Annotated in this window: 51 protein-coding genes (1 of these 51 only partly in view); 26 read left to right on the forward strand and 25 right to left on the reverse strand. The window is 55.9% G+C overall.

The window, feature by feature from the left end; all coding sequences use genetic code 11:
• The first annotated feature begins 40 nt into the window (after window positions 1-40).
• Window positions 41-661 carry a superoxide dismutase [Mn] gene (sodA, locus tag APU02_RS19570; RefSeq protein WP_042292530.1) on the forward strand — a complete coding sequence of 207 codons (621 nt, stop codon included), beginning with the start codon at window positions 41-43 and terminating at the stop codon, window positions 659-661.
• Between the two features lie 82 nt (window positions 662-743).
• Here the strand turns inward: sodA and APU02_RS19575 are convergent, their stop codons facing one another.
• On the reverse strand, window positions 744-1,634 hold the full coding sequence (locus tag APU02_RS19575) for a dihydrodipicolinate synthase family protein (RefSeq protein WP_060570995.1): 891 nt from the start codon (window positions 1,632-1,634) through the stop codon (window positions 744-746).
• Window positions 1,635-1,787: 153 nt separating this feature from the next.
• On the opposite strand from APU02_RS19575, the gene yiiM reads away from it, so the two are divergent.
• Entirely contained in the window at window positions 1,788-2,459 is a 672-nt protein-coding gene (yiiM, locus tag APU02_RS19580) for a 6-hydroxyaminopurine reductase (RefSeq protein ID WP_060570996.1), read from the forward strand.
• Between the two features lie 123 nt (window positions 2,460-2,582).
• Here the strand turns inward: yiiM and cpxA are convergent, their stop codons facing one another.
• Both cpxA and cpxR read right to left on the reverse strand, forming a co-directional pair.
• Window positions 2,583-3,956: an envelope stress sensor histidine kinase CpxA gene (gene cpxA, locus APU02_RS19585; RefSeq protein WP_042292539.1), complete on the reverse strand. Its 1,374-nt coding sequence runs from the start codon at window positions 3,954-3,956 to the stop codon at window positions 2,583-2,585.
• Entirely contained in the window at window positions 3,953-4,651 is a 699-nt protein-coding gene (gene cpxR / locus APU02_RS19590) for an envelope stress response regulator transcription factor CpxR (protein ID WP_042292540.1), read from the reverse strand. The genes cpxA and cpxR overlap by 4 nt, the downstream gene beginning before the upstream one ends.
• 150 nt (window positions 4,652-4,801) lie before the next feature.
• Between cpxR and cpxP the strand changes: the two genes are divergently transcribed.
• The 7 genes from cpxP to APU02_RS19625 all read left to right on the forward strand — a co-directional run bounded on the left by cpxP (window position 4,802) and on the right by APU02_RS19625 (window position 12,469).
• Window positions 4,802-5,302, forward strand: coding sequence for a cell-envelope stress modulator CpxP (gene cpxP / locus APU02_RS19595; RefSeq protein ID WP_042292543.1), 501 nt, complete (start codon window positions 4,802-4,804; stop codon window positions 5,300-5,302).
• Window positions 5,303-5,450: 148 nt separating this feature from the next.
• Entirely contained in the window at window positions 5,451-6,353 is a 903-nt protein-coding gene (gene fieF, locus APU02_RS19600) for a CDF family cation-efflux transporter FieF (RefSeq protein ID WP_042292546.1), read from the forward strand.
• Between the two features lie 185 nt (window positions 6,354-6,538).
• Complete coding sequence (gene pfkA, locus APU02_RS19605; RefSeq protein ID WP_042292548.1) at window positions 6,539-7,501, forward strand: 6-phosphofructokinase; 963 nt, start codon at window positions 6,539-6,541, stop codon at window positions 7,499-7,501.
• Window positions 7,502-7,663: 162 nt separating this feature from the next.
• Entirely contained in the window at window positions 7,664-8,653 is a 990-nt protein-coding gene (locus APU02_RS19610; RefSeq protein WP_060570997.1) for a sulfate ABC transporter substrate-binding protein, read from the forward strand.
• A gap of 102 nt (window positions 8,654-8,755) precedes the next feature.
• Entirely contained in the window at window positions 8,756-9,505 is a 750-nt protein-coding gene (locus tag APU02_RS19615) for a CDP-diacylglycerol diphosphatase (RefSeq protein WP_060570998.1), read from the forward strand.
• 73 nt (window positions 9,506-9,578) lie between these two features.
• On the forward strand, window positions 9,579-10,883 hold the full coding sequence (locus tag APU02_RS19620) for an SLC13 family permease (RefSeq protein WP_060570999.1): 1,305 nt from the start codon (window positions 9,579-9,581) through the stop codon (window positions 10,881-10,883).
• 113 nt (window positions 10,884-10,996) lie between these two features.
• A complete protein-coding gene (locus APU02_RS19625; protein WP_042292556.1) occupies window positions 10,997-12,469 on the forward strand; it encodes a DASS family sodium-coupled anion symporter in 1,473 nt (490 codons plus the stop codon).
• Window positions 12,470-12,510: 41 nt separating this feature from the next.
• Here APU02_RS19625 and tpiA read toward each other — a convergent pair whose 3' ends face one another.
• Window positions 12,511-13,278 (reverse strand): triose-phosphate isomerase, encoded by a 768-nt coding sequence (gene tpiA / locus APU02_RS19630; RefSeq protein WP_060571000.1) that lies wholly within the window; start codon window positions 13,276-13,278, stop codon window positions 12,511-12,513.
• A 111-nt stretch (window positions 13,279-13,389) separates the two neighbouring features.
• A complete protein-coding gene (locus APU02_RS19635; protein ID WP_042292561.1) occupies window positions 13,390-13,986 on the reverse strand; it encodes a YiiQ family protein in 597 nt (198 codons plus the stop codon).
• Window positions 13,987-14,086: 100 nt separating this feature from the next.
• Between APU02_RS19635 and APU02_RS19640 the strand changes: the two genes are divergently transcribed.
• A complete protein-coding gene (locus APU02_RS19640; protein WP_060571001.1) occupies window positions 14,087-14,515 on the forward strand; it encodes a DUF805 domain-containing protein in 429 nt (142 codons plus the stop codon).
• A 42-nt stretch (window positions 14,516-14,557) separates the two neighbouring features.
• Here APU02_RS19640 and fpr read toward each other — a convergent pair whose 3' ends face one another.
• From fpr to glpF, 4 genes are all read right to left on the reverse strand, one after another.
• Complete coding sequence (gene fpr, locus APU02_RS19645) at window positions 14,558-15,304, reverse strand: ferredoxin--NADP(+) reductase (protein WP_042292566.1); 747 nt, start codon at window positions 15,302-15,304, stop codon at window positions 14,558-14,560.
• Window positions 15,305-15,400: 96 nt separating this feature from the next.
• Window positions 15,401-16,411 (reverse strand): class II fructose-bisphosphatase, encoded by a 1,011-nt coding sequence (glpX, locus tag APU02_RS19650; RefSeq protein WP_042292574.1) that lies wholly within the window; start codon window positions 16,409-16,411, stop codon window positions 15,401-15,403.
• Window positions 16,412-16,602: 191 nt separating this feature from the next.
• Window positions 16,603-18,111 carry a glycerol kinase GlpK gene (gene glpK / locus APU02_RS19655; protein WP_042292577.1) on the reverse strand — a complete coding sequence of 503 codons (1,509 nt, stop codon included), beginning with the start codon at window positions 18,109-18,111 and terminating at the stop codon, window positions 16,603-16,605.
• A gap of 21 nt (window positions 18,112-18,132) precedes the next feature.
• A complete protein-coding gene (gene glpF / locus APU02_RS19660; RefSeq protein ID WP_042292580.1) occupies window positions 18,133-18,978 on the reverse strand; it encodes a glycerol uptake facilitator protein GlpF in 846 nt (281 codons plus the stop codon).
• Between the two features lie 399 nt (window positions 18,979-19,377).
• Here glpF and zapB point away from each other — a divergent pair, with 399 nt between their 5' ends.
• Window positions 19,378-19,623 carry a septal ring assembly protein ZapB gene (gene zapB / locus APU02_RS19665; RefSeq protein ID WP_120714923.1) on the forward strand — a complete coding sequence of 82 codons (246 nt, stop codon included), beginning with the start codon at window positions 19,378-19,380 and terminating at the stop codon, window positions 19,621-19,623.
• A 167-nt stretch (window positions 19,624-19,790) separates the two neighbouring features.
• Here zapB and rraA read toward each other — a convergent pair whose 3' ends face one another.
• The 7 genes from rraA to priA form a co-directional block, all read right to left on the reverse strand.
• Window positions 19,791-20,276, reverse strand: a complete 486-nt coding sequence (gene rraA, locus APU02_RS19670) for a ribonuclease E activity regulator RraA (RefSeq protein ID WP_060571002.1) — start codon at window positions 20,274-20,276, stop codon at window positions 19,791-19,793.
• A 92-nt stretch (window positions 20,277-20,368) separates the two neighbouring features.
• On the reverse strand, window positions 20,369-21,295 hold the full coding sequence (gene menA, locus APU02_RS19675) for a 1,4-dihydroxy-2-naphthoate polyprenyltransferase (protein WP_060571003.1): 927 nt from the start codon (window positions 21,293-21,295) through the stop codon (window positions 20,369-20,371).
• 66 nt (window positions 21,296-21,361) lie between these two features.
• On the reverse strand, window positions 21,362-22,693 hold the full coding sequence (gene hslU / locus APU02_RS19680; protein ID WP_042292592.1) for an HslU--HslV peptidase ATPase subunit: 1,332 nt from the start codon (window positions 22,691-22,693) through the stop codon (window positions 21,362-21,364).
• A gap of 9 nt (window positions 22,694-22,702) precedes the next feature.
• Window positions 22,703-23,233 (reverse strand): ATP-dependent protease subunit HslV, encoded by a 531-nt coding sequence (gene hslV / locus APU02_RS19685; RefSeq protein WP_042292596.1) that lies wholly within the window; start codon window positions 23,231-23,233, stop codon window positions 22,703-22,705.
• A gap of 91 nt (window positions 23,234-23,324) precedes the next feature.
• Window positions 23,325-24,290 carry a cell division protein FtsN gene (ftsN, locus tag APU02_RS19690; RefSeq protein ID WP_060571004.1) on the reverse strand — a complete coding sequence of 322 codons (966 nt, stop codon included), beginning with the start codon at window positions 24,288-24,290 and terminating at the stop codon, window positions 23,325-23,327.
• 86 nt (window positions 24,291-24,376) lie between these two features.
• On the reverse strand, window positions 24,377-25,402 hold the full coding sequence (cytR, locus tag APU02_RS19695; protein WP_060571005.1) for a DNA-binding transcriptional regulator CytR: 1,026 nt from the start codon (window positions 25,400-25,402) through the stop codon (window positions 24,377-24,379).
• A 156-nt stretch (window positions 25,403-25,558) separates the two neighbouring features.
• Entirely contained in the window at window positions 25,559-27,757 is a 2,199-nt protein-coding gene (priA, locus tag APU02_RS19700) for a primosomal protein N' (protein WP_042292602.1), read from the reverse strand.
• Between the two features lie 257 nt (window positions 27,758-28,014).
• On the opposite strand from priA, the gene rpmE reads away from it, so the two are divergent.
• On the forward strand, window positions 28,015-28,227 hold the full coding sequence (gene rpmE, locus APU02_RS19705; protein WP_012907796.1) for a 50S ribosomal protein L31: 213 nt from the start codon (window positions 28,015-28,017) through the stop codon (window positions 28,225-28,227).
• Between the two features lie 54 nt (window positions 28,228-28,281).
• Here rpmE and metJ read toward each other — a convergent pair whose 3' ends face one another.
• A complete protein-coding gene (gene metJ / locus APU02_RS19710; protein WP_012907792.1) occupies window positions 28,282-28,599 on the reverse strand; it encodes a met regulon transcriptional regulator MetJ in 318 nt (105 codons plus the stop codon).
• A 275-nt stretch (window positions 28,600-28,874) separates the two neighbouring features.
• Between metJ and metB the strand changes: the two genes are divergently transcribed.
• Together metB and metL are read left to right on the forward strand one after the other, a co-directional pair.
• The gene (gene metB, locus APU02_RS19715) at window positions 28,875-30,035 is read left to right on the forward strand and encodes a cystathionine gamma-synthase (RefSeq protein ID WP_042292605.1); all 1,161 of its coding nucleotides are present in this window, start codon (window positions 28,875-28,877) and stop codon (window positions 30,033-30,035) included.
• Between the two features lie 2 nt (window positions 30,036-30,037).
• Window positions 30,038-32,470 carry a bifunctional aspartate kinase/homoserine dehydrogenase II gene (gene metL / locus APU02_RS19720; protein ID WP_060571006.1) on the forward strand — a complete coding sequence of 811 codons (2,433 nt, stop codon included), beginning with the start codon at window positions 30,038-30,040 and terminating at the stop codon, window positions 32,468-32,470.
• Window positions 32,471-32,580: 110 nt separating this feature from the next.
• Here metL and APU02_RS19725 read toward each other — a convergent pair whose 3' ends face one another.
• Complete coding sequence (locus APU02_RS19725) at window positions 32,581-32,952, reverse strand: carboxymuconolactone decarboxylase family protein (protein WP_060571007.1); 372 nt, start codon at window positions 32,950-32,952, stop codon at window positions 32,581-32,583.
• Between the two features lie 90 nt (window positions 32,953-33,042).
• Between APU02_RS19725 and APU02_RS19730 the strand changes: the two genes are divergently transcribed.
• The 3 genes from APU02_RS19730 to katG all read left to right on the forward strand — a co-directional run bounded on the left by APU02_RS19730 (window position 33,043) and on the right by katG (window position 37,344).
• Complete coding sequence (locus tag APU02_RS19730; protein ID WP_060571008.1) at window positions 33,043-33,930, forward strand: LysR family transcriptional regulator; 888 nt, start codon at window positions 33,043-33,045, stop codon at window positions 33,928-33,930.
• A 177-nt stretch (window positions 33,931-34,107) separates the two neighbouring features.
• Complete coding sequence (gene metF / locus APU02_RS19735) at window positions 34,108-34,998, forward strand: methylenetetrahydrofolate reductase (protein WP_042292615.1); 891 nt, start codon at window positions 34,108-34,110, stop codon at window positions 34,996-34,998.
• Between the two features lie 165 nt (window positions 34,999-35,163).
• Window positions 35,164-37,344, forward strand: a complete 2,181-nt coding sequence (gene katG / locus APU02_RS19740; protein ID WP_060571009.1) for a catalase/peroxidase HPI — start codon at window positions 35,164-35,166, stop codon at window positions 37,342-37,344.
• A 49-nt stretch (window positions 37,345-37,393) separates the two neighbouring features.
• Here katG and APU02_RS26345 read toward each other — a convergent pair whose 3' ends face one another.
• The 3 genes from APU02_RS26345 to ptsP are packed head-to-tail and all read right to left on the reverse strand — an operon-like array spanning window position 37,394 to window position 41,685.
• Window positions 37,394-38,497, reverse strand: coding sequence for a glycerol dehydrogenase (locus APU02_RS26345; protein WP_060571010.1), 1,104 nt, complete (start codon window positions 38,495-38,497; stop codon window positions 37,394-37,396).
• Window positions 38,498-38,509: 12 nt separating this feature from the next.
• Entirely contained in the window at window positions 38,510-39,172 is a 663-nt protein-coding gene (gene fsa, locus APU02_RS26350) for a fructose-6-phosphate aldolase (RefSeq protein WP_042292623.1), read from the reverse strand.
• Between the two features lie 11 nt (window positions 39,173-39,183).
• Window positions 39,184-41,685 (reverse strand): phosphoenolpyruvate--protein phosphotransferase, encoded by a 2,502-nt coding sequence (gene ptsP, locus APU02_RS19755; RefSeq protein WP_042292626.1) that lies wholly within the window; start codon window positions 41,683-41,685, stop codon window positions 39,184-39,186.
• Between the two features lie 308 nt (window positions 41,686-41,993).
• Between ptsP and APU02_RS19760 the strand changes: the two genes are divergently transcribed.
• Genes APU02_RS19760 through APU02_RS19780 form a run of 5 tightly spaced genes read left to right on the forward strand, consistent with a single transcriptional unit; the run spans window position 41,994 to window position 46,956 of the window.
• Entirely contained in the window at window positions 41,994-43,073 is a 1,080-nt protein-coding gene (locus APU02_RS19760; RefSeq protein WP_060571011.1) for a PTS fructose transporter subunit EIIC, read from the forward strand.
• Between the two features lie 14 nt (window positions 43,074-43,087).
• Window positions 43,088-43,408 (forward strand): PTS fructose-like transporter subunit IIB, encoded by a 321-nt coding sequence (locus APU02_RS19765; protein ID WP_012907781.1) that lies wholly within the window; start codon window positions 43,088-43,090, stop codon window positions 43,406-43,408.
• Between the two features lie 48 nt (window positions 43,409-43,456).
• On the forward strand, window positions 43,457-45,754 hold the full coding sequence (locus APU02_RS19770; protein WP_060571012.1) for a formate C-acetyltransferase: 2,298 nt from the start codon (window positions 43,457-43,459) through the stop codon (window positions 45,752-45,754).
• On the forward strand, window positions 45,720-46,598 hold the full coding sequence (locus APU02_RS19775) for a [formate-C-acetyltransferase]-activating enzyme (RefSeq protein ID WP_060571013.1): 879 nt from the start codon (window positions 45,720-45,722) through the stop codon (window positions 46,596-46,598). The genes APU02_RS19770 and APU02_RS19775 overlap by 35 nt, the downstream gene beginning before the upstream one ends.
• 1 nt (window position 46,599) lies before the next feature.
• Complete coding sequence (locus tag APU02_RS19780) at window positions 46,600-46,956, forward strand: PTS fructose-like transporter subunit IIB (protein ID WP_042292636.1); 357 nt, start codon at window positions 46,600-46,602, stop codon at window positions 46,954-46,956.
• Here APU02_RS19780 and APU02_RS19785 read toward each other — a convergent pair.
• The 4 genes from APU02_RS19785 to argE form a co-directional block, all read right to left on the reverse strand.
• Entirely contained in the window at window positions 46,943-47,794 is an 852-nt protein-coding gene (locus APU02_RS19785) for an AraC family transcriptional regulator (protein ID WP_060571014.1), read from the reverse strand. The two genes, APU02_RS19780 and APU02_RS19785, sit on opposite strands and share 14 nt — an antisense overlap.
• A gap of 145 nt (window positions 47,795-47,939) precedes the next feature.
• A complete protein-coding gene (locus APU02_RS19790) occupies window positions 47,940-49,673 on the reverse strand; it encodes a phosphoethanolamine transferase CptA (RefSeq protein ID WP_060571015.1) in 1,734 nt (577 codons plus the stop codon).
• 210 nt (window positions 49,674-49,883) lie between these two features.
• Window positions 49,884-52,535 carry a phosphoenolpyruvate carboxylase gene (ppc, locus tag APU02_RS19795; RefSeq protein WP_060571016.1) on the reverse strand — a complete coding sequence of 884 codons (2,652 nt, stop codon included), beginning with the start codon at window positions 52,533-52,535 and terminating at the stop codon, window positions 49,884-49,886.
• A 335-nt stretch (window positions 52,536-52,870) separates the two neighbouring features.
• Window positions 52,871-54,022 carry an acetylornithine deacetylase gene (argE, locus tag APU02_RS19800; RefSeq protein WP_060571017.1) on the reverse strand — a complete coding sequence of 384 codons (1,152 nt, stop codon included), beginning with the start codon at window positions 54,020-54,022 and terminating at the stop codon, window positions 52,871-52,873.
• A gap of 88 nt (window positions 54,023-54,110) precedes the next feature.
• On the opposite strand from argE, the gene argC reads away from it, so the two are divergent.
• The 4 genes from argC to oxyR form a co-directional block, all read left to right on the forward strand.
• On the forward strand, window positions 54,111-55,115 hold the full coding sequence (gene argC / locus APU02_RS19805; protein WP_060571018.1) for an N-acetyl-gamma-glutamyl-phosphate reductase: 1,005 nt from the start codon (window positions 54,111-54,113) through the stop codon (window positions 55,113-55,115).
• Window positions 55,116-55,122: 7 nt separating this feature from the next.
• Window positions 55,123-55,899 carry an acetylglutamate kinase gene (gene argB, locus APU02_RS19810; protein WP_120714924.1) on the forward strand — a complete coding sequence of 259 codons (777 nt, stop codon included), beginning with the start codon at window positions 55,123-55,125 and terminating at the stop codon, window positions 55,897-55,899.
• 77 nt (window positions 55,900-55,976) lie between these two features.
• Window positions 55,977-57,350 (forward strand): argininosuccinate lyase, encoded by a 1,374-nt coding sequence (gene argH, locus APU02_RS19815; RefSeq protein WP_060571019.1) that lies wholly within the window; start codon window positions 55,977-55,979, stop codon window positions 57,348-57,350.
• A 278-nt stretch (window positions 57,351-57,628) separates the two neighbouring features.
• A protein-coding gene (oxyR, locus tag APU02_RS19820; RefSeq protein WP_042292657.1) for a DNA-binding transcriptional regulator OxyR crosses the window boundary here: on the forward strand, window positions 57,629-57,671 show its 5' end (the start). 875 nt of this gene lie beyond the right edge of the window; the window shows 43 of its 918 coding nt (coding positions 1-43); it begins with the start codon at window positions 57,629-57,631; the stop codon falls past the right edge of the window.

Raw genomic sequence — 57,671 nt, forward strand, 5'->3', positions numbered from 1 at the left:
GGCATTAACACCCAGCCGCTCGACAATAATGGAGATGATTATGAGTTATACACTGCCATCCCTGCCGTACGCTTACGATGCACTGGAACCGCACTTCGATAAGCAGACGATGGAAATCCACCATACCAAACACCACCAGACTTACGTTAACAACGCTAACGCAGCGCTGGAAAGCCTGCCGGAACTGGCCGCGCTGCCGGTTGAAGAACTGATTACGAAGCTGGATCAGGTGCCTGCGGACAAGAAAACTGTTCTGCGTAACAACGCGGGCGGCCATGCTAACCACAGCCTGTTCTGGAAAGGCCTGAAAAAAGGCACCACCTTGCAGGGCGACCTGAAAGCCGCTATCGAGCGCGACTTCGGTTCCGTTGACAACTTCAAAGCGGAATTCGAGAAAGCCGCTGCCACCCGTTTCGGCTCCGGCTGGGCGTGGCTGGTGCTGCAAGGCGATAAACTGGCTGTTGTTTCTACCGCCAACCAGGACTCCCCGCTGATGGGTGAAGCGATTTCTGGCGCATCCGGCTTCCCGATCCTGGGTCTGGACGTGTGGGAGCACGCTTACTACCTGAAATTCCAGAACCGCCGTCCGGACTACATCAAAGAGTTCTGGAACGTGGTGAACTGGGACGAAGCTGCGGCGCGTTTCGCGGCTAAAAAATAATTTGTCTGCCGGATGGCGCGGTGACGCCATCCGGTACGCATCAGCAGGCCCGGTGAGCGAGAGCGCCGACGGGCCTGTTTTTTTATCTGCCAAAAACGGTATCGATCGTCTGGCATTGTTGCGCATTCAGTTCCCCACCCGCGTTGCGCGACACGCCGGTGCAATAGCCAAACTTGCGCGATACCACTGTTTTAATGGTGGTGACAAAATCCTCGCCGATGGCGTAAATCGACATATAAACGCCGATCTTCTGCTGGATATCGCGCAGGATGGCGAGGTCGCCCGCCCTGAATGCCTCGCGCGCGCTGACAAACAACTCCGGCATTACGTTGTTCAGCCCGGAAATAATCCCCGCACCGCCTGCCAGCAGGTTAGGAATGTAATATTCGTCATAACCGGACAGTACCGCGAAATCATCGCGTACCGCGCGCGTCGCCTGGATCATGCTGCGGGTATGCGACTGACAGTCGACGGTATCTTTAATACCGGCGAAGTTCGGGAATTCGCCGGCGAGGGTTGCGACCAGCTCCGGCGTTAAATCGCAGCCGGTACGCGCCGGAAAGTTATAGGCGAACCATTTGCCGCTGAGCTGTTGCCCAAGCTGGCGAAAATAGCGCAATAGCTGGGTTGGCGTCTGGCCGTAGTAATACGGCGGCAAAACCATCACCGCGTCATAGCCTGTGAGATACGCTTCCTTCGCCATCAGCAGCACGTCCTGCGTACAGGTTGAGGAGACGTTAGCAACCATTTTTAGCGTGCTCATGGCGCGCGCCTCACGAATCAATAACAGACGCTCTTCTAACGAGAAGGAGGCGAATTCCCCGATACTGCCCATCAGTAAAATGACGTCGATTCTGGCCTCTGTCAGGCGGCTCAGGTGTTGCTTAAGCCCGTTGAGATCGATTTTGCCGTCATTATCCATTGGCGTAATGGAGGGGCACCAGACGCCAGCAAACTGCGTTTGACCTGTCACGTTGTTGACTCCTTATTCTGAAATGGCGTTTCAAAAGACCATTCATTGATAACATGTCTCTTACTGCATCATGTGAACCGTGCTCTCATTTTGCGCACCCGAGGTAAAATAATTATGGTTAAATAGAGCAAATTTATCGGGGAGAGGGACCAGATGCGCTATCCAGTAGAGGTATTTACCGGCAAGATTCAGGACTACGCGGGAAACCGCCCCAGTGCGATCGCCAAAATTCAGGTGGATGGCGAACTTAAGCTCACCGAACTCGGTCTGGAAGGCGACCAGCAGGCGGAAAAGAAAATCCACGGCGGGCCGGATCGCGCGCTGTGTCATTACCCCCGCGAGCATTACGGCTGGTGGGCGCGTGAATTCCCTATGCAGGCGGAGCGGTTCGTGGCTCCGGCATTTGGTGAAAATCTCTCAACCGAAGGACTCACCGAAGAGAACGTCTTTATTGGCGATATTTTTCGCTGGGGCGAGGCGCTGATCCAGGTTACGCAGCCGCGTTCGCCGTGTCATAAGCTTAACTTCCATTTCGGCATCAGCGATATGGCAAGCCAGATGCAAAACAGCGGTAAAACCGGCTGGCTGTGCAGCGTGATTGCCGCCGGGAACGTGTCGACGGACGCGCCGCTGGAGCTGGTCTCCCGTATTAGCGACGTGTCGGTGCAGGAAGCCATCGCGATTGCATGGCATATGCCGTTCGATGATGAGCAGTATCATCGTTTGCTGTCGGCGGCAGGGCTGTCGAAAAGCTGGACCAGAACAATGCAGAAACGCCGCCTGAGCGGCAAGATAGAAGATCAGTCGCGGCGTCTGCGCGGCTGAAACCTTTATCGCCATCCGGCAACGAAACGTGCCTGATGGCGTTGCTTAACAAGACCTACGGGCATACAAGGATGTGCAGGCCGGACAAGACGTTTTCGTCGCCGTCCGGCACGACAACGTGAGTTACGAACGCTTATACAGCGGCAGCCAGATCACCAGCCGTAGCCCGCCGAGCGGGCTGTCTTCGGCTTTCACCCAGCCACGGTGCTGTTGAATTGCAGTTTCAACAATCGCCAGCCCCAGTCCTGTTCCGCCAGATTCGCGATCGCGCGCTTCGTCTGTCCGGTAAAACGGCCGGAAGATTTGTTCCCGGTCTTCTGGGCTAACGCCCGGCCCGTCGTCATCCACCGTGATCGTAATGCCGTCTTTATCCACCGCGAAGCCAACTTCGATCTTCGTATGGGAATAGCGCAGCGCGTTACGAACAATATTTTCCAGTGCGCTTTCCAGCGCGTTCGGGTTGCCATACAGCGGCCAGGGTCCCGGCGGGAAGTTCACCGTGAACGATTTACCCATCTGCTCAGCTTCAAAGGCGGCGTTATCCAACACCTCACCCCACAGCTGATTTGCTTTCATCGTTTCGCTGACCAGCGCGTTTTTCTGCTGATTGCGCGACATCACTAACAGGTCGTTGATCATGCTATCCAGACGCTGTGCTTCGGTCTCGATGCGCTCAAGCTCTTTGCTTTCGCCGCTGCGGCGGCGCAACAGCGCGGTGCCCAACTGCAGGCGAGTGAGCGGCGTTCTCAGTTCATGCGAGATATCCGACAGCAGACGCTGTTGGGTGGTCATCATGCGTTCCAGCGCGGTCACCATCTGGTTGAAACTGGCCCCTGCTGCAAGGAATTCCTGCGGGCCAGCTTCCAGCTCCGGATGCTGACGCAGGTTACCCTGGGCCACCTCATCCGCCGCGTTTTTCAGCTTGCGGGCTGGTTTCGCCAGGCTCCAGGCCAGCCACAGCAGCAGTGGCGAACTCACCAGCATGGTGACAATCAACAACAACAATGGGCGGTCAAACAGCAGGTTAATAAAATCGGATTGGGAATTGCTGGCCGGCCGAATCAGGTAAAGCTGGTAGTTATCTTCGCCGTCTCTCACCGAGAACGGCCCTACCATCTCTACGCGACCATACTTTTTCTTCTGCGGATGATCGGCGTTATCCGCCTGACCAATGAAGTTACGAATGATCTGCATTTCACTGCGTTCTGCGCCGATCACCCGTCCTTCGGTGGTCACAAGCAATAACCGCTGTCCCGGCGGCGCCCACTTGTCTATCGCGCGGAACAAGCGACGCCACCACATCAAATCATTGGGTGGATCGTTCGCAAGTTCAGCTTCTACGTGTTGCTCTATCATCAACCCCTGACGCTGTTCGCTGTCCAGCAGCTCGGTCATTTGACGCGAGTCGAGCTTGGGCAACATCAGTACCAGCATCAACACCAGCGCCAGCGTCAACCAGAAGATGGCAAAGATGCGCGCGGTTAAGCTCCCTATCATGAAGCGGAGACCATCAGATAGCCGCGACCACGCAGGGTTTTAAACCACGGATGCCCGTCTTTACGTTCCGGCAGCTTGCGGCGCAGGTTCGAGATATGCATATCAATAGCGCGGTCGAAAGGCGTCAGGCGTTTACCCAGCACTTCCTGGCTTAAATGTTCACGCGAGACCACCTGCCCAAGATGCTGCGCCAGCAGGTAAAGCAGGGTGAATTCGGTGCCGGTGAGCTCCAGGGTCTGGCCGTCAAAGCTGGCCTCCTGGCGGCCCGGATTCAGGCTCAGCGCGTCGACTTCCAGCGTCGGCGAGCCGTTATCGCTGCTCTGCTGCTGTTCGCTCCAGTGTGAACGGCGCAGAATCGCGCGGATACGCGCAACCAGTTCGCGGTCGTTAAACGGTTTGGGTAAATAATCATCTGCGCCCAGCTCAAGGCCGAGAACGCGATCCAGTTCGCTGCCGCGGGCGGTCAGCATAATTACGGGGGTCTGGTGTGTCTGACGAAGCGCTTTCAGCGTATCGATACCGTTTTTCTTCGGCATCATCACATCAAGCAAAAGTAAATCGATGCTGTCGTCCAGAAGCTCCAGCGCCTGTTCCCCATCATGGGCAACCAGCACCGTGAAGCCTTCCATTTCGAGCAGTTCCTTTAAAAGGGATGTCAACTCTCGGTCATCATCAACTAACAGGATTTTATTCATTGTTTACGTACCTCCGAGGCAGAAATTACGACATCAAGCGCCGCTAATCCATGACTTTACGTTGTTTTACACCCCCTGACGCATGTTTGCAGCCCGAATCGTAGACTGTCTCTCGTTGAATCGCGACAGAAAAGATTTTGGGAGCAAGTGATGCGCAAAGTTACCGCTGCCGTCATGGCCTCAACGCTGGCACTCAGTACATTGAGCCATGCTGCTGAAGTCGTTACAGGCGATAACTGGCACCCGGGCGAACCTTCGGCGCCGCGCACTGTACAAAGCCATATGTTTGACGGCATAAGTTTAACCGAACATCAACGTCAACAGATGCGAGATCTGATGCAACAGGCCCGGCACGAACAGCCTCCTGTTAATGTTAGCGAAATGGAGACAATGCATCGCCTTGTCACCGCAGAAAAATTTGATGAAAACGCTGTACGCGCTCAGGCAGAAAAAATGGCGCAGGCCCAGGTTGCCCGACAGGTCGAAATGGCTAAAGTCCGCAATCAGATGTATCGCCTGCTTACGCCCGAGCAACAAGCGGTTTTAAACGAGAAACATCAACAACGAATGGAGCAGTTGCGCGACGTGACGCAATGGCAAAAAAGTTCATCGTTGAAGTTATTGAGTAGTAGCAACTCACGTTCCCAGTAACAAACCCTGTTTTCCTTGCCATAGACACCATCCCTGTCTTCCCCCACATGATGTGGGGGTTTTTTTTGCCTGAAAATTGTCATCGTCATATTCCATTACTGTTTATCGCCTTCCGTTATACTACCGGCATGTAAAGGCAGGAGTGTTTATGAATCAATCTTATGGGCGGTTAGTCAGCCGGGCCGCGATCGCCGCGACGGTGATGGCATCGCTGTTACTTTTGATCAAAATTTTTGCGTGGTGGTACACCGGGTCAGTAAGTATTCTGGCTGCGCTTGTCGATTCGCTGGTGGATATCGCCGCGTCGCTCACCAACCTGTTAGTGGTGCGCTATTCGCTGCAACCGGCGGACGATGAACACACATTTGGACACGGAAAAGCGGAATCGCTGGCCGCGCTGGCGCAAAGCATGTTTATTTCCGGTTCGGCGCTGTTTCTGTTTTTGACCGGCATTCAGCATCTGATCACGCCTACGCCAATGAATGAGCCCGGCGTAGGGGTAATCGTGACGATTATCGCCCTGATATCGACGATTATGCTGGTCACGTTTCAGCGCTGGGTGGTGAAACGGACGCAAAGCCAGGCGGTGCGGGCGGATATGCTTCATTATCAGTCTGATGTTATGATGAACGGCGCTATTCTCGTGGCGCTCGGGCTTGCCTGGTACGGTTGGCATCGTGCGGATGCGTTGTTTGCATTAGGGATTGGCATCTATATTTTATATAGCGCCTTACGTATGGGCTATGATGCAGTGCAGTCGTTGCTGGATCGCGCCTTACCCGATGATGAACGTCAGGAAATTATTGAAATCGTGACCTCCTGGCCGGGCGTCAGCGGTGCTCACGATCTACGAACGCGGCAGTCAGGGCCGACCCGCTTTATTCAGATTCATTTGGAAATGGAAGATAATCTCCCGCTCGTTCAGGCGCATTTGGTGGCTGAACAGGTAGAGCAGGCGATTTTGCGGCGTTTTCCAGGGTCGGATGTGATTATTCATCAGGATCCCTGTTCTGTCGTCCCCAGGGAAGGCAAACGGTTTGAGCTTTCGTAAGTGTTGGTAAAAAAAGAGAGCCAGGCCCGCATTTTGTGTATAAATTACCGCCATTTGGCCTGACCTGAATCAATTCAGCAGGGAGCGATTGTTATACTATTTGCATATTCGTTGGATCGTCTCGATGTGCAGAATCGACTTCCGGCAACAGATTTCAATTTGCATTCCAAAGTTCAGAGGTAGTCATGATTAAGAAAATCGGTGTGTTGACAAGCGGCGGTGATGCGCCGGGCATGAACGCAGCAATCCGTGGTGTGGTGCGCGCAGCACTGACGGAAGGACTGGAAGTCATGGGCATTTATGATGGCTACCTGGGTCTGTATGAAGACCGCATGGTGCAGCTTGACCGTTACAGCGTGTCCGACATGATCAACCGTGGCGGTACTTTCCTGGGCTCCGCGCGCTTCCCGGAATTCCGTGACGAAAACATCCGCGCCGTGGCTATCGAAAACCTGAAAAAACGGGGTATCGACGCGCTGGTGGTTATCGGCGGCGACGGTTCCTACATGGGGGCGAAACGCCTGACTGAAATGGGTTTCCCGTGCATCGGTCTGCCGGGCACTATCGATAACGATATCAAAGGCACCGACTATACCATTGGTTATTTCACCGCTCTGGGTACCGTGGTAGAAGCCATTGACCGTCTGCGCGACACCTCGTCTTCCCACCAGCGTATCTCCATCGTTGAAGTGATGGGCCGTTACTGCGGCGACCTGACGCTGGCAGCGGCTATTGCCGGTGGCTGCGAATTTGTGGTGGTGCCGGAAGTGGAATTCAGCCGTGACGATCTGGTTGCTGAGATCAAAGCCGGTATCGCGAAAGGTAAAAAACACGCCATCGTCGCGATCACTGAGCATATGTGTGATGTCGATGAACTGGCGCATTACATCGAGAAAGAGACAGGCCGTGAAACCCGTGCAACCGTTCTGGGCCACATTCAGCGTGGGGGGTCGCCGGTGCCTTATGACCGGATCCTGGCTTCCCGCATGGGCGCGTACGCCATTGAGCTGCTGCTGGAAGGCTTTGGCGGTCGTTGCGTTGGCATTCAGAACGAAAAACTGGTGCACCATGACATCATCGACGCCATTGAGAACATGAAGCGTCCGTTTAAAGGTGACTGGCTGGACTGCGCGAAGAAACTGTACTAACGCGTGTACCGCAGACTGCCGGCTGGCAGTCTGCGTTGATCAGACAAATTCCCCGTTTTTCATATTCCCCCCAGTTATAGCCAATCTTTTTTTATTCTTTAATGTTTGAATACCTTTCTGGCACGCTTTCTTCATCACAACACAACATAAGAGAGTTGGGCGATGAACAAATGGGGCGTGGGGTTAACATTATTGCTGGCATCGACCAGCGTTCTGGCAAAGGATATTCAGTTACTTAACGTGTCTTATGATCCAACCCGTGAGCTGTACGAGCAGTACAATAAAGCGTTTAGCGCCCACTGGAAGCAGGAGACGGGCGATAGTGTGGTGATCCGCCAGTCTCACGGTGGTTCCGGCAAACAGGCCACGTCGGTGATAAACGGTATCGAAGCCGATGTGGTGACGCTGGCGCTGGCCTATGACGTTGATGCTATTGCCGAACGGGGCCGCATTGATAAAAACTGGATCAAACGCATGCCGGACAACTCTGCACCGTATACCTCCACCATTGTTTTCCTTGTCCGTAAAGGCAACCCCAAACAAATCCGTGACTGGAACGATCTGGTCAAGCCGGGCGTTTCGGTGATTACCCCAAATCCAAAAAGCTCTGGCGGGGCGCGCTGGAACTATCTGGCGGCCTGGGGCTACGCGCTGCATCACAACAATAACGACCAGGCCAAAGCCCAGGCGTTCGTGAAAGCGCTGTATAAAAACGTGGAAGTGCTGGATTCCGGCGCACGCGGTTCAACTAACACCTTCGTTGAGCGCGGCATTGGCGACGTACTGATCGCCTGGGAGAACGAAGCGTTGCTGGCTGCCAACGAACTGGGCAAAGATAAATTCGAAATTGTGACGCCTGGCGAATCGATCCTCGCCGAACCGACCGTCTCCATCGTCGACAAAGTGGTGGATAAAAAGGGAACACAGACGGTCGCGGAAGCTTACCTGAAATACCTGTACTCGCCGGAAGGCCAGGTGATCGCCGCGAAAAACTACTACCGTCCGCGCGATGCGGAGGTGGCGAAGAAATATGAAAATGTCTTTCCGAAGCTAAAGCTGTTTACCATTGATGACGTCTTCGGCGGCTGGACGAAAGCGCAGAAAGACCATTTCTCGAATGGCGGCACGTTCGATCAGATCAGTAAACGTTAATCTGCGTGTTGAGCACCGGCCCGGGGCAATTGCCGCCGGGCTTTTTTATTTGTCATCATTTTGCGTTACTCTTGCAGGTCGTTTAGATACAGGGAACGCGTCATGAAAAAAATCGTTTATGGATTGCTGGTACTGCTGGTGTTTGTTGCCGCTGCGGGTGTGGGTTACTGGAAATTTATGCGTAATCCTGACGCATTACGCGACATCGTTTTTGAGCAATGCCTGCCAAACCAACTGCAGCGGCAAAATCCGGCGCCGTGTGCCGAAGTAAAACCCGATGCCGGTTACGTGGTGTTCAAAGACCGCAACGGTCCGCTGCAATATCTCCTGATGCCAACGTATCGCATCAACGGTACAGAAAGTCCGTTACTGACCGAGCCGTACACGCCCAATTTTTTCTGGCTGGCCTGGCAGGCGCGCAGCTTTATGAGCCAGAAGTACGGTAAGGAGATACCGGACAGCGCCGTTTCCTTGACGATAAACTCACGTACCGGGCGGACACAGAACCATTTCCACATCCATATCTCCTGCCTGCGTCCCGATGTTCGCGCGCAGTTGGACGCAAATCTCGCGAATGTCAGTTCCCGCTGGCTCCCCCTGCCAGGCGGATTGCGCGGACATGTGTATCTGGCGCGTCGTGTGACCGAAAGCGAACTGGCGCAGCGTAGTCCGTTTATGATGCTGGCGGAAGAAGTGCCGGACGCGCGTGACCATATGGGAAGCTATGCGTTGGCGATGGCTCGCCAGAGTGATAACGCGTTTGTTTTACTGGCGACGCAACGCAATCTGCTCACGCTGAACCGTGCCTCGGCAGAGGAAATTCAGGATCATCAGTGTGATATTCTCCGCTAGCCCCTGCTAATCTGTCATTTACTCGACCTGCCTGTCCCCGTATTCTTGATGAAAAAAACGACAGGAGACAGGCATGTCGCTCTGGCTTTCGCATCCCCTTTTTCTTCCTTCGCTGGTGATTGGCATCACCATTCTGCTCTGGGCAACCTCGCTGTTGCCGGAGTTCATCACCGCACTGCTGTTCTTTACCGTGGCGATGATGGCAAAGATCGCGCCGCCGGACGTCATCTTCGGTGGTTTTGCTTCGTCGGCGTTCTGGCTGGTGTTCAGCGGTTTTGTACTTGGCGTGGCGATCCGGAAAACGGGACTGGCAGACCGGGCGGCGAGGGCACTGTCTTCAAGATTGACCGACTCCTGGCCGCTAATGGTGGCGAGCGTGGTGCTACTGAGCTACGCGCTGGCCTTTGTGATGCCGTCTAACATGGGGCGCATCGCACTGTTGATGCCTGTCGTCGCGGCGATGGCGAAGCGTGCCGGAATTAAGGACGGAACCCGCGCATGGTACGGCCTGGCGCTTGCTGTCGGTTTCGGCACTTTCCAGCTTTCTGCCACGATACTACCGGCTAACGTGCCGAATCTGGTGATGAGCGGCGCGGCGGAAGGCGCATACGGCATCCATCTCAATTATCTCCCCTATCTGCTTCTGCACACGCCGGTATTGGGCTGGTTGAAAGGCGCTTTGCTCATTGTACTGATCTGCGGGTTATTTCCAGGCAAGCCTCAGGCGCCGCGCGAATTAACGCCGCCTGAGCCGATGAGTCGCGCCGAAAAACGGTTGGCCTGGATGTTAGCGGTGGTGCTGGTGATGTGGGTTAGTGAGAGCTGGCACGGTATTGGTCCTGCATGGACCGGGCTGGTGGCGGCGGTGATAACCTTGCTGCCGCGTATCGGTTTTATCAGCGGAGACGAGTTTGCCTCGGGCGTGAACTTCCGTACCTGCCTGTACGTTGCAGGCATACTTGGGCTGGCGATGACCGTCACGCAAACGGGGATTGGCGATGCGGTGGGTGAGGCGCTCCTGCACGTCATGCCGCTCGATCCGCAGGCGCCGTTTACCAGCTTCCTCGCATTGACCGGCATTACCACCGCGCTCAACTTCATTATGACCGCTAATGGTGTCCCGGCGCTTTACACCACACTGGCGCAGAGTTTCTCTGAGGCCACCGGTTTTCCGCTTCTGTCGGTGATTATGATTCAGGTACTGGGTTATTCCACTCCGCTGTTGCCGTATCAGGCGTCACCGATAGTGGTGGCGATGGCGTTAGGGAAGGTACCGGCAAGGGCAGGCATGTTGCTATGTATCGCACTGGCGCTGGCAACTTATTTTGTGCTGCTCCCATTGGATTACGCCTGGTTCAGCGTGCTGGGGAAATTATAGTTTCATTATGGTGTTAATTTTTTGTTTTGTGAGATGGTGAATTGTTTTATATGGAGCGATGGCGGTTAATAGCGAAGCGCTGATTTGCGCACTGGAAACTCAAGGACAGATTCATGGACAGATTAACCCCCATCCGCTGTTGGCCTGCCATCATCTCGCTTGTGATTACGCTGACAATCTGGTTTGTTATCCCTTGCCCACCTGAGGTCACCCCAGAGGCGTGGCACCTGTTGGCGTTGTTTATCGGCACGATTGCGGCAATTATCGGTAAAGCAATGCCGATTGGCGCTATCGCAGTTGTGGCGATTATGCTGGTGGCAATGACCGGTGTTACCAATCCGGGTAAACCTTCGGCAGCGCTTAATGATGCGTTAAGCGGCTTTTCAAACCAGCTGATCTGGTTAATTGGCCTGTCGATCATGCTGTCGCAAAGTCTGTTGAAAACCGGGCTGGGCGCGCGCATTGGCTACGGATTTATTGCGCTGTTTGGTAAAAGAACGCTGGGTATCGCCTGGGCGCTCACCCTCGCTGAAACGCTGATTGCGCCAGTCACGCCGAGCAATACCGCGCGCGGCGGCGGCATTATTCATCCGGTGATGCGGGCCATTGCGGAAAGCCTCGGCTCGCAGCCGGGAAACAGTGAAAATGGCTCCACGGGACGCTATCTCGCGCTGGTGAACTACAACATTAACCCGATCAGTTCTGCGATGTTTATCACCGCAACCGCGCCTAACCCGCTAATTGTCAGCTTTCTGCTGAAGGGGACGGATGGGGTACTGAATATGACCTGGGGGATGTGGGCTATTGCCGCGCTGCTTCCTGCGGTCGTATCACTGGTCGTGATGCCCATTGTTATTTGGTGGCTCTATCCGCCCGCGATTACGCGCACGCCGAATGCGCCGCAGTTCGCGCGGGAAAAACTGGATGCGCTTGGCCCGCTCTCGCTGGCGGAAAAAATCACCCTGGCGGTTTTCATTTTGTTGCTCTGCCTGTGGGCGGGTGTCCCTGCGATGCTCATGGGCAGCGGCTGGACTGTTAATCCCACCAGTGCCGCGTTAATTGGCTTATCGATTTTGTTGCTGACCGGCGTATTAAGCTGGGACGATATGCTTAAGTGCCGTGGGGCATGGGATACTATCGTCTGGTTTGCCGCACTGGTGATGATGGCGGATTTTCTCAGTAAGCTGGGTCTGGTGGGCTGGCTGGCGACCAGCGTCGGAAGCGCCATTGACCATCTTGGCGTTCACTGGAGCATCGCGACGCTTTTGCTGATTCTGCTTTACGTCTACTCGCACTACTTTTTTGCCAGCACCACCGCGCATATTACGGCGATGTTTGCTGCGTTTTTCGCCGCGGGATTAGGCCTTGGCGCGCCACCCGCACTGCTTGGGCTGATGCTCGGTTTTTCATCCTCTCTGATGATGTCGCTCACGCACTATGGTACGGGCACTGCGCCTATCATCTTTGGTTCGGGCTATGTCACGCTGGCGGAATGGTGGAAAACGGGGCTGGTCATGAGTGTGGTCAATCTGACCATCTGGGGAGTGACCGGCGCTTTCTGGTGGCGCTGGCTGGGTTACTGGTAAAGCGATAGTGACGGGAGGAGAGGTCCTCCCGTCCCGACAACTTACGCCTGTTTAGCCGCTTCCGCCGCTTTTACGATGACAGCGAAAGCATCCGCTTTCAGAGAAGCACCGCCAACCAGCGCGCCGTCGATGTCCGGCTGAGCGAACAGTTCCGCCGCGTTGGACGCGTTTACGGAACCGCCGTACTGGATGATGACCTGCTCAGCGATTTTCGCGTCCGCTTTGGCAATGTGGTCACGGATAAACTTATGCACCGCCTGTGCCTGCGCAGGCGTCGCTGATTTACCGGTACCGATAGCCCATACCGGCTCGTACGCGATGACCGCGCCTTCGAACGCTGCTGCGCCCTGGGTTTTCAGCACGGCGTCAATCTGACGTGCGCACACTTCTTCGGTTTTGCCTGCTTCGTTTTCGGCTTCGGTTTCACCGATGCACAGAACTGGCGTCAGGCCCTGTTCTTTCAGTACGGCGAATTTTTTCGCGATCAGCTCGTCAGACTCTTTATGGTAAGTACGACGCTCTGAGTGGCCGATAATGATGTACTGCGCGCCGATGTCTTTCAGCATTTCAGCGGAAGTTTCACCGGTGAATGCGCCAGACAGATTCAGGTCAACGTTCTGCGCGCCCAGAATGATGTGGCTACCGGCCGCGGCCTGCTTCGCCAGATCGATATACATTTCCGGCGGAGCGATCGCAACCGCACAGCCAGCAACGCCAGCCAGCTCTTTACGCAGGTTAGCCACCAGCTCGTTTACCATATGGCGGCTGCCGTTCAGTTTCCAGTTACCCATCACTAAAGGATGTCGCATTGTAATTCTCCACGCTTTGTCAGCGAATTAAGGAAGATGGCCACTCTTGCGAGCAGCATGGTCTGTGAAACAGTATAGAGATTTTCCCCTGAGAGGCTTTGCTTTTTATCACTAATTAAGCCCCTCAAGATCCTCAGATAACGCCAGCTTAATCGGTTCAACCGCGAAGGTCAGCCCCTTTTCGCCGTTATCTGCCACAACATAGCGAATTGCGCCTTCGGTTTCGGCGTAGTAGCGTTTATTTTTTCCTGCGGCGAGCAGTTTTTGCAGCTTTTTCTGGCTTTGTTCTTTGGTCAACAGTGGTGCGACGGTGCGGATCACGGCCGTCATGTACTCCAGCGCTTTCGCTTTCGCCGCTTTTTGTTCCGGCCCCTGGATCGGCAGCCAGGTGATCTGCATGCTCTTGATCTTCAACGTTCCCCGCTCAAGGGCGGTAGAAGCGTACAGATTCTCGTTAATTTTGCTGGCTGCGCGGGTGAGATTGGCTTTATCGCGACTGCTGTCGATAGAACGGAATTCGTTTAACGGAAGCTTTGGGTTCTGTTGGTTAAAGTTTTCGCGAAACTGGCTGATAGAGAGATCAAATGTTGGCGCTCCGGCAAGCAAGTATGGCGCTGTGGGGGCGACCAGAGGCTCCGCCGACAGCGCGGTCACGCTGAACGTCATCGCTGAAAATAACATTAAAAACAGTGAACATCCTGGCTTCATCAATCTTACCTTTCGTTATGACTGCTCACGATTAAAACGATAACCGTCTGGCTTGTCAAAAGGGTAAACTGTCGGCGTTTTCTATTTTAAAGGAACTTACATGACCATACAGCAGTGGTTATTCTCATTTAAAGGGCGTATTGGCCGCCGTGATTTCTGGATCTGGATGGTTCTGTGGCTTGTCGGCATGGTGGTCCTGTTTTCGCTGGCGAGCCAGTCGTTGCTCGATATCCAAACCGCGGCGTTTTGCCTGGTCTGCCTGCTCTGGCCGACGGCGGCGGTGACAGTAAAACGCCTTCACGACCGTGGGCGTTCCGGACTGTGGGCGCTCTTGATGATTCTGGCGTGGATGTTGTTGGCTGGAAACTGGGCAATCCTGCCAGGTATGTGGCAATGGGCGGTGGGGCGCTTTGTACCGACGCTGATTCTTATCATGATGATTATCGATCTGGGCGCGTTTATCGGCACCCAGGGGGAAAATAAGTTCGGCAAAGACACCCTGGACGTTAAGTATAAAGCGGAACGGTAAACAGCAGGCCGGATCCGGCGATGTCGCCCTCCGGCAAAATATTTACCAGTAGTGCTCTGCGGTCATATGACCTGGGCGACGACGCAAGTGTTTGCTCATCTGCCGGGTTTCTTTCAACAACTGTTGGGTATCGCGCACCATCTGCGGGTTACCACAGAGCATCACATGGCTGGTCTCTTTATCTATCGGTAGCCCGATGGCTTTTTCCAGCTCGCCGCTTTCAATGAGCGCCGGAACGCGACCGGTTAACGAACCGGCGACGGTTTCCCGACTGACCACCGTCTGGATCCGCAGCTTGCCTTCATACCGTTTTTGCAGTTCCTGCATGAGCGGTAAATAGCTTAAATCGGCGGCGTAGCGCGCGGCATGGACCAGCACCAGATTTTTAAAGCGGTCCAGATCTTTTCCCCACTGCAGAATCGACAGATACGGGCCAATGGCGGTGCCGGTCGCCAGCATCCACAGCGTGTCGCAGTCGGGGATCTCCTCCAGCACAAAGAAACCAGCGGCTTCACTCACCACCAGGACTTCATCGCCGGGCTTCAGCGCCGCCAGACGCGGGCTTAGCTTGCCGTCGGGAACGGTGACGAGGTAAAACTCCAGATCCGGGTTATCGGGGGCATTCACGTAGGAGTAAGCGCGCTGGACGCGCTCGCCGTCAATCTCCAGCCCAAGCTTGGTAAACTGACCGGCGGTAAAAGGATGAACGGGGGCGTGGACGGTCAGACTAAACAGGGCATCGGTCCAGTTCTGTACCTTCGTGACTTTGCCTGTTACCCAATCTGCCATGGTTTTCTCCTGTTCTGATCTCGTCCCTTTATCTTCGTTCCTTGGCCGCAAGATTTCCAGCCCGGATGGGCTGGAAGGCTCGAACGAACAAATCAATTACAGGATATGCGCCTGCACGTCCGGGTCTTTGCGATCCAGATAGTGAATGGACTGGATACGGCGGATGGTGCGGGACTTTCCGCGAATCAACAGCGTTTCGGTGGTGGCGATGTTGCCTTTGCGGCTAATCCCTTCCAGCAGATCGCCTTTGGTGATGCCGGTGGCGGAGAAAATCACGTTGTCGCTACGCGCCATTTCGTCCAGACGCAGGACTTTTCCCGCGTCGATCCCCATCGCTTTACAGCGTGCCAGCTCTTGTTCGCCAATGCGGCGGTTATCTTCGCTGTCGCCTTTGACGTCATGACGCGCCAGCAGACGACCCTGCATGTCGCCATCCAGCGCACGGATCACCGCCGCGGAGACCACGCCTTCCGGCGCGCCGCCAATGCCGTACAGCACGTCGACTTCGCTGTCAGGCATACAGGTCAGAATGGAGGCTGCTACGTCGCCGTCAGGAATGGCGAATACGCGCACGCCGAGGGTTTGCATCTGCGCAATCACATTATCGTGACGCGGCTTCGCCAGAATGGTTACCGTTAAATCACACAGCGGCTTGCCAAGCGCGGCGGCGATGTTGCGCAGGTTGTCCGCCAGCGGCAGATTCAGGTCGATAGCGCCTTTCGCGCCCGGTCCGACGATGAGCTTTTCCATATACATATCCGGCGCGTTCAGGAAGCTCCCCTTATCGCCGACTGCCAGCACCGCCAGCGCGTTGGCCTGGCCCATCGCCGTCATACGCGTGCCTTCGATTGGATCGACAGCGATATCCACCGCATCGCCGTGGCCGGTTCCTACGTTTTCGCCGATGTAGAGCATTGGCGCTTCATCGATCTCGCCTTCACCAATCACGATGGTGCCGTCAATATTGACCTGATTAAGCATAATGCGCATCGCGTTTACCGCCGCGCCGTCTGCGGTGTTTTTGTCACCGCGTCCCAACCATTTGTAGCCAGCCAGCGCCGCCGCTTCGGTTACGCGGGAAAATTCGATGGCAAGTTCTCGTCTCATAGCAAACTCGTAGCAGAAAGGAATGGCGCGCAGTGTAGCACAGGGGAAGGGGCCTGATTATTGATGTGTGTGCGGGGTTGCCCCCGCATAAAGATTTTTCCGGATGGCGATGCTAACGTGTCCCATCCAGCCGGGATCCTGCTTGTCGTGGTAGGCCGGATGAGGCGAAGCCTCGATCCGGCATTCCACAATCACTCGTCGTGTTCTTCCCAGGCCAGCGCGCGTTTCACCGCTTTTTTCCAGCCGCTGTAACGGTAGTTACGCTCGGTAGTTTCAATGCCAGGGCGGAATTCACGCTCAATAACCGCTTTTTCCTGTAGCTCATCGAGGTTCTGCCAGTAGCCAACCGCCAGACCCGCAAGGTACGCCGCCCCCAGCGCGGTGACTTCACGCACTTCCGGGCGCTCGACGCGTGTACCGAGAATGTCCGACTGGAACTGCATCAGGAAGTTATTAGCGACCGCGCCGCCGTCAACACGCAGAGCGTGTAGGCGAATACCGGAGTCTGCCTGCATTGCCTCCAGCACATCACGGGTCTGATAAGCGATCGATTCCAGCGTCGCGCGGATGATGTGGTTGGAATTCACCCCACGGGTCAGGCCGAAGATCGCGCCACGGGCATACGGGTCCCAGTAGGGTGCGCCGAGACCAGTAAACGCCGGCACCACATACACGCCGTTAGTGTCCTTCACTTTGGTGGCAAAATATTCAGAGTCGAAGGCGTCGCTGATCAACTTCATTTCATCACGCAGCCACTGGATAGACGCACCGGCCATAAACACCGCACCTTCCAGCGCGTAGTTCACTTCGCCGGTCGGGCCACAGGCGATGGTGGTCAAAAGTCCGTTTTCGGACTTAACTGCTTTCTCGCCGGTATTCATCAGCATAAAGCAGCCGGTGCCGTAGGTATTCTTCGCCATCCCTTCTTTAACGCACAGTTGGCCGAACAGTGCCGCCTGCTGGTCACCGGCGATACCGGCGATAGGAATGCGCGTGCCGCCTTTACCGCCGATATTGGTCTGGCCGTACACTTCAGAAGAACGGCGCACTTCCGGCAGCATCGCGCGCGGAATATCCAGCGCATCCAGCATCTTGTCGTCCCAGTCCAGGGTGTGGATGTTGAACAGCATGGTGCGCGAGGCGTTGGTGTAATCCGTCACGTGTACGCGTCCCTGGGTCATTTTCCAGATAAGCCAGGTGTCCACTGTACCGAACAACAATTCGCCCCGACGCGCGCGCTCGCGTGAGCCTTCAACGTGGTCGAGGATCCACTTCACTTTGGTGCCGGAGAAGTAAGGGTCAATCACCAGACCGGTGGTGCTACGGACATACTCTTCCATGCCGTCGCGTTTTAAGTGCTCGCAAATGTCGGCGGTACGACGACACTGCCAGACGATGGCGTTATAGATCGGCTTGCCGGTCTCACGCTCCCAGACAATGGTGGTCTCACGCTGGTTGGTGATACCGATCGCTGCAATTTGATCGGAACTGATGTCTGCTTTCGCCAGGACTTCCACCAGCGTAGAGCTTTGCGTCGCCCAGATTTCCATCGGGTCGTGCTCAACCCAGCCTGCTTTCGGGTAGATCTGCTCAAATTCGCGTTGGGAAACGCTCACGATATTCGCATCGTGATCCATCACAACGGCGCGGGAGCTGGTGGTGCCCTGGTCGAGCGCAACGATATACTTTTTGTCAGTCATAATTTTTGTCCCGTAGTCACATTACAGCGAAGCTTTTTGTTGTGTAGCGGCCGTGGTTTCCTTCTCTTCCACGACACAGGTATCGCACGGCAAATGGCGGCCAATCAGCTTGCGATAGGCAAACGCGCCCAGAATAGCGCCGACGATGGGGCCGAACAGCGGCACCAGGAAGTAAGGAATATCTTTGCCGCCGGTGAAGGCCACGTTACCCCAACCGGCCAGCCAGGCGAACGCTTTCGGACCGATGTCACGCGCCGGGTTCATTGCAAAGCCGGTCAGTGGCCCCATTGATGCGCCGATAACCGCAATCAGCAAGCCAATCAGCAGCGGCGCCAGCGGGCCGCGAGGAACACCGTTACCGTCGTCGGTCAGCGCCAGGATAAGCCCCATCAGAATAGCGGTAATCACCATTTCAACCGCGAAGGCCTGCACAAAATTGATATGTGGATTGGGATATGTCGAGAAAGTGCCAGCCAGATCAACACTTTCAACGCTGCCGCGTACGATGTGGTGCGTCAGCTCATAGTCCGCGAAAAGATTGTAATAAAGCCCGTAAACTAACGCCGCTGCGCAAAACGCGCCGGCAAACTGAGAAATAATAAAAGGAACAACTTTACGCTTGTCGAAACAAGCAAACAGCCATAACGCAATGGTGACTGCCGGATTCAGGTGCGCGCCAGACACGCCTGCGGTCAGGTAGATAGCCATCGCTACCCCCAGCCCCCAGATGACGCTGATTTCCCACTGTCCAAAAGACGCTCCGGCGACTTTTAGCGCAGCGACACACCCCACACCGAAGAAAATCAACAACCCGGTACCGAGGAATTCAGCAATGCACTGGCCTTTTAAGGTTGATGTTTGACTCATAATCGGATCCTGAAGAGATTAGTGTTTATTGTAAGCGAGGAGGTCACTGACGTCCGCGATGCCCTGTAGGCATACTGTTAATTTATCGTTAACGAGCAAAAACGAGAAATATCGAAATTAAAATGTGTGTGCTCCGTCAATAAAATGAGCGTTATCGCGCCATAAAGCGCGTTTTGCAATACATAAGAACTGTGAGCTGAATCATTTCTTTAACCAATGTGTTAACACTTTGGAGTTATAGGGCGAATGTCACCAGGAGAAGGATGAAAAGTGTGGCAAACCGCAATCTGCGCGGGATGCTGCTGGACAGGGGCGGCGGGGCTTCATACAATCGGGCACTATAGATTATGCGATATTGTGCGCGTATGCGTGAAGCGTCGCCTTGCAATTCAGGAGAGTATGACCATGTCTTTAGAAGTGTTTGAGAAACTGGAAGCAAAAGTACAGCAGGCGATTGATACCATCACTTTGCTGCAGATGGAAATCGAAGAGCTGAAAGAAAAGAATAACTCGCTGGCGCAGGAAGTGCAGTCTGCACAGCACAGCCGTGAAGAGCTGGAGCGCGAGAACCATTCTCTGAAAGAGCAGCAGAACGGCTGGCAGGATCGGTTGCAGGCTCTTTTAGGCCGTATGGAAGAAGTCTAATTACGCTTTATCTTTCGCGTAATCATCGTGGTGATTTTGTAGATTTTGTAGGTCGGATAAGGCGCTCGCGCCGCCATCCGGCACAATAACCTCAATGGCGCGCTACGCTTATCAGGCTTACAGATTACGTCACGTATAAAAAAGGCACCTTGTGGTGCCTTTTTTGATTACTCAATGTCCAGCGGGTCTTCGGAAAGGATGATGCCGGTATTGTCGGCGTAGAGGTGGTCACCGGAGAAGAACGTCACGCCGCCGAAGTTGACGCGGACATCACTTTCGCCAATCCCTTCTCCTGCCGCGCCGACCGGAATCGCGGCAATCGCCTGGATACCGATATCCAGTTCTTCCAGGTCGTCTACCTGACGCACCGCGCCGTAGAGCACCAGACCTTCCCATTCATTCTGTGCCGCCAGGCGCGCCAGTTCGGCGTCGACCAGCGCACGACGGACAGAACCGCCGCCGTCGACCAGCAGAACGCGACCACGGCCATTTTGTTCGAGCAGATCGTACAGCAACCCGTTGTCCTCGAAACATTTCACCGTGACGATTTGTCCGCCAAACGACGACCGTCCTCCAAAGTTAGAGAACAGCGGTTCCACGACGTTGACATCTTCTTGATAGATGTCACAAAGCTCGGAAGTATCGTATTTCATAGGCTTAACGTTCAGTTGCTGCGAGAATTTTTAGTATATCGCGCTAAGTGCACTGTTGGCAAAATCATCAATTGTTAATTGATATTTGTCAGTTATCTGCCCCACTGACTTAAGATAATCCCTACAATAAACAGCAGGTTAGTCAGCAAGGCCGCTTTTACGGTGCGTTCCAGCATGGGACGCATGGCCGCCGGGTCCATCTGGCGCATGACGTAACGCGACTGTTTTACCAGCAGCGGCGCGGCCAGCAGGAACAGCCAGCCCCACGGACTTTGCAGGGAAAGCAGATTGAACAGCGCCAGGCAGACCAGCGTTCCCATCAACAGACAGGCGTGATAACGGCGGGCGTTTACCGCGCCTAAGCGGACCGCCAGCGTGTTTTTGCCGTTCTCGCGGTCGCTGTTGATATCACGCAGGTTATTGATGTTCAATACCGCCGTTGCCAGCAGGCCGCAGGCGGTCGCTGGCAAAATCAACGCCGGGATCAAGGTGTGCGCCTGCAGGTACCAGCTTCCCATCACGCTGAGCCAGCCGAAGAAAACCAGCACGGAAATATCACCCAGACCAATATAACCATACGGACGATTACCCACGGTGTAAGTGATGGCGGCGATAATCGACAGCCCGCCGAGCACGAGGAAACCGACAAAATCAGTCAGGGTATGGCAAGCCACAGCCACCAACGCCAGCCCTGACAGGCAAATGAGCGCCACGGTGATAATCAGCGCGCGTTTCATCTCCTGCTGGGTAATCACCCCTTTTTGCATTCCGCGCAGCGGCCCGATGCGGTCCGGCTTGTCGCTGCCTTTTACCGCGTCGCCATAGTCATTGGCAAGATTCGACAGGATTTGCAGCAGCCCGGCGGTAATTAACGCCAGCAGGGCCACCAGCGGATCGAAATATCCCTGCCACCACGCCAGCGTGGTGCCGACGATAATGGCCGCGAAGGCCAGCGGCAGGGTTTTGGGTCGTAAACTTTCCAGCCAGGCCTGAGTGCGGCTAATGTGTTGTTCAGTCATAGTTAGCGCCAATAAAAATGGGGCCTTTCAGCCCCATCAACAGTGATGAAAATGCATTGAACGCGATTATAAGATAAAACGGCTCAGATCTTCATCTGCGACCAGCGCATCCAGATGTTTGCTCACATAATCCGCATCAATTGTTATGCTTTGGCCATTCAAATCGCTCGCATCGTAGGAAATATCTTCCATCAGACGCTCCAGAACGGTGTGCAAACGACGGGCGCCGATGTTCTCGGTGGTTTCGTTCACCTGCCATGCGGCTTCGGCAATGCGCTTAATACCAGAATCGGTAAACTCAATGTTCACGCCTTCGGTCGCCATCAGCGCTTTGTACTGAACGGTAACGGAAGCGTTCGGTTCGGTCAGAATGCGTTCGAAGTCGCTGGTGGTCAGCGCCTGAAGCTCAACGCGAATCGGCAGACGACCCTGCAGCTCCGGGATCAGGTCAGACGGTTTCGCCACCTGGAATGCGCCAGACGCGATAAACAGAATGTGATCGGTTTTGACCATACCGTGTTTGGTGGAGACGGTGCAGCCTTCTACCAGCGGCAGCAGGTCACGCTGTACGCCTTCACGGGAGACGTCCGGACCAGACGATTCGCCGCGTTTACAGATTTTGTCGATCTCGTCGATAAACACGATCCCGTGCTGCTCCACGGCGTCGATGGCATCCTGCTTAAGCTCTTCCGGATTCACCAGCTTGGCCGCTTCTTCTTCGATCAACAGCTTCATCGCGTCTTTGATTTTCAGCTTACGCGGTTTCTGTTTCTGTCCGCCGAGGTTCTGGAACATTGACTGCAGCTGGCTGGTCATCTCTTCCATTCCCGGCGGCGCCATGATTTCAACGCCCATTGGCGCTGCGGCAAGGTCGATCTCGATTTCTTTATCGTCGAGTTGGCCTTCACGCAGTTTTTTACGGAATGCCTGGCGCGCCGCAGACGGCTCGGCCTGCTGTTCCGCCTGGCCCCAGTTGTTTTTTGCCGGCGGGATCAGCACGTCGAGAATGCGCTCTTCCGCCATCTCTTCCGCGCGGTAGCGGTTTTTTTCGATCGCCTGTACGCGCACCATTTTGACGGCGGCGTCGGTGAGATCGCGAATAATGGAGTCGACTTCTTTACCAACGTAGCCGACTTCGGTGAATTTGGTCGCTTCAACTTTGATGAACGGCGCGTTGGCCAGTTTCGCCAGACGACGGGCGATCTCGGTTTTACCGACGCCGGTCGGGCCAATCATCAGGATATTTTTAGGCGTCACTTCATGGCGCAGCTCTTCGTCGAGCTGCATACGGCGCCAGCGGTTACGCAGCGCAATCGCCACGGAGCGCTTGGCGTTATCCTGGCCGATGATGTGCTTGTTCAGTTCGCTGACGATTTCGCGTGGGGTCATTTCAGACATGGGAGATCCTTACGCTTTAGAGGTCAATTCTTCGATGGTGTGGAAGTGGTTGGTATAAATGCAGATATCGCCTGCAATATCCAACGCTTTTTCAGCAATGTCGCGAGCGCCGAGCTCGGTGTTTTCCAGCAAAGCACGCGCCGCGGCCTGGGCGTAGGGACCGCCGGAGCCGATGGCAATCAGATCGTTTTCAGGCTGCACGACGTCGCCATTACCGGTGATGATGAGCGACGCGGTTTCATCGGCAACCGCCAGCAGTGCTTCGAGCTTGCGCAGCATGCGATCGGTACGCCAGTCTTTCGCCAGCTCAACGGCGGCTTTGACCAGGTGACCCTGATGCATTTCCAGCTTGCGCTCAAACAGTTCGAACAGCGTGAATGCGTCCGCGGTGCCACCCGCAAAGCCCGCAATGACTTTGTCATTGTACAGGCGGCGCACTTTCTTCACGTTGCCTTTCATTACGGTATTACCCAGCGTGGCCTGGCCATCGCCGGCGATAACCACATGGCCGTTACGGCGTACGCTTACTATTGTTGTCACGAGCAGACCCCTTGGTTACAAATGCAGAATACAAGCCCCGCACGGTGTACGGGGCATAATGCAACTATAGATGGGGGGGATTTTGGGGGTTTCAACCCCCGGCGGCGAGTCGAATGCAGTTTGTGTGGCCAGCCATCTTCAGACGGCTCAGGGTGCTGTCGGCATTTTCTTTGCCTTTCACCGGCCCGATAACCACGCGATTCCAGCCGTTGTTGGTGGTGATTTTGGAGTCAAAGCCTTCGAAAGCCAACTGGGCGCGCACGGTTTCCGCCTGTTCAGCGCCTTTAAAGGAGCCGCATTGCACCATCCAGCGACGCTCGTCTTTTTTCTCAGCGGCAGGCTTAGGCGCATCTGGCGCACGGGAAATCGGCGCGGCCTGCTGCGTTTTAGGCTGCGAAGCGGCGGTATGCGCCGGTGTCTGCAACAGATCCTGATACGGCTGCTGGGACGCCGTTTGCTTCGGCTGCGAGGTTTGCTTCGGCGGCTGTTGAACCGGCGCTGACTGAGCCGTACGCGTTTGCGGCTGTGTCTGGGTTCGCGGTTGCTGTACCGGCTGCGTGTACTGCTGCTCAACCTGACGCTGTTGAGCCTGACGTTGCAGCGTTTGCTGACGCTGTTCCGGCGTCTGCTCGTTCCACGGTACTTCGTTGAGCTGCGTAGGCTGCTGGCGCATATCTGCCTGCATCTGCGCCAGTAACTGTCGCTGTTCGTTGGTCAGTTGATCCGGTTTCATCACTTCACCGCCTGCGGACGGTTCCGTTGGCGCACGTACGCCAGGCTGGCGGCTTTCCAGCTCCTTGATGTAGCGCCAGCGCTCTTCCGGCTTCGGCGGCAACCCGTTGCCCGTCACTTTCTGGCTCTGCAACGTTTCTGATTCTTCTTTTTTGTGATGCGTGATGAAGTACAGACCACCGATAAAGGCCACAAGGACGGCGGCGGCAATGGCGACCATTGCGGGCGATACCGCAGACGTGTTGCGTTGCTTTTTCCGTGAGGTGCTCTTTTTGCGCCGCGAAGGTGCCGGTTGGCCGCGACGTACATAATCTCGTTGTGCCACTATCGTTTCGCTGTATTTATTCGTTCGTCAGCCCGCCATGTTACTTAAGCGGCGGGCCTTTGACCAGACGCGGGTGTCTGAAAGGTTTACGTTAAGGCGCGAGTGGAGCCCCTGAGGATCAGTTCGCAGTCCATTAAACGCGAGCCGCTGCTCACATTTTGCCCCTGCATCTGATCGAGCAACAGCAGCATTGCTTCGCAGCCGATTTGGAAACGCGGCTGTGCGACCGTCGTCAGCGGCGGATCGCAAAATTCTGACAGGGCGATATTGTCGAAGCCAATGATCGACAGATCGTTTGGCACTTTCATTCCCTGGCGTTTGGCCCAGGAGAGCGCGCCTAACGCCATCACATCGCTATGGCAGAATACCGCCGTCGGCGGCTGCGGCAGCGCCATCAGCTGTTTTAACGCATTGCCCCCCGCTTCGTAAGTGAAGTCGCCACGGGCGATATAGTGCGGGTCGACGGTAATGCCGCAGCGGCGCAACGCCTGCACATAACCCTGCAGGCGATAATGGCACAGCGGCATCTCTTCCGGCCCGGCAATACACCCGATGCGCTGATGCCCCAGCTCATGTAAATAATTCACGGCATCAAAGGCGGCGGTCAGGTTATCGATATGTACCGTAGGAAGCTCCAGCTCTGGGGCAAATTCGTTTGCCATCACCATCGGCGGCAGATTGCGCTGTTCTTCAATACTGGCGTCAAACGGCAGGCGCGAACCGAGCAGCAGCATCCCGTCGATTTGCTTGGTGATGATGAGGTTAACGAACGTTTTTTCCTGCTGGTTCTGATGCGCGCAGTCGCCAATGAGCACCAGATAGCCATGACTTGCGGCGGTGATCTCAATGCCACGGATGATCTCGCTAAAGAAGGGATCGCAAATATCCGGCACAATCACCAGGATCGTCCGCGATTCATTTCGTTTAACGTTGCGTCCCGCCGCCTGCGGTAAATAGCCTACTTCCATTGCGGCCTGTTCGACCCGGTTTCGGGTGGACTGGGAGACTTTTTCCGGGTTCATCAGCGCGCGGGACACGGTTGCCGTTGAGACTTTCGCCTTCTCGGCAACATCTTTCATTGTAGCGGCAACAACCTGCTTCTTCGGTTTCACTCTTTCTCCTCGCCAGGGTAATCCGGCGCAGCACTATCCCTGTTGAAATCACATCGAAAACATTTTTATCAGATAGCGAATGGAAACGGTTACAGAATTTTCATAAAAAGTGTGATGGGTGTTGAATTTTACGATCCGCCTCGCATCGTGAAGGCGTTATCCCTCGATCGGATCGACATCCAGCACCCATTTCACCTTGCGCGCGTCCGGCAGCGTGTTGATGAGCGCAAGGGTGCCGCTGACAATATGTTGCAGGCGAACCCGTGAAGGATGCTGCAATAAAATCTGCCAGCGATAGCGTCCGCCGCGCTTTGGCGCCAGCGCAGGAACCGGGCCCAGCACCCACAGTTTCTCGTCTGCCAGGGGGCTGGCCTGAATCAGATTGCGCAACTGCTGTAAAAACAGCGGGGCCAACTGATTGTTATGGTCTTCCGCCCGCACGATGACGTGGCTGGTCCACGGCGGCAATTGCATCGTCTGACGTTCCGCCAACGCTTGCTCGGCAAACGCGTCATAGCCCTTATGCAGCAGCGTCTGGAGCAGCGGATGTTCCGGATGATGGGTTTGCAACACCACTTCACCCTGTTTGCCTGCGCGCCCTGCGCGTCCGGACACCTGGGTATACAGTTGGGCAAACCGTTCAGCGGATCGGAAGTCTGCGGAAAACAGCGCGCCGTCTACGTCGAGCAAGGCGACCAGCGTGACGTCCGGGAAGTGATGGCCTTTTGCCAGCATTTGCGTGCCAATCAGGATCCGCGCGCCGCCGCGATGCACTTCCGCCAGATGTTGCTCCAGCGCGCCTTTGCGACTGGTTGTGTCGCGGTCGATACGGGAAATCGGCACCCCGGGGAAGAAGGGCGCCAACGCCTGTTCAAGCTGCTCGGTGCCTAAACCGACCGGCACCATGTGTGTAGAGCCGCAGGTTGGGCACTGGCGCGGCACAGGGCGCTGGCTGTCGCAGTGATGGCAGCGCAGGTGATGCTGGGCCTGATGGAGGGTGTAGTAGTGATCGCAGCGCGGGCATTCGGCAATCCAGCCGCAGTCATGACATAGCAGCGCGGGTGCGAAACCCCGACGATTGAGGAACAGGATCACCTGGTTGTCTGCCTGCAAATGCTGGCGCATCCGGGCGATCAGCGCTGGCGCTAACCCGGCCTGTATCTGCTGGCCCTTTAAATCCAGCACATGCTGCGTGGCGGGGCGGGCATTTCCCGCACGCCGCGTCAGACGCAGCAGACGGTATTTTTTCTGTCGAACGTTACACAGCGTTTCCAGCGCGGGCGTAGCGGAACCGAGGATAATCGGAATGTGTTCGCTATGGGCGCGATAGACGGCCAGATCGCGCGCATGGTAGCGCCAGCCTTCTTGCTGTTTATAGGAACTGTCGTGTTCCTCATCAATCACGATGACGCCCAGGTTTTTGAACGGCGTAAATAAAGAAGAGCGCGTACCGATTACAATCGCCGCCTCGCCGTTTTTCGCTTTCAGCCAGGCGGAAAGGCGTTCACTGTCGTTAAGACCGGAATGCAGCACTTCCACCGGCGCGTTGAAGCGTTCGCGAAAGCGGGCGATGGTCTGCGGCGTCAGGCCAATTTCCGGCACCATCACCAGCGCCTGCTTTCCCTGGGCGAGGACGTTTTCCAGCACGCTCAGGTAGACTTCTGTTTTACCGGAGCCGGTGACGCCTGCCAGCAGCCAGGCGGAGAAACTGTCCGAGGCGCTATGAATTGCGCCTACGGCGGTGGCCTGTTCTGTGTTCAGACGCAAACGATCGCCGCAAACCGCGTAACCGGCGCGCCAGTCGCTAAAGCCCGGTGTTTCGCTTGCCAGCTCGCACAGACCTTTTTTACGTAGCGCCTGTAGCGCGGTGTCGTTAAATTCGAGGTCCGCCACCTGGTCGCGCCAGATTTTACCCTGCCGCAGCGCCGCCAGCGCCTGTTGCTGTTTGGGTGAACGCTTTAAGCTGTTGAGGTCGACCGCCTGACCGTCTTCGGTGGCGAACCAGTACCACATTGGCGTATTGGTTGCCGGTTTCCCCTGGCGCAGCAGAATGGGTAGGGCATGAAACAGCACATCGCCGATAGGATGATGATAGTAATCCGCCGCCCACATCAGCAGCCGCCAGACGGACGGCGAGAAAACCGGTTCGCCGTCCAGCACCTCAACCACCGCTTTGAGCTCATTCAGCGGCAGTTCGCTCTTGTCGCTGACCGACACGACGATCCCGACACGCTCCTGCTGCTTGCCAAACGGAACGCGCACGCGACACCCGGCTTTGACGTTCATCCCTTCCGGCAGAAGGTAGTCAAAGGTGCGGGGAAGCGGAACGGGTAAGGCAACGTGCGCAACGGGCATGACATCATCCTGACTTGAAATCTGGCGGGTTAGTATACACATTAGTTGCGGTGGACAAGTGAATCAGTTTGCATGAGCTGGCTAATTTCTGTATGATTCGCCGCCTTTGATGCAAATTGATCGCGTCAAAAATTGACCATTACCCGAGAATTTCGCGCTGCTGGTGTAGAGTGGAAGGCGACGGGAAATAATTAACATCGCGTGGTGTCTGGCGTTAGGGCTGGAAGAGCGACGCGGCCTTAAACTGAGGTTTCCCCATGAAAAAAGATATTCACCCGAAATACGAAGAAATTACTGCTACCTGTTCTTGCGGTAACGTCATGAAAATCCGCTCTACCGTTGGTCACGATCTGAACCTGGACGTGTGCGGTAAATGCCACCCGTTCTACACAGGCAAACAGCGTGACGTTGCAACCGGTGGCCGTGTTGACCGCTTCAACAAGCGTTTCAGCATCCCGGGCAGCAAATAAGATTCTGCTGTCAAAGAAAAAAGCGCCGAAAGGCGCTTTTTTTGTCTCTGTAAATCAGTATTCCCACGTCTCCGGATCGATACCCAGTTCACGCATGATTTCTTTTGCCGCTTCCGGGATCTCGTCGCTGCGCTCTTTTCGCAAATCTTCATCGTTCGGAAGAGGTTGCCCGGTAAAGGCGTGCAAAAACGCTTCGCACAGCAGCTCGCTGTTGGTGGCGTGACGCAGGTTGTTCACCTGACGACGCGTACGTTCATCGGTGAGGATTTTTAACACCTTCAGAGGAATGGAAACCGTAATTTTCTTAACTTGTTCACTCTTCTTACCGTGCTCAGCGTATGGGCTGATATATTCGCCGCTCCATTCAGCCATGAGATACCTTAATCCTCTTTGTCATTAATATGGGGCCAGACCACACGCGGTGTGGCTATCAGCCGGAATTCCGCATAGTTTACCGTACAGGCGATCCCATGACACGGGTAAAGCGCCTGTAGTTGTGCGCTAATGCATATAATTTTAACGGCTATTTGCTGTTTGCTCAATCTATACGCAAAGAAGTTTAGATGTCCAGATGTATTGACGTCTATTGTCACAATGTTTACTCTGAAGCCTGACTTTTCACCGACTCAGCTCAGGAACACCCTAACATGACGCGTAAACAGGCCACCATCGCAGTGCGTAGCGGGTTAAATGACGACGAACAGTACGGTTGTGTCGTCCCGCCGATTCATCTTTCCAGCACCTATAATTTCACCGGTTTTAATGAACCTCGCGCTCATGACTATTCTCGCCGCGGCAACCCGACGCGCGATGTGGTTCAGCGTGCGCTGGCGGAACTGGAAGGCGGTGCGGGCGCGGTGTTGACCAATACCGGCATGTCGGCGATCCATCTGGTGACGACGGTATTCCTGAAGCCTGGCGACCTGCTGGTGGCGCCGCACGACTGCTATGGCGGCAGCTATCGCCTGTTTGACAGTCTGGCGAAGCGTGGGTGCTATCGCGTCCTGTTTGTCGACCAGGGCAACGAGCAAGCGCTACGGGCCGCGCTGGCGGAAAAACCGAAGCTGGTACTGGTAGAAAGTCCGAGTAATCCGCTGTTACGCGTGGTGGATATTGCGAAGATCTGCCAGTTGGCGCGGGACGCCGGGGCGGTGAGCGTCGTCGATAACACGTTTTTAAGCCCGGCGTTGCAAAATCCGCTGGCATTGGGCGCCGATCTGGTGTTGCATTCATGCACGAAATATCTGAATGGCCACTCTGACGTGGTGGCGGGCGTGGTGATTGCGAAAGATCCGGATACCGTTACCGAACTGGCATGGTGGGCGAATAATATCGGCGTCACCGGTAGCGCCTTTGACAGCTATTTGCTGCTGCGCGGGCTGCGCACGCTGTCGCCGCGCATGGAAGTGGCGCAGCGTAACGCGCAGGCGATTGTCGATTACCTGCAAACCCAGCCGCTGGTGAAAAAACTGTATCATCCATCACTGCCGGAAAATCAGGGCCATGAAATTGCCGCGCGCCAGCAAAAAGGCTTTGGCGCGATGTTGAGTTTTGAACTGGATGGCGATGAGCAGACGCTGCGTCGTTTCCTCGGCGGGCTGTCGTTGTTTACGCTGGCGGAATCCTTAGGGGGAGTGGAAAGTTTGATCTCTCACGCCGCGACGATGACCCATGCAGGCATGGCGCCCGAAGCGCGCGCTGCCGCCGGGATCTCCGAGACGCTGCTGCGTATCTCCACCGGTATTGAAGATGGCGAAGATTTAATTGCCGACCTGGAAAATGGCTTCCGGGCTGCAAACAAGGGGTAAACATGAGTGTGATTGCGCAGGCAGGGGCGAAGGGTCGCCAACTGCATAAATTTGGTGGCAGTAGTCTGGCTGACGTGAAGTGTTATCTGCGCGTGGCGGGCATTATGGCGGAATACTCACAGCCTGACGATATGATGGTGGTTTCCGCCGCAGGCAGCACCACCAACCAGTTGATTAGCTGGCTGAAACTCAGTCAGACCGATCGCCTCTCTGCGCATCAGGTGCAACAAACTCTTCGTCGCTATCAGTGCGATCTGATCAGCGGTCTGCTGCCTGCCGATGTGGCGGACAGTTTGATCAGTCTGTTCATCAGCGACCTGGAACGTCTGGCGGCGCTGCTGGACAGCGGCGTCACCGATGCGGTCTACGCGGAAGTGGTCGGCCACGGCGAAGTCTGGTCCGCGCGACTGATGTCTGCGGTGCTCAATCAGCAGGGAATGGAATCCGCCTGGCTGGACGCGCGCGAATTTCTCCGCGCCGAGCGCGCCGCGCAGCCGCAGGTCGACGAAGGTTTATCTTATCCGTTGTTGCAACAGTTGCTGGTGCAGCATCCGGGCAAACGTCTGGTGGTCACGGGTTTTATCAGCCGCAGCAATGCGGGTGAAACGGTACTGCTGGGGCGCAACGGTTCTGACTACTCGGCGACGCAGATAGGCGCGCTGGCGGGCGTTTCCCGGGTCACCATCTGGAGCGACGTCGCCGGGGTTTACAGCGCCGATCCGCGCAAGGTGAAGGATGCCTGCCTGCTGCCCCTGTTGCGTCTGGATGAAGCCAGCGAGCTGGCGCGTCTGGCAGCGCCGGTGCTGCACGCGCGCACGCTGCAGCCCGTTTCCGGCAGCGATATCGATCTGCAATTACGCTGTAGCTACACGCCGGATCAGGGGTCCACGCGCATTGAACGTGTGCTGGCTTCCGGGACAGGCGCGCGTATCGTTACCAGTCATGATGATGTGTGCCTGATTGAGTTTCAGGTGCCCGCGAGCCAGGAGTTTAAGCTGGCGTATAAGGATATCGACCAGATCCTGAAACGCGCGCAGGTGCGACCGCTGGCGGTGGGCGTCCATCACGATCGTCAACTGCTTCAGTTCTGCTACACCTCTGAAGTCGCCGACAGCGCGCTGAGGATCCTTGACGAGGCGGGCTTACCGGGAGAACTGCGCCTGCGGCAGGGGCTTGCGCTGGTGGCAATGGTCGGTGCGGGGGTCACCCGCAACCCGCTGCACTGCCACCGTTTTTGGCAGCAACTAAAAGGTCAGCCGGTCGAGTTCACCTGGCAATCGGAAGAGGGCATCAGCCTGGTCGCGGTGTTACGTACAGGCCCGACCGAAAGCCTGATTCAGGGCTTACATCAGTCTCTTTTCCGCGCCGAAAAGCGTATCGGTCTGGTGCTGTTTGGTAAGGGCAATATTGGCTCCCGTTGGCTGGAACTGTTTGCCCGCGAGCAGAGCACGTTGTCGGCGCGTACCGGGTTTGAATTTGTGCTGGCGGGCGTGGTGGACAGTCGCCGCAGCCTGCTGAACTACGAAGGACTGGATGCCAGCCGTGCGCTGGCGTTCTTTGGCGACGAAGCCGTTGAACAGGATGAAGAGTCGCTGTTTTTATGGATGCGCGCGCACCCGTACGATGATCTGGTGGTGCTGGACGTGACGGCGAGCGAGCAACTGGCGGATCAATATCTCGACTTTGCCAGCCACGGTTTTCACGTTATCAGCGCCAATAAACTGGCCGGGGCGAGTAACAGTGACAAGTACCGGCAAATTCACGACGCGTTTGATAAAACGGGTCGCCACTGGCTGTATAACGCCACCGTGGGGGCCGGATTGCCAATCAACCATACCGTGCGCGATCTCATCGACAGTGGCGATACCATTTTGTCGATCAGTGGGATCTTCTCCGGTACGCTCTCGTGGCTGTTCCTGCAGTTTGACGGCACCGTGCCGTTCACCGAACTGGTGGATCAGGCCTGGCAGCAGGGGCTGACCGAGCCGGACCCGCGTGTGGATCTGTCCGGTAAAGACGTGATGCGTAAACTGGTGATTCTGGCACGTGAAGCAGGTTACGATATCGAGCCGGATCAGGTGCGCGTCGAGTCGTTGGTACCCGCGCATTGCGAAGAGGGCTCCATCGACCATTTCTTTGAAAACGGCGATGAGCTGAATGAGCAGATGGTTCAGCGTCTGGAGGCCGCCCGCGAGATGGGACTGGTGCTGCGCTACGTGGCGCGTTTTGACGCTAACGGTAAAGCGCGCGTTGGCGTCGAAGCCGTGCGCCCGGAGCATCCGCTGGCGGCGCTGCTGCCGTGTGATAACGTATTTGCCATCGAAAGCCGCTGGTATCGCGACAACCCGCTGGTGATCCGCGGGCCGGGCGCGGGACGCGACGTGACCGCCGGGGCGATTCAGTCGGACATCAACCGCCTGGCGCAACTGTTATAACCTGTGTTGCAGGCCGGAGGGCGGTTTCGCCTTATCCGGCTGCATCAGCGTTGTCATCGGGCGCGATACCGGCTGGCGATTCATGTAATTTGCCTGTGGTCGACGCTATTTTATTGTCGGGCAAAAACCTCTTTTGCGGCGAACAGCCCGTTTAGCGCAGCCGGAAATCCGGCGTAGACCGCCATCTGCATCATGACTTCAATGATTTCCGCCTGCGTAAGTCCGACATGTAAGGCGGCTTCGATATGCACTTTTAGCTGCGGCGCGGCGTTGCCCATGGCGGTTAATGCCGCGACCGTGGCGATTTCCCGACTGCGTAAATCCAGCTCTGAGCGGGAATAAATGTCGCCAAACGGAAATTCAATCAGATAGCGGGCGAAGTCCGGCGCGATATCCCGCAAACTGTCGATAACCGCATCGCCGCCTTTACCGTCTACCTGTTGCAGCATCTGCTGGCCCTTTATAAAACGCTCGGAATACATGGTCTTTTTCTCCTGGTGCACAGTATGTGGCGTGAGGATAGGATGTCCGAAAAAATATCGATAATACCGTTTTCGTGATACCTTTTTGGTATGACATCACCGCTGATACATGCTCTGGATATCCGTCTGCTGCGCTACTTTGCCGTGGTAGCAGAAGAGAACAACATGAGCCGTGCGGCGCAGCGATTGTTTATGTCGCAGCCCCCACTGAGCCGCCATATTCGCCAGCTTGAAGAACGGCTGGGGGTAACGCTTTTTGTTCGTCATACCAAAGGGTTAACGTTGACAGAAGAAGGGCGGCGGGTGCTTGAAATCGTCGGTCCTCTGCTGGAGATGCAGGAAAAAACCTACGCGATGCTGCAACGGGTCGCACAACGCGGTGATCGCGCGCTACGACTGGGATTAAGCACCGCATTCGAACAAGGCGTGTTTGCACCGCTGGAAACGCAGTTGCGCACGCGCGTGCAGCGACTGCATATCGTACGCCACGGATCGCCAGAACTTGCGCGCCTGGTGCGTCGGGGCAAGCTGGATGCCGCGCTGGTGGCGCTACCGCTGGAGACCGCCGGGCTCGCTGTTACGCCAGTAGACTGGCAGGAGCCGCTGATAGCCGCACTGCCCGCCAGCTGGCCGGAAGCGGAAACCGCCTCACTTTCCCTGAAGGGGCTGAACCACCGACCGTTATTCTGGTTTAAGCGTGAGCGCAATCCGGCGTTCTTTGACTACACGCGGAAAATTTTTCATCGCGCTGGCTATTTCCCCGCCTGTATAGAAGAACCGCTGGAGCACGATGTGCTGCTCGCCCGCATCGCCCACGGCGACGGTCTGAGCTTACTTCCCGCGTCGTTCGCCGCTATTCAGCGCCGGGGCGTAGTTTTCCGCCCGCTATGCAACGGTGAACTGACGCTTCAGGCTGGCCTGGCGACGCTGCCAGAGGACGTTGCGCGATGGCAGTGGCTAGCGTCAGTCCGGTTCTGATACCGGGGTATCCCTGGCGTCATGAATTATTTTCATCTTCCCTGAGTTTTCCTCACCTTTTACGCTGATTTTTAGGTTGACGGCATCGCACTTTTCCGTCATTTTTACATCTGGACGTCTAAACGGATAGATGTTCACAACACAACATATAATGACACGCGATTGATGAGGTAAGGTATGAGCTTTTTTCACGCCAACCAGCGGGAAGCCCTGAATCAGAGCCTGGCGGAAGTCCAGGGTCAGATTAACGTTTCGTTCGAGTTTTTCCCGCCGCGCACCAGTGAAATGGAGCAAACCCTGTGGAATTCTATCGATCGCCTGAGCAGCCTGAAGCCGAAGTTTGTGTCGGTAACGTACGGAGCCAATTCCGGTGAACGCGACCGTACGCACAGCATCATTAAAGGCATTAAAGATCGTACCGGGCTGGAAGCCGCGCCGCATCTGACCTGCATCGACGCGACCCGCGATGAACTGCGTACCATCGCCCGTGACTACTGGAATAACGGCATTCGCCATATCGTTGCCCTGCGCGGCGACCTGCCTCCGGGCAGCGGCAAGCCGGATATGTACGCAACTGACCTGGTCAGCCTGCTGAAAGAAGTGGCGGATTTTGATATCTCCGTGGCGGCCTATCCGGAAGTGCATCCGGAAGCGAAAAGCGCTCAGGCAGATCTGTTGAACCTGAAGCGTAAAGTGGATGCTGGCGCCAACCGCGCGATTACCCAGTTCTTCTTTGACGTCGAAAGCTACCTGCGTTTTCGCGATCGCTGCGTTTCGGCAGGCATTGATGTGGAAATTATCCCTGGCATCCTGCCGGTCTCTAACTTTAAACAGGCGAAGAAGTTCGCGGATATGACCAATGTGCGTATTCCGGCATGGATGTCACAAATGTTTAACGGTCTTGATGACGATGCGGAAACACGGAAACTGGTCGGCGCCAATATTGCTATGGATATGGTTAAGATTCTCAGCCGTGAAGGGGTAAAAGATTTTCATTTCTATACACTTAACCGCGCGGAGATGAGTTACGCAATCTGCCACACACTGGGCGTCAGACCTGCCCTGTAAATACCCCGGCCCTCCCTGGAGGGCTTTTTTACGCCTCGTTTTGATCCACATCTTGTTAACGTAAAATATAAAAGGTATCGACTATCGAATCTGTGGATTATATCGACTATATCTAAGCTCCTGTGGTGTATATCGTAACGGTAACATTGAAAAGGGAGCTGAGATATGAGCACGTCTGACGATACCCATAACACCTTATCCACCGGAAAATGCCCGTTCCATAAGGGCGGTCACGACCAGAGCGCTGGCGCAGGAACCACCAGCCGCGACTGGTGGCCTAACCAACTTCGCGTGGACCTTCTGAATCAACATTCCAATCGTTCCAACCCGCTGGGTGAGGACTTTGACTACCGCAAAGAATTCAGCAAATTAGATTACTCCGCCCTTAAAGGCGATCTCAAAGCGTTGCTGACCGAATCGCAACCGTGGTGGCCTGCCGACTGGGGCAGCTATGCCGGTCTGTTTATTCGTATGGCCTGGCATGGCGCGGGCACTTACCGTTCGATTGACGGACGAGGCGGCGCAGGTCGCGGTCAACAGCGCTTCGCCCCGCTGAACTCCTGGCCTGACAACGTCAGCCTCGACAAAGCACGTCGTCTGCTGTGGCCAATCAAACAAAAATACGGGCAAAAAATTTCCTGGGCGGATCTGTTTATTCTGGCGGGCAACGTGGCGCTGGAAAACTCGGGCTTCCGCACCTTTGGCTTCGGCGCAGGACGTGAAGACGTCTGGGAACCGGATCTCGATGTGAACTGGGGCGATGAGAAAGCCTGGTTGACTCACCGCCACCCGGAAGCGCTGGCGAAAGCGCCGCTGGGCGCCACTGAGATGGGGCTGATCTACGTGAACCCGGAAGGTCCGGATCACAGCGGTGAACCATTGTCTGCGGCGGCGGCTATTCGCGCCACCTTTGGCAACATGGGGATGAATGACGAAGAAACCGTCGCGCTGATCGGCGGCGGACATACGCTTGGGAAAACCCACGGCGCGGCAGCTGCCTCTCACGTTGGGCCAGATCCGGAAGCGGCGCCGATTGAAGCCCAGGGCTTAGGCTGGGCAAGCTCTTTTGGCAGCGGTTCTGGCGCGGATGCGATTACCTCCGGTCTGGAAGTTGTGTGGACGCAAACCCCAACCCAGTGGAGCAATTACTTCTTCGAGAACCTGTTTAAATACGAGTGGGTGCAAACGCGCAGCCCGGCAGGGGCGATCCAGTTTGAAGCGGTGGATGCTCCGGAAATCATTCCGGATCCGTTTGATCCGTCGAAGAAACGTAAGCCGACGATGCTGGTGACCGATCTGACGCTGCGTTTTGATCCGGAATTCGAAAAGATTTCCCGTCGCTTCCTCAACGATCCGCAGGCCTTTAACGAAGCCTTCGCCCGCGCGTGGTTCAAATTAACGCACAGGGATATGGGGCCGAAAGCGCGCTATATCGGTCCGGAAGTACCGAAAGAAGATCTGATCTGGCAGGATCCGCTGCCACAGCCGGTTTATCAACCAACCGAAGAAGACATCATTAACCTGAAGGCGGCGATTGCATCTTCCGGCCTGTCCGTCAGCGAACTGGTTTCTGTCGCCTGGGCGTCGGCGTCCACCTTCCGCGGCGGTGACAAACGCGGCGGCGCCAACGGTGCGCGTCTGGCTTTAGCGCCACAGCGCGACTGGGATGTTAACGCCACGGCGGCGCGCGTATTGCCGGTGCTGGAAGAGATTCAAAAGTCGACGGGTAAAGCCTCTCTGGCCGATATCATCGTGCTGGCCGGGGTGGTGGGCATTGAGAAGGCGGCGAGTGATGCTGGCGTGAGCATTGGCGTACCGTTTACGCCGGGCCGGGTGGATGCCCGTCAGGATCAGACGGATATCGAGACTTTTGAACTGCTTGAGCCGATTGCTGACGGTTTCCGTAACTACCGTGCGCGTCTGGATGTCTCCACCACCGAGTCACTGCTGATTGATAAAGCACAACAGCTTACCCTGACCGCGCCGGAGATGACGGCCCTGGTCGGCGGGATGCGCGTGCTCGGCACAAACTTCGACGGCAGCCAGAACGGCGTCTTCACTGACCGTGTCGGCGTACTCAGCAACGATTTCTTCGTGAATCTGCTGGATATGCGCAACGAATGGAAAGCGACCGATGAGTCTGGCGAACTGTTTGAAGGACGCGATCGTCTGAGCGGCGAAGTGAAGTACACCGCAACCCGCGCTGACCTGGTGTTTGGTTCTAACTCCGTGCTGCGTGCGCTGGCTGAAGTGTATGCCTGCAACGACGCTCGCGAGAAGTTCGTGAAGGACTTTGTCGCGGCATGGGTGAAAGTGATGAATCTCGACCGTTTCGACCTGCTGTAAATGTAAGCCTGGATGCCGGATGGCGTTAGCGCCATCCGGCAAACTCAACTTATTCCCACTCTTGCAGGTAGCGCTGACCGTATTGATCGGCCACCAGCAGGGCGGCATACACTTCGTCCGGCGTCGCACCGCCAGGCATGTTATGGATCGTTTCTCCTTCCGCACAGGCGGCTTCTGCCACAGTGCGCATTTTCGCCGGAATATCCTGTTTAATATCCAGTTGCGCCAGTGTGATTGGTAGACCGACGGAGTGACACAGCGCGGCGACAGTTTCAATTTCTTCTACCGGGGCATTTTCCAGCACCAACTGCGTCAACGTACCAAACGCCACTTTTTCACCATGATAGTAGTGATGCGCATCAGGAATCGCCGTCAGGCCGTTATGGATCGCGTGGGCTGCCGCCAGACCTCCACTTTCAAAACCGACGCCGCTCAGGTAGGTGTTCGCTTCGATTACACGCTCAAGAGCGGGCGTCACAACGTGCTGCTCGGCGGCCAGCATCGCTTTTTCGCCCTCTTCCAGCAGCGTGTTGTAGCACAGCTCAGCCAGCGCCAGCGCGGCCTGGGTGCATTTCCCTCCCGCCATGGTAACCGCGCCGCTACGTGAACAAGCGCGCGCTTCAAACCAGGTTGCCAGCGCATCGCCAATACCTGCGGCTAACAAACGCGACGGGGCGCCAGCGACAATTTTAGTGTCGACGATCACCATGTGCGGGTTATGCGGCAGCATCAGATAACGGTCGAATTCTCCGGCGTCGGTGTAGATAACGGAAAGGGCGCTGCATGGCGCATCGGTGGAGGCAATCGTCGGCGCGATAGCGACCGGTACGTTCATAAAGTGTGCAAGCGCTTTTGCGGTATCAAGCGTTTTACCCCCGCCGATGCCGAGCACAGCCGCACATTGCGCTTTTTCAGCCACGTCGCGCAGTCGGTCAATCTCGTTCTGGGAACATTCGCCGCCAAACGGTGCGATTTCCAGCGTCAGTCCGGCGTCCTGGATGCTTTTTTCCAGCGCGCCCTGGGCGAAACCCAGAACAAATTTGTCGCCGACAACCAGCCAGCGTTCCGCCAGCGGCTTGAGGTAGTCGCCAAGACGTGTGATGACATCTGCTCCCTGGATGTATTTACCAGGTGATTGAATAATGCGATCCATACGTTATCCCCTTTACAGGTTGATGTTTCCGAAAGCGTTTTTCCAGTCTTGCTCAAACTTCTCAATAGCCGACTGTACCGCAGGGGTATCAAGCATTTGTTGCGCTACATCTAAAGGAAGGGTGATCGCTTCGCAACCTGCCAGCAAACAGTCCAGCGCCTGGCGGGGGGTTTTGAAACTGGCCGCCAGCACTTTGCTGTCCGGGGCGTGCAGTTCCAGCAGCGTTTGCAGTTCCTGCACCGTACGGATGCCGTCTCCGCCCTGCGCGTCGACGCGGTTGACGTAGGGCGCGACGTATTTTGCGCCTGCCAGCGCGGCCAGCAGCCCCTGCGATGCGCTGTAGACGGCGGTGCCGAGGGTGGTAATCCCTTCGGTTTTCAGTTGCTTGATTGCGGCCAGTCCTTCGGACGTCACCGGGATTTTCACCACAATGCCCGGTATGGCGTTGTTCAGTCGCTTCGCTTCGCTCACCATGCCCTGCGCGTCGCGGCTCATGGTCTGGGCAAACAGAATGCCGGTTTCGCCAATGGCGTTTTGTAAGCGAGGCAGCACATCCCAAACAGACTCTTTACTTGCCGCCACAATGCTCGGGTTGGTGGTCACGCCCGCAATCGGGAAGATGCGTGCCAGACGTTCGACTTCCCGCACATTGGCGGTATCTAAATACAGCTCCATTTTCCTTCCTCTCAGAGTTCAAGTTCATGTTGCAGCAGACTGGCGATGGCGTCGGCGGACGCGGCGTTCACCAGCGCGTTACGAAATTCTTCATGCATAATCCGGCGGGCCAGGCGCGAGAAAATGCGCATATGCTGATCGCCAGCGGCGTGTTTGTTGAGTGTGAGCATGATGATGAACTGCGCATCGTCGTCTCCCCAACGCACCGGCGCGTTGAGGCGCGCCACGCTGATGGTCGATTGCTCAATGTGTTCAGACTTGCTGTGTGGAATGGCGAAGCTAAAGCCCAAACCGGTGGAGAATACTGCTTCGCGTGCCCAGAGATCGGCTTCCAGTTTGCGTGGATAGCGGCAACGGCCCGCCAGCAGTAAGTTGTCGGTCATTCCTTTGATCACCTCCTCTTTACTGCGCCAGTCGCTGTCAAGCCGGATGCACTCGGCGGTGACCAGCGGGGCGTCCTGCTGGCTCATGCGGAACTGCGCCAGCAAATGTTCCACTTCCAGCGACGTACGGCAGGCCATCGCCTGATTCAGCAACTGGCGACAGGCACGGCTGTCCAGTTGCGCCATCCGCGCTTTAGCGGCGGGGATTGACGGTGCGCTCATGCTGATTTCATCCAGGCCTAACCCCACGAGCAGCGGCAGTACGGAGCCTTTGGCGCCCAGTTCGCCACACAGGCCAATCCATTTTCCCTGGCGATGCACCGCCTGCACCGCGTAGTCCAGCGCGCGTAAAAAGGCCGGATTCAGGCTGTTGTAGTGGCGGGTGACTTTGGCGTTATCGCGATCGACGGCCAGCAGATATTGCGTCAGGTCGTTGCTGCCGATGCTGAAGAAATCAATTTCTTCGCAGCACTGGTCGATAATGAACATTACCGACGGCACTTCCAGCATAATGCCAAGAGGGATTTTCTCATCGAACGGGATGTGTTCATTGCGTAACTGCTGTTTGGCTTCCGCCAGTTTCTCTTTGACCCACAGGATCTCCTCCATGGAGGAGATCATCGGAATCATGATCTTCAGACTGCCGTGGGCGGATGCGCGCAGAATCGATCGCAGTTGGGTGGTAAACAGCGCGGCGTATTCTTCGTAGATGCGTACAGCGCGATAGCCGAGGAACGGGTTGGCTTCGGCAGGAATGTTCAGGTAGTCCACTGGCTTATCGCCGCCGATGTCCATTGTGCGCACGATAATGCTGCGTCCCCGCGCGGACTCCAGCGCCTGGCAAAAAATATTGTATAACTCGTTTTCGTCCGGCGCGCTGGCGCGATCCATATACAGCATTTCCGTGCGGAACAGACCGACCGCTTCCGCACCGTTACTGAATGCCGCCTGGGCTTCAACGGCGTGGGCGATGTTAGCGGCGACTTCCATCCGGATGCCGTCAGCGGTGCGCGCTTCCTGCGTCAGCCAGATGCGCTGCTGTTCACGCAGCGTCTCCTGTACCCGGGCTTCTTGTTGATAATAGCGCTCGATGGCTTCGCTCGGCGACACCACTACCGCGCCTGCGTTTCCGTCGATATACACTTTCTGATGCCGCCACGGTGTTAAGGCCTCTGTCTCTACGCCCACCAGCGTCGGGATATTGAACGAGCGGGCGAGAATGACCGTGTGCGACGTGGTGCCGCCGCTTTTTAACAACAACCCTTTCAGGTACGTTTTATCCAGCTCCAGAAACTGGCTTGGCGTCAGTTCGTCCGCCATACACACGGCTGGCTGGGTCAATTGGCCCGGCGGCGGAAAACGTGTTTCGCCGTAAATATGCTGTAACAGCTGGAAGCAGACGTCACGGACATCCAGCGCGCGTTCCTGCAGATAACTGCTGCTGGAACGGGCGAATTCGTCGCAGAAATGGTTCGCACTTTCGACAATCGCCTGCGCGCAGCTTAAGCCGCGCGAAACGCCAGCCAGCAGATGCTGACGCAGGGATGCGTCGCTTGCCAGTGAACGGTGGGCTTCCAGAATCGCGCTGGTAGGACCGTCACTGTCCAGCAAACGGAACGCAATGTTTTTCGTTAACAACGTCAGACCGCGATCCAGCGCTGACTGTTCCTGCTCCACGTCTTTCGCTGCTGGAAGTTCGCCGAGCGCGTTAAGATCCAGCGAAGAGAGAGGGGTCAGCACGCCACCCGCGCTACCGTTGCAGACGGGGCGGGCGCGGAATAACTGCGGGTTAAGGTGAGTCAGCGAGGCCGGAAGCGCGTCTAATTCACGGTTATTAACCTCTGCGAGCGGCGCATCGCAATGCGGAAATTCATCGCGTAGCCACTGATTCAGTCGTTGGTGGGCATTGGCTTCATCTGCGCCGGTAATCAGCAACTGGCAACGGTCGCCTGCCAGCGTGTCGGTGCCGATCAGCGACAGCGCGCTTTTGGCGTTACCTTTTCGGCCAGTGCGCAGGTTGTGCCATTCAATCTGAGACGTAAAGGTATTGCACAGCGTTTCCACGTGGCTTGCCGGGCGCGCATGGACGCCATTGGGCAGTTCACAGGTAAATTCCACAATCAGGGCCATTGCCTCTCTCCCATAACGGATTTCTGCTTACAGGATAAAAGGGCTTGGTTGAGCTCTGCCATGTGACAAATCTGCCAAAAACTGGATAAATGTAATGTAAGGTGAAAAGTGCGAGTCGCCTCACAACTCGACGCGTTAGCTGTCATCTGTCGGAGAGTAGAAGTTATGAGGCGGATCGCATTTTTGTACTGATATTACAAAAATCCAGTAAATGGCCTTTTTATCCACTGTCTGCGTCGCTGCGGATTGCCTATTGTTTGCCACAACAACGTTATGGATATGGGCTTTCACTGGCCCGGGAGCGACGTATGAAAGAGTTGGTGCAGATCCTGAAAAATACCCGTCAGCATCTGATGACGGGGGTGTCGCATATGATCCCCTTTGTTGTCGCGGGCGGCATCTTGCTGGCGGTCTCCGTCATGCTGTATGGCAAAGGTGCGGTGCCGGATGCCGCAACTGACCCGAATCTGAAGAAACTGTTCGACATCGGCGTCGCCGGGCTGACGCTGATAGTGCCTTTCCTCGCCGCGTATATAGGTTATTCCATAGCTGAACGTTCCGCGCTGGCGCCCTGCGCGATTGGCGCCTGGGTGGGCAACAGCTTTGGCGCCGGGTTTTTTGGTGCGCTGATTGCCGGGATTATCGGCGGTATCGTGGTGCATTACCTGAAAAAAATCCCGGTGCATAAGGTGCTGCGTTCGGTCATGCCGATCTTCGTTATCCCTATCATCGGCACCTTTATCACCGCGGGTATCATGATGTGGGGGCTGGGTGAGCCGGTGGGCGCGCTGACCAGCAGCCTGACGCAATGGTTACAAGGGATGCAGCAAGGCAGCATCGTCATGCTAGCGGTCATTATGGGGCTGATGCTGGCCTTTGATATGGGCGGTCCGGTGAACAAGGTGGCCTATGCCTTCATGCTCATCTGCGTAGCGCAGGGGGTCTATACCGTCGTGGCGATTGCCGCCGTCGCAATCTGCGTACCGCCGCTGGGCTTAGGGCTGGCGACGCTGCTGGGGCGTAAAAACTTCTCTTCTGAAGAACGCGAAGCCGGAAAAGCGGCGCTGGTGATGGGCTGTGTGGGCGTCACCGAAGGGGCGATACCGTTTGCCGCCGCTGACCCGCTGCGCGTGATCCCTTCCATCATGCTCGGTTCTGCCTGTGGCGCGGTTACCGCCGCGCTGTTCGGCGCGCAGTGCTACGCCGGTTGGGGCGGGTTAATCGTGTTGCCGGTGGTAGAAGGAAAACTGGGGTATATCGCTGCGGTTGTGGTTGGCGCGCTCGTTACTGCGCTCTGCGTGAACGTACTGAAAAGCCTGGCGCGGAAGAATGTCTCTCAGACCGATGAAAAAGAAGACGATCTCGATTTAGATTTTGAAATGAATTAAGTGAGGAATAAACCATGACGAAAATTATTGCCGTGACCGCATGCCCTTCTGGCGTTGCGCATACCTATATGGCAGCCGAAGCGCTGGAAAGCGCGGCGAAAGCCAAGGGTTGGGAAGTGAAAGTGGAGACCCAGGGTTCGATTGGCCTGGAAAATGAACTGACGCCAGACGACGTGGCGAGCGCGGATATGGTGATTCTGACCAAAGATATCGGCATTAAGTTTGAAGAGCGTTTTGCCGGGAAGACCATCGTGCGCGTCAACATCAGCGATGCGGTTAAACGTGCCGACGCCATCATGAATAAGATTGACGCGCATCTGGCGCAAACCGCGTAACCGTTTTTGGATTTAAGAGCCTGATGGTCAGGCTTCAGGGAGTTCCTTATGACAGACCGTATCCAACGCCTGAAAAGCGCGCTGTTCCAGAACAACCGGGAAATCTCGCTGGAACGTGCGCTGCTTTACACCGCCAGCCACCAGCAAACCGAAGGCGAGCCGGTTATTCTGCGCCGTGCTAAAGCGACAGCGTATATTCTTGAACATGTTGCCATTTCGATTCGTGATGAAGAATTGATTGCCGGAAACCGTACCGTTAAACCGCGCGCAGGCATTATGTCTCCGGAAATGGATCCGTACTGGTTGCTCAAGGAACTCGATCAGTTTCCGACGCGACCGCAGGACCGTTTTGATATCAGCGATGAGGACAAACGCCTTTATCGCGAAACGCTGTACCCGTACTGGGAGAAGCGTTCGATGAAGGACTTCATCAACGGTCAGATGACTGATGAGGTCAAAGCCGCCGTCAGCACGCAGATTTTTAGCGTCAACCAGACGGATAAAGGGCAGGGGCACATTATCATTGATTATCCGCGCTTGCTGAATAACGGGCTGGGTGAACTGGTGGCGCAAATGCGCGCGCACTGTCAGCGGGCGCCGGATAATCACTTTTATCAGGCCGCGCTGTTGCTGCTGGAGGCGTCGCAGCGTCATATTCTGCGCTATGCCGCGCTGGCGGAGGAGATGGCAGAAGGTTGCGCAGACGAGACGCGTCGTCAGGAATTACTCACCATCGCGGCAAATTCGCGGCATAACGCCGCGCATAAACCACAGACCTTCTGGCAGGCGTGTCAGTTGTTCTGGTACATGAACATCATTTTGCAATATGAGTCTAACGCCAGTTCGCTGTCGCTTGGGCGTTTCGACCAGTATATGCTGCCGTTTTATCAGGCATCGCTGACGCAGGGAAACGATCCTGCGTTTCTGAAAGAGTTGCTCGAGTCCCTGTGGGTAAAGTGCAACGACATCGTGTTATTGCGCTCGACCAGCAGCGCCCGCTATTTCGCCGGTTTCCCAACGGGTTACACTGCGTTGCTTGGCGGATTAACCGAAAACGGACGCAGCGCGGTAAACATCCTCTCTTTCCTGTGTCTTGATGCCTACCAGAGCGTTCAATTGCCGCAGCCAAACCTCGGCGTGCGCACCAATGCGTTAATCGATACGCCATTCCTGATGAAAACGGCGGAGACCATTCGTCTCGGCACCGGTATTCCACAAATTTTCAATGATGAAGTGGTGGTACCGGCTTTTCTGAATCGCGGCGTGTCGCTGGAAGATGCGCGAGATTATGCCGTGGTAGGCTGCGTGGAGCTGTCGATACCGGGACGAACCTATGGTCTGCATGACATCGCCATGTTTAACCTGCTGAAAGTTATGGAAATCAGCCTGTTTGAAAACGAAGGCAATAACGAACTCAGCTATGAAAGCCTGCTGGCGCATATTCGCGCTAAAATCAGCCACTACATCACTCTGATGGTGGAAGGCAGCAATATTTGCGATATCGGCCATCGTGACTGGGCGCCGGTGCCGCTGCTTTCATCGTTTATTAGCGACTGCCTGGAGAAGGGCCGCGATATTACCGACGGCGGTGCGCGCTATAATTTCTCGGGCGTTCAGGGAATTGGCATCGCCAACCTGAGCGACTCTTTGCATGCCCTGAACGGGCTGGTGTTTGAGCAGCAGCGCCTGAGTTTCGATGAACTGCTCGCAGTGCTGAAAGCCAATTTTGCGACGCCGGAAGGGGAAAAAATCCGCGCCCGGCTGATCAACCGCTTCGAAAAATACGGTAACGACATTGATGATGTCGATAACATTAGCGCTGAACTGTTGCGTCATTACTGCAAAGAAGTCGAAAAATATCAGAACCCGCGAGGCGGCCAGTTTACGCCTGGCTCTTATACCGTTTCCGCGCATGTGCCGCTGGGCGCGGTAGTTGGAGCGACGCCAGACGGTCGCTTCGCCGGAGAACAGTTGGCGGACGGGGGGCTGTCGCCCATGCTTGGGCAGGATATGCAAGGGCCGACGGCGGTGCTGAAATCAGTCAGTAAACTCGACAACACGCTGCTCTCTAACGGCACGCTGCTGAACGTGAAGTTTACGCCAGCGACCCTCGAAGGCGAAGCGGGCCTGCGCAAGCTGGCCGATTTCCTGCGTGCATTTACCCAATTGAAGCTGCAGCATATCCAGTTTAACGTCGTGAATGCCGAAACGCTGCGCGAAGCGCAACAACGTCCTCAGGATTTTGCTGGTCTGGTGGTTCGCGTGGCGGGCTACAGCGCCTTCTTTGTTGAGCTGTCGAAGGAGATCCAGGATGACATCATTCGGCGCACCGCGCATCAGTTGTGAGGTGCTGGATCCGCGTCGCGAAGACGTTGCGCGCATCTTCAATATTCAGCGTTACTCGCTGAATGACGGACAGGGGATACGCACGGTAGTCTTTTTTAAAGGCTGCCCACATACCTGTCCGTGGTGCGCCAATCCTGAATCCATTTCGCCACGTATCGAAACCGTGCGGCGGGAAAGCAAATGCCTGCATTGCGCGCCGTGTCTGCGGGATGCTGACGAGTGTCCTTCCGGGGCGTTTGAGCGAATTGGGCGTGATATCACGCTGGATGAGCTGGAGGGTGAAGTCATGAAAGACGACATTTTCTTTCGCACGTCCGGTGGCGGTGTGACCCTCTCCGGCGGCGAGGTCTTGATGCAGGCTCCCTTCGCAACCCGCTTCCTGCACCGCCTGCGGCGCTGGGGCGTGCGCTGCGCGATTGAAACCGCGGGTGATGCGCCTGCCAGTCGTCTTCTGCCGCTGGCGAAAGCCTGCGATGAGGTGCTCTTTGATTTAAAAATCATGTCGCCGGAGCAGGCGCGCGATATCGTAAACATGAACCAGCCGCGGGTGCTGGCGAATCTGCGACTGCTGGTGGCGGAAGGTGTTCATGTCATTCCGCGTCTGCCGCTGATCCCGGGTTATACCCTCACGCCCGGGAATATGCAGCACGCGCTGAGCCTGCTGTTATCGCTTGGTATAAAACACGTTCACCTGTTACCGTTTCATTTGTACGGTGAACCGAAATATCGCCTGCTCGGGCAGGCGTGGGCGATGAAAGATATTCCGGCCCCGACGGCAGAAACCGTGGCGATTTACCGCGCCATGGCCGAGAGAGCTGGTTTTGAGGTGACCACAGGAGGTTAATATGTCCAGCTCAACGGGACGCTATCTGGTTGCGGTGACCGCGTGCGTCAGCGGCGTGGCGCATACTTACATGGCGGCAGAACGTCTGGAGAAGCTCTGTCAGCAGGAAAAGTGGAGCATTAAAATTGAAACGCAGGGCGCGCTGGGGATAGAAAACCGATTAACGGAAGAGGATATCAGCCGGGCCGACGCCGTTCTGTTGATTACCGACATCGAGCTGGCTGGCGCGGAGCGTTTTATTCATAGCCGCTACGTGCAGTCGGGGATCAGTGCGTTTTTGCGCGAACCGCAGCGGGTAATCAGCGTGGTACGTAAACTGCTTTCCGCCCCGCAGCAAACCCATTTTATTCTGAACTAGCCTGCTTTTCCGTCAATTGACTGTGGTACTGGCGACGGTACTCAGACGGCGAGCGTTCCGTATTTTTACGAAACAGGCGGCAAAAGTAATTGCTGTCCACAAATCCACAGGTGTGAGCCACCTCTTTTACTTTCAGATCGTAGCCCTTCAGTAACGTTTTCGCGTGTTCCAGCCGTGTGTGATTAAGGTATTCGTTAAAGCCGACAGCGCCTGTTTTTTGAAACAGGTGTGAAAGATAGTTAGGCGAAATATAAAACGCCTGGGCCACTGACTCACGGGTGAGCGGCGAAGCGTAATGCTCGTCGATATAATCGCGAATGGCTTCAAACAGCGCCTGGCTCCGGGATGAGGTCTGAATCTGGCTGCCGAGCAGATCGCGGCAGTGGCTAAGCAGGCTGGCGACAATTAACCGCGCGGTTTGCTGCTCCTGCGGCTGCATCTGCATTTCATTAAGCGTTTGTAGCAGGAAAGAGCCGATGCGTGGGCCGCGTCGCGCAACGTGCTGCTTCGTCAGGTTCTGAAAGGTTGTTCCGTCCCATTGCACAACGCTGAAGCCTAGCTGCTGTTTGCCAAACAGAATACTGAGCGTCGTTGTCGGCGCCTGCCAGCGTGGGAGGTTCCAGCCGCCCGCCGGAACGTAGAGCGCGTCGCAGTCTGTCAGCGTATCGCCAACGCTGGCGTCGGCCAGTTCGCCTTCCAGTACGATCTCCAGCCGAGGAAAATCCACCTGATAGGCCAGTTCCGGTGAAGGCGCGCTGGTACCAGCAAAGTAAATCTGGCGCAGCGGAGCGGGGCCATTAATCAGGCGGGAAAGAAGATGGCTGACGTCTTGAAACATGTTGATCCCTTGCAGAGCGCAGACAGGGAAACAGTATCGTTGAAACCTGATGGTCTCAAGTGATTATTGCCGGATGCGCGTCGTTTGCCCGGCCTACATTTGTAGACCGGGTAAGGGGGCCGCCGCCATTCGGCACTGCCGTGGGTTACTGATTGCCGGGGCGATCGCCATACGGCAGGGTGTCGTAATCAATCAACGCTTTTTTCTTGTACGGATTGCCAATCCAGCGCGTGATCTCTTTAAACTGCGGGTTGACGACAGAGCGAGTAGGATCGAAACCGTCGTAGCTTAAACCCGCTAAGTCCGACCAGGTGTAGATCAGTTCAGAACTGCTGTACTTCCTGTCTACGTCCTGCGAGAAGTCGCGCGGATGCGCCGCCTGCCACTTTTCCGACGTCCACAGCAGGAACGGTACGGTATACATATGGCGCGTCGGATTGTCTTCGTTGCGTCCCTGCGTTTTGTGCGGCGGCGTGTCGTACACTTCTTCACCGTGATCGGAAAAATAGAGCAGGAAGCCGTTCGGGTCGGTCGCTTTATAATCGCGGATCAGACTCGCCACCACCTTGTCGTTGTACAGGTTGGCGTTGTCGTAATCGTTGTACGACTCCAGCTCCTCTTCGCTCAGACCTGGCGGGACGTGGTCGGTATTTCCATCAAATTTCCCCTCGTTTTCGGGATAGCGGAATTTGTACTTAATGTGTGTTCCCAGCAAATGGACGATGATGAATTTTTTCGGCGCCGGGTCGGCCATGACTTCTTTAAACGGCGCAAGCACATTGGTGTCATATTCACGTGCGCTCTGCGTGCGCTGCTGGTTCATATAGAACTGCTTATCAGTCTGTTTAGAGAACACCGTCAGCATGGTATTACGCGCGGTCATCGTCTGCTGATTAGTGATCCAGAAGGTCTTATATCCCGCCTGTTTCATCATGTTCATCAGCGACGGTTTGGTCAGATACAGGTCCGGATGCTTCTCATTAGCGAAGGTCAGCGCCTGCTGAAGAATCTCAATCGTGTAGGGGCGCGAGGTCACCACGTTATTGAAGACGGTCAGATTCGGGTCAGTCTTACGAAGCGCGTCCAGTTGCGGTGTGGTTTCTCGCGGATAGCCGTACAGGCTCATGCGACCACGTTGAGTGGATTCGCCAATGACCAGTACCAGCGTGCGCGGCGCGTCGCCGCTGCTGTCTTTGAAATTCGCCAGCGGCGGCAGAGCGTGGTTTTCACTGAGCAGGTTATTCAGCGAAGAAAGCTGGCGCTGATACTGATAATAGCCCGAGATAAACTGCCACGGCGCGGCGGGCTCCATGCGTGACGCCAGGCTGTCCAGCGTCTTCTCAAACGGCTTGTGCTTGATAAACGTATTCACCGCCATCGGATGCAGGATCAGCCCGTAAAGCAGGGCAAATGACACCAGATAGCGCCACGGCGAAGGAATATAAACCGGGCGCAGACGCGTCCACAGGAAGATCGCGACCGCCGTATAGGCCAGTGCGATAAGCACAAGTTTCAGACTGAAATACTGTGCCAGATACTCGCTGGCTTCATTGGCGTTGCTTTCAAACATGACGAACAGGACGCTTTGCGAGAACTCCTGGCCGTAAATGACGTAATAACTGAGCGCGGCCAGTGACGTTGCCCACAGGATAATGCCGATGACCGCCGCAATGACGCGGATGCGGTTCGGAAACAGGATCACCGGAATCAGCCACAGGGAACTGAACAGCAAAGAGTCCCGCAGCCCGTTGGTGCCGCTGTAGCCGCTGATAAAAATGGTTGCCTGAAGTAAAGTTGAAAAAAACCAAAAATAGAGAAGCGCCCAGCCCAGCGCTTTTCCGCTAAACGCAGAGGGAGACTGGAGTTTTGTGGAATGCATGTGAATAGCCTGTCTTTAAACGTGATGCAAAACGTAACGACAAAACCTTAAGAAATTCTGAAGCGCTCCCCGCCCGAAGGGGGAAGGGAGCGCCTGAAAATTCTTACGGTGGAAAAAACAGACAGGAATATATTTAAAACGAAGTATTTATGACAGTTATATTTCAGGTCACCCTCGCGCCATCGCACGAGGGTGACGAGAGAAGGAACGTTAGCCGGTGTTACGCATACCAGCCGCCACCCCAGCGATGGTCACCATCAGCGCCTGCTCAACGCGCGGATCCGGCTCTTTACCCTGTTCTTCCGTCAGACGCGAGCGGTGCAGTAACTCTGCCTGCAGGACGTTTAGCGGGTCGGTGTAGATATTACGCAACTGGATAGATTCGGCAATCCACGGCAGATCGGCCATCAGATGTGAATCGTTCGCGATATCCAGCACCACCTTGATGTCTTCTTGCAGCAGGTCACGCAGCTCTTTACCCAGCGGCCACAGTTCTTTCGACACCAGACGCTGATCGTAATATTCCGCCAGCCACAAATCCGCTTTTGCGAACACCATTTCCAGCATGCCGAGACGGGTGGAGAAGAACGGCCAGTCGCGGCACATGGCTTCCAGTTCGCTTTGCTTACCATCTTCAACCACTTTTTGCAGCGCGGTACCGGCGCCCAGCCAGGCGGGCAGCATCAGACGGTTTTGTGTCCAGGCGAAGATCCACGGAATGGCGCGCAGTGATTCCACGCCGCCGGTCGGACGGCGTTTCGCCGGACGTGAACCGAGCGGCAGTTTGCCCAGTTCCTGTTCCGGCGTTGCAGAGCGGAAGTAAGGCACGAAGTCTTTGTTTTCACGCACATAGCCCCGGTACAGATCGCAGGAGATCACCGACAGCTCGTCCATGATATGACGCCAGCCGTCTTTCGGTTCCGGCGGCGGCAGCAGATTCGCTTCCAGGATGGCGCTGGTATACAGCGACAGGCTGCTGACGGTCACTTCCGGCAAACCGTATTTAAAGCGGATCATTTCGCCCTGTTCGGTCACGCGCAGACCGCCTTTCAGGCTGCCTGGCGGCTGCGACAGCAATGCGGCGTGAGCTGGCGCGCCGCCGCGACCAATCGAGCCGCCGCGACCGTGGAACAGCGTCAGTTCGATACCCGCTTTCTCGCAGGTTTTGATGAGCGCATCCTGTGCCTGATACTGTGCCCAGGACGCCGCCATGACTCCGGCGTCTTTCGCCGAGTCGGAATAGCCGATCATCACCATCTGCTTGCCCTGGATCAAACCGCGATACCAGTCGATGTTCAGCAGTTGGGTCATGACATCGTCGGCGTTGTTCAGGTCGTCGAGGGTTTCAAACAGCGGGGCAACCGGCATGGCGAAACCAATGCCCGCTTCTTTCAGCAGCAGGTGTACCGCCAGCACGTCAGACGGCGTTTTCGCCATGGAAATCACGTAGGCGGCAATAGACCCTTTCGGCGCTTCAGCGATGACTTTACAGGTGTCGAGCACTTCACGGGTGTCGTTGCTTGGCTCCCAGTGATGCGGCAGCAATGGACGCTTGGAATTCAGTTCGCGGATCAGGAACGCCTGTTTTTCCGCTTCTGACCAGCTTTCATAGTCGCCGATGCCGAGATAGCGGGTTAGTTCACCCAGCGCTTCGGTGTGGCGAGTGCTTTCCTGACGGATATCAATACGCACCAGCGGTACGCCGAAACATTTCACGCGGCGCAGGGTATCGAGCAGTTCGCCGTTGGCGATAATCCCCATACCGCAAGCCTGTAAGGACTGATAGCAGGCGTAAAGCGGTTCCCAAAGCTGTTCGTTTTGCGTCAGCAATCCCGCTGGTTTCGGTAGCTTTTCGCCTTTCAGGCGAGCCTCCAGCCAGGCCTGTGTCGCCATCAGGCGGGCGCGCAGATTTTTCATCAGATAGCGATAAGGCTCCGAGGCGCCTTCTTCACCCACCATCGCTAACAGTTCCGGCGTGGCGTCAACCATCGACAATTCAGAGACCAGAACCTGAATATCTTTCAGGAACAGGTCGGTGGCCTTCCAGCGGCTCAGTAGCAGGACATGGCGGGTAATGTCGGCGGTAACATTCGGGTTACCGTCACGGTCGCCGCCCATCCACGAGGTGAATCGCACGGGCACGAAATCAACCGGCAACTGGTAGCCCAGATTCTCTTCAAGCTGTTCGTTTAGCTCGCGCAGGTAGTTAGGAACACCCTGCCAGAGACTGTTCTCCACCACCGCGAAGCCCCATTTTGCTTCGTCTACCGGGCTGGGGCGCAGCTTACGAATTTCATCGGTATGCCAGGACTGGGCGATCAGCTGGCGTAGACGGCGCATCAGCTGGTGACGTTCGTAATCGACGATGTCCTTGTTGTCGAGCTGTTTTAAGCAGGCGTTAACTTCCACCATTTTGTGGATCAGCGTGCGGCGGGTAATTTCCGTCGGGTGGGCGGTTAGCACCAGTTCAAGCGACAGGGATTCCACCGCTTTTTTGATGGTCGCTTCGTTAAGATCCGGCTGATTTTTGAGTTTACGCAGGGTGCGGGCAATCACTTCCGGGTTGCTGGCGGCTTCGCCTTTCGGCGAAATGCTGTGGTATTGCTCGGCGGTATTGGCCAGATTGAGGAACTGGCTGAACGCGCGGGCAACGGGCAGCAGCTCATCGTTCGACAAATTCTGTAACGTGGTGAGCAACTCCTGGCGGTTTGCCTCATTGCCAGCGCGTGAAGATTTAGACAGCTTACGGATTGTTTCTACGCGATCAAGAATGTTCTCTCCCAGCGCATCCTTGATGGTTTCTCCCAGCACTTTGCCGAGCATACTGACATTACTACGCAACGCGGAATATTGTTCGTTCATATTAACCCAGACACCCCATCTCTGTTGTAATTGTCCTGCGCTTTTCGCGTCGTAGCGGCGCTCGACACCTGAAGTTACCGGCTTATGTCAGTCCCCTGGATGTGCTTGTTTGCCGCCTTACTACACCACGAAATATGTTGGACATTGTTCTTCGTCGTCTTTTATAAAGCCACGTAAAACCCCTGTCGTCAATTGCTGCGAAATCGGTTCAGCAAACCGATAAATCGCGGCCAATTTACGAAAGTTAATTCCTCGTGGATCAAATAAGCATTACTTATGAAAATGTAAAATAAACGCCGCGATTAACTCAAAAGTGTTAACGCGGCGATGAACATTTAATGCCAGCAAAAGTGATGCACGACCTGAGTGATTAATTCCCGGGTCGGTTTAATAAAACGCGTCTCCAGATATTCATCCGGCTGATGGGCCTGATTAATAGAACCCGGACCGAGGACCAGCGTCGGACACAGCGTTTGAATAAATGGCGCTTCGGTGCAGTAGTTCACCACGTCGGTTTTTTCGCCGAGCAGTTTTTCCACCACTTCAACCAACTGGTGATCCGGGGGACATTCGTAGCCCGGAATAGGCGGATGCAGTTCCGCCACCGTCAGGCGACCCGGCCAACGTTCACTCACCGGAGCCAGCGCTTCGTTCAGTAGGCCGTCAAGATCGCTCAGCGTCATGCCCGGCAAGGGACGGATATCCATGTGCAGCTCACAGCAGGCGCAGATGCGGTTCGAGGCGTCGCCGCCGTGCAGGCTGCCGAGGTTCAGTGTCGGATACGGTACGGTGAACGCGTCATAGTGGTAGCGTTCTTTTAGCGAGTCGCGCAGTTGTATGATGCGGCCTATCGCGTCATGCATCAGCTCAATGGCGTTCACGCCGCGCGCCGGATCGCTGGAGTGACCGGACTGACCGAGCACCCGCACCGCCGTGGAGATATGGCCCTTATGGGCACGAATCGGTTGCAGTGACGTTGGCTCGCCGATGATGGCGCAGTCCGGGCGAATCGATGTATTTTCAGAAAAATAGCGCGCGCCCGCCATGCTGGTTTCTTCATCGGCGGTCGCCAGAATGTACAGCGGTTTTTTCAGCGTCGTCACGTCGACGTCACGCAGGGCGTCGAGAATAAACGCGAAGAAGCCCTTCATGTCCGCGGTTCCCAGACCGTAGAGCTTGTTGTCATGCTCGGTGAGCGTGAAGGGGTCGCGCGTCCAGCGCCCGTCGTCAAACGGCACGGTGTCGGTGTGGCCCGTTAGCAGCAGACCGCCCGCGCCCTGTCCGGAGCTGGCGAGCAGATTGAATTTGTTTCGGGTTCCCGGAACCGGTTGAACCTCCACCTTAAAGCCAAGATCGCTGAACCACCCCGCCAGCAGATTGATTAAAGTCGCGTTGCTCTGGTCCAGCGCTTCTTCGGTGGCGCTGATGGACGGCGTGGCAATCAGGGCGCGGTAAATCTCGATAAATGGCGGTAAGTTCATTTTCATTGTTGACACACCTTAGGTCGTGATAGTATCAATATTCATGCAATAAATGTGAATAAAAATACATTAACGTTGAGCATAAAGGAACCCGATGTTGAATACGCTGATTGTAGGCGCTAGCGGTTATGCGGGCGCAGAGCTTGTAAGCTACGTAAATCGCCACCCTCATATGACCATAACCGCTTTGACCGTCTCAGCGCAAAGCAATGATGCAGGAAAGTTAATTTCCGATTTGCATCCGTGGCTTAAAGGCATTGTCGATCTGCCTTTGCAGCCGATGTCCGACATCAGCGCGTTTACCGACGGTGTGGACGTGGTGTTTTTAGCCACCGCCCACGAAGTCAGCCATGACCTGGCGCCGCAGTTTCTTGCCGCCGGTTGCGTGGTCTTCGACCTTTCCGGCGCGTTTCGGGTGAATGACGCCGGGTTCTATGAAAAATATTATGGCTTTACCCATCAATACCCTGAGCTGCTGGCAACCGCGGTTTATGGTCTGGCGGAATGGAACGCGGAAGCGTTAAAAGAAGCGAACCTGATTGCCGTGCCGGGCTGCTACCCGACGGCGGCGCAACTGTCGTTGAAGCCGTTGATCGATGGCGAACTGCTGGATCTGACCCAATGGCCGGTGATCAATGCCACCAGCGGCGTGAGCGGCGCAGGGCGTAAAGCGGCCCTATCTAACAGTTTCTGCGAAGTGAGCTTACAGCCGTACGGGGTGTTTACCCATCGTCACCAGCCGGAAATCGCCACCCATTTGGGGGCAGACGTGATCTTCACGCCGCATCTGGGCAACTTCCCACGCGGGATCCTTGAAACCATCACCTGCCGCCTGAAGCCGGGCGTGACGCAGGCGCACGTTGCCCAGACCTTGCAGCAGGCGTATCGCGATAAGCCCCTGGTGCGCCTGTATGACAAAGGCGTCCCGGCGCTGAAGAATGTGGTTGGTTTACCATTCTGTGATATCGGTTTTGCCGTACAGGACGAGCATTTGATCCTGGTGGCCACCGAAGATAACTTGTTGAAAGGTGCGGCTGCACAGGCAGTGCAGTGTGCCAATATTCGTTTCGGCTTCGCTGAAGCGCAGTCTCTTATTTAAGGGTGCAATGATGAATCCATTAATTATCAAGCTGGGCGGTGTATTACTGGATAGCGAAGAGGCGCTGGAGCGTCTGTTTACCGCGCTGGTTAACTATCGCGAATCACATCAACGCCCGCTGGTGATTGTTCACGGCGGCGGCTGTGTGGTCGACGAACTGATGAAGGGACTGAACCTGCCGGTCAAAAAGAAAAACGGCCTGCGCGTGACGCCTGCCGACCAGATTGACATCATTACCGGCGCGCTGGCGGGCACGGCGAACAAAACCCTGCTGGCGTGGGCGAAGAAGCATCATATCGCTGCCGTCGGGCTTTATCTGGGTGATGGCGACAGCGTCAACGTCACTCAACTGGATGAAGAATTAGGTCATGTTGGACTGGCGCAGCCGGGATCGCCGGCGTTGATCAACACCCTGTTGGCGGGCGGTTTTCTGCCGGTAGTGAGTTCGATTGGCGTGACGGAAGACGGACAACTGATGAACGTTAACGCTGACCAGGCAGCGACCGCGCTGGCGGCAACGCTGGGCGCGGATCTGATCCTGCTCTCCGATGTGAGCGGTATTCTGGATGGTAAAGGCCAGCGTATTGCCGAAATGACCGCCGCGAAAGCGGAACAACTGATAGATCAGGGCATTATCACCGACGGCATGATCGTTAAAGTGAACGCCGCGCTGGATGCGGCCCGTACGCTCGGCCGCCCGGTGGATATCGCCTCCTGGCGTCATGCGGAGCAACTCCCGGCGCTGTTTAACGGTACGCCGATTGGAACGCGTATTCTGGCGTAATCGATTTACGGTTTTGTAGGCCCGGTAAGCGCAGCGTCGCCGGGCAATGACATTCAAAGATATTAAGGAAGCATGGTATGGCACTTTGGGGTGGGCGTTTTACTCAGGCAGCAGATCAGCGGTTTAAACAGTTCAACGACTCGTTGCGCTTCGACTACCGCCTGGCGGAGCAGGATATTGTGGGTTCTGTCGCCTGGTCCAAAGCGCTGGTCACCGTCGGCGTGTTAACCGCTGACGAGCAGCGTCAGCTTGAAGACGCGCTGACCATTTTGCTGGAAGACGTTCGCGCGAACCCGCAGCAGATCCTGGAAAGCGACGCGGAAGATATCCACAGTTGGGTAGAAGGTAAACTGATCGATAAAGTGGGGCAGTTAGGTAAAAAGCTGCACACCGGACGCAGCCGTAACGATCAGGTCGCCACGGATTTGAAATTGTGGTGTAAAGACACCGTGAGCGAACTGCTCACCGCCAACCGCCAGCTGCAGCGCGCGTTGGTGGAGACGGCAGACCATAATCAGGATGCCGTTATGCCGGGTTACACCCACCTGCAGCGCGCGCAGCCGGTGACGTTTGCTCACTGGTGCCTGGCGTATGTCGAGATGTTGGCGCGGGACGAAAGCCGTCTGCAGGATGCCCTGAAACGTCTGGACGTCAGCCCGCTGGGCTGCGGCGCGCTGGCCGGGACAGCCTATGAGATCGATCGTGAACAGTTGGCAGGCTGGCTGGGCTTTGCCTCGGCGACGCGTAACAGCCTGGACAGCGTGTCCGACCGTGACCACGTGCTGGAGCTGCTGTCCAACGCCTCCATCGGTATGGTGCATCTTTCACGGTTCGCGGAGGACCTGATTTTCTTTAACACCGGCGAGGCGGGCTTCGTTGAGTTGTCCGATCGCGTGACGTCCGGCTCTTCCCTGATGCCGCAGAAGAAAAACCCGGACGCGCTGGAGCTGATCCGCGGTAAATGCGGCCGCGTGCAGGGGGCGCTGACGGGCATGATGATGACGCTGAAAGGCCTGCCGCTGGCGTATAACAAAGACATGCAGGAAGACAAAGAGGGCCTGTTTGACGCGCTCGACACCTGGCTGGACTGCCTGCATATGGCGGCGCTGGTGCTGGATGGCATTCAGGTGAAACGTCCGCGCTGCCAGGACGCGGCGCAGCAGGGGTATGCTAACGCCACTGAGCTGGCGGATTACCTGGTGGCGAAAGGCGTTCCGTTCCGTGAAGCGCACCATATCGTGGGTGAAACAGTGGTTGAGGCGATTCGTCAGGGGAAACCGCTGGAGGATCTGCCGTTGGCGGAGCTGCAGAAATTCAGCAGCGCGATTGGCGACGATGTCTATCCTGTCCTGTCGTTACAGTCATGCCTGGATAAACGTGCGGCGAAGGGCGGCGTTTCTCCGCAGCAGGTGGCGCAGGCCATTAGCTACGCGAAGGCGCGTCTGGCGTAGGGGATCATGTGCCGGATTTATCCGGCAACACGTTTAAGCCTGGCCTTGCGCCGGGCTTTTTTACGCAAAAAAAATGCGGACCACGGGGTCCGCAAAAGTTCACGTTGGCTTTAGTTATTCGGGTTGAGAGAAACTCTCAGAACGGGCAGTGGCTTCAAGGGTTAAACGATACCGCTCCGTTTCTGTGATGTATTATTAATCAGAAAGCTTGATAGGGATAATCGTTCGTTGCTATGCTACCTATCGCCATGAACTATCGTGGCGATGGAGGATGAATAATGAATATTCGCGATCTTGAATATCTGGTGGCATTAGCCGAAC

It is taken from the genome of Citrobacter sp. 50677481 (genome assembly GCF_001463265.1).
In the GTDB taxonomy this organism is placed as follows: domain Bacteria; phylum Pseudomonadota; class Gammaproteobacteria; order Enterobacterales; family Enterobacteriaceae; genus Citrobacter_A; species Citrobacter_A sedlakii.

Coding starts and splice junctions, on each gene's coding strand:
- sodA (WP_042292530.1), top strand. CDS start 41: ATGAGTTATACACTGCCATCCCTGCCGTACGCTTACGATGCACTGGAA.
- yiiM (WP_060570996.1), top strand. CDS start 1,788: ATGCGCTATCCAGTAGAGGTATTTACCGGCAAGATTCAGGACTACGCG.
- cpxA (WP_042292539.1), bottom strand. CDS start 3,956: ATGATAGGGAGCTTAACCGCGCGCATCTTTGCCATCTTCTGGTTGACG.
- cpxR (WP_042292540.1), bottom strand. CDS start 4,651: ATGAATAAAATCCTGTTAGTTGATGATGACCGAGAGTTGACATCCCTT.
- cpxP (WP_042292543.1), top strand. CDS start 4,802: ATGCGCAAAGTTACCGCTGCCGTCATGGCCTCAACGCTGGCACTCAGT.
- fieF (WP_042292546.1), top strand. CDS start 5,451: ATGAATCAATCTTATGGGCGGTTAGTCAGCCGGGCCGCGATCGCCGCG.
- pfkA (WP_042292548.1), top strand. CDS start 6,539: ATGATTAAGAAAATCGGTGTGTTGACAAGCGGCGGTGATGCGCCGGGC.
- APU02_RS19610 (WP_060570997.1), top strand. CDS start 7,664: ATGAACAAATGGGGCGTGGGGTTAACATTATTGCTGGCATCGACCAGC.
- APU02_RS19615 (WP_060570998.1), top strand. CDS start 8,756: ATGAAAAAAATCGTTTATGGATTGCTGGTACTGCTGGTGTTTGTTGCC.
- APU02_RS19620 (WP_060570999.1), top strand. CDS start 9,579: ATGTCGCTCTGGCTTTCGCATCCCCTTTTTCTTCCTTCGCTGGTGATT.
- APU02_RS19625 (WP_042292556.1), top strand. CDS start 10,997: ATGGACAGATTAACCCCCATCCGCTGTTGGCCTGCCATCATCTCGCTT.
- tpiA (WP_060571000.1), bottom strand. CDS start 13,278: ATGCGACATCCTTTAGTGATGGGTAACTGGAAACTGAACGGCAGCCGC.
- APU02_RS19635 (WP_042292561.1), bottom strand. CDS start 13,986: ATGAAGCCAGGATGTTCACTGTTTTTAATGTTATTTTCAGCGATGACG.
- APU02_RS19640 (WP_060571001.1), top strand. CDS start 14,087: ATGACCATACAGCAGTGGTTATTCTCATTTAAAGGGCGTATTGGCCGC.
- fpr (WP_042292566.1), bottom strand. CDS start 15,304: ATGGCAGATTGGGTAACAGGCAAAGTCACGAAGGTACAGAACTGGACC.
- glpX (WP_042292574.1), bottom strand. CDS start 16,411: ATGAGACGAGAACTTGCCATCGAATTTTCCCGCGTAACCGAAGCGGCG.
- glpK (WP_042292577.1), bottom strand. CDS start 18,111: ATGACTGACAAAAAGTATATCGTTGCGCTCGACCAGGGCACCACCAGC.
- glpF (WP_042292580.1), bottom strand. CDS start 18,978: ATGAGTCAAACATCAACCTTAAAAGGCCAGTGCATTGCTGAATTCCTC.
- zapB (WP_120714923.1), top strand. CDS start 19,378: ATGACCATGTCTTTAGAAGTGTTTGAGAAACTGGAAGCAAAAGTACAG.
- rraA (WP_060571002.1), bottom strand. CDS start 20,276: ATGAAATACGATACTTCCGAGCTTTGTGACATCTATCAAGAAGATGTC.
- menA (WP_060571003.1), bottom strand. CDS start 21,295: ATGACTGAACAACACATTAGCCGCACTCAGGCCTGGCTGGAAAGTTTA.
- hslU (WP_042292592.1), bottom strand. CDS start 22,693: ATGTCTGAAATGACCCCACGCGAAATCGTCAGCGAACTGAACAAGCAC.
- priA (WP_042292602.1), bottom strand. CDS start 27,757: ATGCCCGTTGCGCACGTTGCCTTACCCGTTCCGCTTCCCCGCACCTTT.
- rpmE (WP_012907796.1), top strand. CDS start 28,015: ATGAAAAAAGATATTCACCCGAAATACGAAGAAATTACTGCTACCTGT.
- metJ (WP_012907792.1), bottom strand. CDS start 28,599: ATGGCTGAATGGAGCGGCGAATATATCAGCCCATACGCTGAGCACGGT.
- metB (WP_042292605.1), top strand. CDS start 28,875: ATGACGCGTAAACAGGCCACCATCGCAGTGCGTAGCGGGTTAAATGAC.
- metL (WP_060571006.1), top strand. CDS start 30,038: ATGAGTGTGATTGCGCAGGCAGGGGCGAAGGGTCGCCAACTGCATAAA.
- APU02_RS19725 (WP_060571007.1), bottom strand. CDS start 32,952: ATGTATTCCGAGCGTTTTATAAAGGGCCAGCAGATGCTGCAACAGGTA.
- APU02_RS19730 (WP_060571008.1), top strand. CDS start 33,043: ATGACATCACCGCTGATACATGCTCTGGATATCCGTCTGCTGCGCTAC.
- metF (WP_042292615.1), top strand. CDS start 34,108: ATGAGCTTTTTTCACGCCAACCAGCGGGAAGCCCTGAATCAGAGCCTG.
- katG (WP_060571009.1), top strand. CDS start 35,164: ATGAGCACGTCTGACGATACCCATAACACCTTATCCACCGGAAAATGC.
- APU02_RS26345 (WP_060571010.1), bottom strand. CDS start 38,497: ATGGATCGCATTATTCAATCACCTGGTAAATACATCCAGGGAGCAGAT.
- fsa (WP_042292623.1), bottom strand. CDS start 39,172: ATGGAGCTGTATTTAGATACCGCCAATGTGCGGGAAGTCGAACGTCTG.
- ptsP (WP_042292626.1), bottom strand. CDS start 41,685: ATGGCCCTGATTGTGGAATTTACCTGTGAACTGCCCAATGGCGTCCAT.
- APU02_RS19760 (WP_060571011.1), top strand. CDS start 41,994: ATGAAAGAGTTGGTGCAGATCCTGAAAAATACCCGTCAGCATCTGATG.
- APU02_RS19765 (WP_012907781.1), top strand. CDS start 43,088: ATGACGAAAATTATTGCCGTGACCGCATGCCCTTCTGGCGTTGCGCAT.
- APU02_RS19770 (WP_060571012.1), top strand. CDS start 43,457: ATGACAGACCGTATCCAACGCCTGAAAAGCGCGCTGTTCCAGAACAAC.
- APU02_RS19775 (WP_060571013.1), top strand. CDS start 45,720: ATGACATCATTCGGCGCACCGCGCATCAGTTGTGAGGTGCTGGATCCG.
- APU02_RS19780 (WP_042292636.1), top strand. CDS start 46,600: ATGTCCAGCTCAACGGGACGCTATCTGGTTGCGGTGACCGCGTGCGTC.
- APU02_RS19785 (WP_060571014.1), bottom strand. CDS start 47,794: ATGTTTCAAGACGTCAGCCATCTTCTTTCCCGCCTGATTAATGGCCCC.
- APU02_RS19790 (WP_060571015.1), bottom strand. CDS start 49,673: ATGCATTCCACAAAACTCCAGTCTCCCTCTGCGTTTAGCGGAAAAGCG.
- ppc (WP_060571016.1), bottom strand. CDS start 52,535: ATGAACGAACAATATTCCGCGTTGCGTAGTAATGTCAGTATGCTCGGC.
- argE (WP_060571017.1), bottom strand. CDS start 54,022: ATGAAAATGAACTTACCGCCATTTATCGAGATTTACCGCGCCCTGATT.
- argC (WP_060571018.1), top strand. CDS start 54,111: ATGTTGAATACGCTGATTGTAGGCGCTAGCGGTTATGCGGGCGCAGAG.
- argB (WP_120714924.1), top strand. CDS start 55,123: ATGATGAATCCATTAATTATCAAGCTGGGCGGTGTATTACTGGATAGC.
- argH (WP_060571019.1), top strand. CDS start 55,977: ATGGCACTTTGGGGTGGGCGTTTTACTCAGGCAGCAGATCAGCGGTTT.